This window comes from Citrobacter sp. Cc139 (genome assembly GCF_030334645.1).
GTDB classification, from domain to species: Bacteria; Pseudomonadota; Gammaproteobacteria; order Enterobacterales; family Enterobacteriaceae; genus Citrobacter; species Citrobacter werkmanii.
On sequence record NZ_JAOWDM010000090.1, the window covers coordinates 55815 to 113485 of the forward strand.

General features: G+C 51.5%; 54 protein-coding genes (2 of these 54 cut by a window edge). 26 read left to right on the plus strand and 28 right to left on the minus strand.

Annotated elements, in window-relative coordinates; genetic code table 11:
- The 3 genes from narH to OGV69_RS16465 all read right to left on the minus strand — a co-directional run.
- On the minus strand, positions 1-386 hold the start of the coding sequence (gene narH, locus OGV69_RS16455) for a nitrate reductase subunit beta (RefSeq protein WP_038641118.1). 1153 nt of this gene lie to the left of the window's left edge; only the first 386 of its 1539 coding nucleotides appear in the window; its start codon is at positions 384-386; its stop codon lies off the left edge, out of view.
- Positions 383-4126: a nitrate reductase subunit alpha gene (locus OGV69_RS16460; RefSeq protein WP_069324653.1), complete on the minus strand. Its 3744-nt coding sequence runs from the start codon at positions 4124-4126 to the stop codon at positions 383-385. Before OGV69_RS16460 ends, narH begins: the two co-directional genes overlap by 4 nt.
- A 515-nt stretch (positions 4127-4641) precedes the next feature.
- Entirely contained in the window at positions 4642-6033 is a 1392-nt protein-coding gene (locus OGV69_RS16465; protein ID WP_038641122.1) for a NarK family nitrate/nitrite MFS transporter, read from the minus strand.
- Between the two features lie 339 nt (positions 6034-6372).
- On the opposite strand from OGV69_RS16465, the gene narX reads away from it, so the two are divergent.
- Both narX and narL read left to right on the plus strand, forming a co-directional pair.
- Positions 6373-8169 (plus strand): nitrate/nitrite two-component system sensor histidine kinase NarX, encoded by a 1797-nt coding sequence (gene narX, locus OGV69_RS16470; protein ID WP_069324654.1) that lies wholly within the window; start codon positions 6373-6375, stop codon positions 8167-8169.
- Positions 8162-8812, plus strand: coding sequence for a two-component system response regulator NarL (gene narL, locus OGV69_RS16475; RefSeq protein ID WP_038641125.1), 651 nt, complete (start codon positions 8162-8164; stop codon positions 8810-8812). The genes narX and narL overlap by 8 nt, the downstream gene beginning before the upstream one ends.
- A gap of 21 nt (positions 8813-8833) precedes the next feature.
- On the opposite strand, the gene OGV69_RS16480 is transcribed toward narL, so the two are convergent.
- Positions 8834-10219, minus strand: a complete 1386-nt coding sequence (locus tag OGV69_RS16480; protein ID WP_069324655.1) for a YchO/YchP family invasin — start codon at positions 10217-10219, stop codon at positions 8834-8836.
- Positions 10220-10427: 208 nt separating this feature from the next.
- Here OGV69_RS16480 and OGV69_RS16485 point away from each other — a divergent pair, with 208 nt between their 5' ends.
- Positions 10428-10781, plus strand: coding sequence for a DsrE/DsrF/TusD sulfur relay family protein (locus OGV69_RS16485; RefSeq protein WP_069324656.1), 354 nt, complete (start codon positions 10428-10430; stop codon positions 10779-10781).
- 261 nt (positions 10782-11042) lie between these two features.
- Positions 11043-11288 carry a DUF1883 domain-containing protein gene (locus tag OGV69_RS16490; RefSeq protein WP_038641131.1) on the plus strand — a complete coding sequence of 82 codons (246 nt, stop codon included), beginning with the start codon at positions 11043-11045 and terminating at the stop codon, positions 11286-11288.
- A 54-nt stretch (positions 11289-11342) separates the two neighbouring features.
- Here OGV69_RS16490 and OGV69_RS16495 read toward each other — a convergent pair whose 3' ends face one another.
- Together OGV69_RS16495 and chaB are read right to left on the minus strand one after the other, a co-directional pair.
- Positions 11343-12038: a gamma-glutamylcyclotransferase gene (locus OGV69_RS16495; RefSeq protein ID WP_069324657.1), complete on the minus strand. Its 696-nt coding sequence runs from the start codon at positions 12036-12038 to the stop codon at positions 11343-11345.
- A 196-nt stretch (positions 12039-12234) separates the two neighbouring features.
- On the minus strand, positions 12235-12465 hold the full coding sequence (chaB, locus tag OGV69_RS16500; protein WP_038641135.1) for a putative cation transport regulator ChaB: 231 nt from the start codon (positions 12463-12465) through the stop codon (positions 12235-12237).
- A gap of 274 nt (positions 12466-12739) precedes the next feature.
- Between chaB and chaA the strand changes: the two genes are divergently transcribed.
- Positions 12740-13840, plus strand: a complete 1101-nt coding sequence (gene chaA / locus OGV69_RS16505) for a sodium-potassium/proton antiporter ChaA (protein WP_038641137.1) — start codon at positions 12740-12742, stop codon at positions 13838-13840.
- Between the two features lie 55 nt (positions 13841-13895).
- On the opposite strand, the gene OGV69_RS16510 is transcribed toward chaA, so the two are convergent.
- Both OGV69_RS16510 and OGV69_RS16515 read right to left on the minus strand, forming a co-directional pair.
- Positions 13896-15587 carry an amidohydrolase gene (locus tag OGV69_RS16510; RefSeq protein ID WP_069324658.1) on the minus strand — a complete coding sequence of 564 codons (1692 nt, stop codon included), beginning with the start codon at positions 15585-15587 and terminating at the stop codon, positions 13896-13898.
- A gap of 28 nt (positions 15588-15615) precedes the next feature.
- Positions 15616-16206, minus strand: coding sequence for a TetR/AcrR family transcriptional regulator (locus tag OGV69_RS16515; RefSeq protein ID WP_038641141.1), 591 nt, complete (start codon positions 16204-16206; stop codon positions 15616-15618).
- A 72-nt stretch (positions 16207-16278) separates the two neighbouring features.
- On the opposite strand from OGV69_RS16515, the gene bdcA reads away from it, so the two are divergent.
- Complete coding sequence (gene bdcA, locus OGV69_RS16520; protein WP_069324659.1) at positions 16279-16992, plus strand: SDR family oxidoreductase; 714 nt, start codon at positions 16279-16281, stop codon at positions 16990-16992.
- A gap of 46 nt (positions 16993-17038) precedes the next feature.
- Here bdcA and kdsA read toward each other — a convergent pair whose 3' ends face one another.
- From kdsA to hemA, 6 genes are read right to left on the minus strand one after another with little or no spacing between them, the layout of a single operon-like run.
- Complete coding sequence (gene kdsA, locus OGV69_RS16525; protein ID WP_038641145.1) at positions 17039-17893, minus strand: 3-deoxy-8-phosphooctulonate synthase; 855 nt, start codon at positions 17891-17893, stop codon at positions 17039-17041.
- A 35-nt stretch (positions 17894-17928) separates the two neighbouring features.
- Positions 17929-18738, minus strand: coding sequence for an invasion regulator SirB1 (sirB1, locus tag OGV69_RS16530; protein WP_069324660.1), 810 nt, complete (start codon positions 18736-18738; stop codon positions 17929-17931).
- A gap of 3 nt (positions 18739-18741) precedes the next feature.
- Positions 18742-19134 carry an invasion regulator SirB2 gene (gene sirB2 / locus OGV69_RS16535; RefSeq protein WP_069324661.1) on the minus strand — a complete coding sequence of 131 codons (393 nt, stop codon included), beginning with the start codon at positions 19132-19134 and terminating at the stop codon, positions 18742-18744.
- Positions 19131-19964, minus strand: coding sequence for a peptide chain release factor N(5)-glutamine methyltransferase (gene prmC, locus OGV69_RS16540; RefSeq protein WP_069324662.1), 834 nt, complete (start codon positions 19962-19964; stop codon positions 19131-19133). The genes sirB2 and prmC overlap by 4 nt, the downstream gene beginning before the upstream one ends.
- On the minus strand, positions 19964-21046 hold the full coding sequence (gene prfA / locus OGV69_RS16545) for a peptide chain release factor 1 (RefSeq protein WP_038641152.1): 1083 nt from the start codon (positions 21044-21046) through the stop codon (positions 19964-19966). The genes prmC and prfA overlap by 1 nt, the downstream gene beginning before the upstream one ends.
- Positions 21047-21086: 40 nt before the next feature.
- A complete protein-coding gene (gene hemA, locus OGV69_RS16550) occupies positions 21087-22343 on the minus strand; it encodes a glutamyl-tRNA reductase (protein ID WP_038641154.1) in 1257 nt (418 codons plus the stop codon).
- A 211-nt stretch (positions 22344-22554) separates the two neighbouring features.
- Between hemA and lolB the strand changes: the two genes are divergently transcribed.
- From lolB to dauA, 4 genes are all read left to right on the plus strand, one after another.
- Complete coding sequence (gene lolB, locus OGV69_RS16555; RefSeq protein WP_003020792.1) at positions 22555-23178, plus strand: lipoprotein insertase outer membrane protein LolB; 624 nt, start codon at positions 22555-22557, stop codon at positions 23176-23178.
- Positions 23175-24026 carry a 4-(cytidine 5'-diphospho)-2-C-methyl-D-erythritol kinase gene (ispE, locus tag OGV69_RS16560; RefSeq protein WP_038641157.1) on the plus strand — a complete coding sequence of 284 codons (852 nt, stop codon included), beginning with the start codon at positions 23175-23177 and terminating at the stop codon, positions 24024-24026. Before lolB ends, ispE begins: the two co-directional genes overlap by 4 nt.
- Before the next feature lie 265 nt (positions 24027-24291).
- Positions 24292-25239, plus strand: a complete 948-nt coding sequence (prs, locus tag OGV69_RS16565) for a ribose-phosphate diphosphokinase (protein WP_001518537.1) — start codon at positions 24292-24294, stop codon at positions 25237-25239.
- A 124-nt stretch (positions 25240-25363) separates the two neighbouring features.
- Positions 25364-27046, plus strand: coding sequence for a C4-dicarboxylic acid transporter DauA (dauA, locus tag OGV69_RS16570; RefSeq protein ID WP_074458524.1), 1683 nt, complete (start codon positions 25364-25366; stop codon positions 27044-27046).
- A 92-nt stretch (positions 27047-27138) separates the two neighbouring features.
- On the opposite strand, the gene OGV69_RS16575 is transcribed toward dauA, so the two are convergent.
- Both OGV69_RS16575 and OGV69_RS16580 read right to left on the minus strand, forming a co-directional pair.
- Positions 27139-28602 (minus strand): pyridoxal phosphate-dependent decarboxylase family protein, encoded by a 1464-nt coding sequence (locus OGV69_RS16575; RefSeq protein WP_069324664.1) that lies wholly within the window; start codon positions 28600-28602, stop codon positions 27139-27141.
- 15 nt (positions 28603-28617) lie between these two features.
- On the minus strand, positions 28618-30003 hold the full coding sequence (locus tag OGV69_RS16580) for a diaminobutyrate--2-oxoglutarate transaminase (protein WP_038641163.1): 1386 nt from the start codon (positions 30001-30003) through the stop codon (positions 28618-28620).
- A gap of 611 nt (positions 30004-30614) precedes the next feature.
- Here OGV69_RS16580 and lysC point away from each other — a divergent pair.
- Entirely contained in the window at positions 30615-31976 is a 1362-nt protein-coding gene (gene lysC, locus OGV69_RS16585; RefSeq protein WP_069324665.1) for a lysine-sensitive aspartokinase 3, read from the plus strand.
- 121 nt (positions 31977-32097) lie between these two features.
- On the opposite strand, the gene ychH is transcribed toward lysC, so the two are convergent.
- Positions 32098-32379 (minus strand): stress-induced protein YchH, encoded by a 282-nt coding sequence (gene ychH / locus OGV69_RS16590; RefSeq protein WP_003833480.1) that lies wholly within the window; start codon positions 32377-32379, stop codon positions 32098-32100.
- A gap of 274 nt (positions 32380-32653) precedes the next feature.
- Between ychH and pth the strand changes: the two genes are divergently transcribed.
- Positions 32654-33238 (plus strand): aminoacyl-tRNA hydrolase, encoded by a 585-nt coding sequence (pth, locus tag OGV69_RS16595; protein WP_038641167.1) that lies wholly within the window; start codon positions 32654-32656, stop codon positions 33236-33238.
- Between the two features lie 115 nt (positions 33239-33353).
- Positions 33354-34448 carry a redox-regulated ATPase YchF gene (gene ychF, locus OGV69_RS16600; RefSeq protein WP_069324666.1) on the plus strand — a complete coding sequence of 365 codons (1095 nt, stop codon included), beginning with the start codon at positions 33354-33356 and terminating at the stop codon, positions 34446-34448.
- Between the two features lie 86 nt (positions 34449-34534).
- On the opposite strand, the gene OGV69_RS16605 is transcribed toward ychF, so the two are convergent.
- From OGV69_RS16605 to ycgZ, 5 genes are all read right to left on the minus strand, one after another.
- Complete coding sequence (locus OGV69_RS16605; protein ID WP_069324667.1) at positions 34535-35086, minus strand: LuxR C-terminal-related transcriptional regulator; 552 nt, start codon at positions 35084-35086, stop codon at positions 34535-34537.
- Positions 35037-35330: a hypothetical protein gene (locus tag OGV69_RS16610; protein WP_069324668.1), complete on the minus strand. Its 294-nt coding sequence runs from the start codon at positions 35328-35330 to the stop codon at positions 35037-35039. Before OGV69_RS16610 ends, OGV69_RS16605 begins: the two co-directional genes overlap by 50 nt.
- A 122-nt stretch (positions 35331-35452) precedes the next feature.
- Positions 35453-35719 (minus strand): biofilm/acid-resistance regulator YmgB/AriR, encoded by a 267-nt coding sequence (locus OGV69_RS16615; RefSeq protein ID WP_038641176.1) that lies wholly within the window; start codon positions 35717-35719, stop codon positions 35453-35455.
- A gap of 34 nt (positions 35720-35753) precedes the next feature.
- Positions 35754-36026 (minus strand): hypothetical protein, encoded by a 273-nt coding sequence (locus OGV69_RS16620; RefSeq protein ID WP_038641178.1) that lies wholly within the window; start codon positions 36024-36026, stop codon positions 35754-35756.
- Between the two features lie 45 nt (positions 36027-36071).
- Complete coding sequence (gene ycgZ, locus OGV69_RS16625) at positions 36072-36308, minus strand: regulatory protein YcgZ (RefSeq protein WP_038641180.1); 237 nt, start codon at positions 36306-36308, stop codon at positions 36072-36074.
- Positions 36309-36626: 318 nt separating this feature from the next.
- On the opposite strand from ycgZ, the gene OGV69_RS16630 reads away from it, so the two are divergent.
- From OGV69_RS16630 to OGV69_RS16660, 7 genes are all read left to right on the plus strand, one after another.
- Positions 36627-37838, plus strand: a complete 1212-nt coding sequence (locus OGV69_RS16630) for a diguanylate phosphodiesterase (RefSeq protein WP_069324669.1) — start codon at positions 36627-36629, stop codon at positions 37836-37838.
- Between the two features lie 222 nt (positions 37839-38060).
- Complete coding sequence (locus OGV69_RS16635) at positions 38061-38792, plus strand: MerR family transcriptional regulator (RefSeq protein WP_038641185.1); 732 nt, start codon at positions 38061-38063, stop codon at positions 38790-38792.
- 312 nt (positions 38793-39104) lie between these two features.
- Positions 39105-39635, plus strand: coding sequence for a Csu type fimbrial protein (locus OGV69_RS16640; protein WP_038641187.1), 531 nt, complete (start codon positions 39105-39107; stop codon positions 39633-39635).
- A 14-nt stretch (positions 39636-39649) separates the two neighbouring features.
- Complete coding sequence (locus tag OGV69_RS16645) at positions 39650-40372, plus strand: fimbrial biogenesis chaperone (protein ID WP_069324670.1); 723 nt, start codon at positions 39650-39652, stop codon at positions 40370-40372.
- 55 nt (positions 40373-40427) lie between these two features.
- Complete coding sequence (locus OGV69_RS16650; protein WP_286469411.1) at positions 40428-42713, plus strand: fimbria/pilus outer membrane usher protein; 2286 nt, start codon at positions 40428-40430, stop codon at positions 42711-42713.
- Positions 42714-42726: 13 nt separating this feature from the next.
- A complete protein-coding gene (locus OGV69_RS16655; protein ID WP_069324672.1) occupies positions 42727-43695 on the plus strand; it encodes a Csu type fimbrial protein in 969 nt (322 codons plus the stop codon).
- A gap of 322 nt (positions 43696-44017) precedes the next feature.
- Entirely contained in the window at positions 44018-45292 is a 1275-nt protein-coding gene (locus tag OGV69_RS16660) for a Glu/Leu/Phe/Val family dehydrogenase (protein ID WP_038641196.1), read from the plus strand.
- A 49-nt stretch (positions 45293-45341) separates the two neighbouring features.
- Here the strand turns inward: OGV69_RS16660 and OGV69_RS16665 are convergent, their stop codons facing one another.
- The 6 genes from OGV69_RS16665 to OGV69_RS16690 are packed head-to-tail and all read right to left on the minus strand — an operon-like array spanning position 45342 to position 51341.
- Complete coding sequence (locus OGV69_RS16665) at positions 45342-46037, minus strand: helix-turn-helix transcriptional regulator (RefSeq protein ID WP_069324673.1); 696 nt, start codon at positions 46035-46037, stop codon at positions 45342-45344.
- A gap of 18 nt (positions 46038-46055) precedes the next feature.
- A complete protein-coding gene (locus OGV69_RS16670) occupies positions 46056-46571 on the minus strand; it encodes a fimbrial protein (RefSeq protein WP_069324674.1) in 516 nt (171 codons plus the stop codon).
- 13 nt (positions 46572-46584) lie between these two features.
- Positions 46585-47514 (minus strand): fimbrial protein, encoded by a 930-nt coding sequence (locus OGV69_RS16675; RefSeq protein WP_069324675.1) that lies wholly within the window; start codon positions 47512-47514, stop codon positions 46585-46587.
- Between the two features lie 27 nt (positions 47515-47541).
- Positions 47542-50052: a fimbria/pilus outer membrane usher protein gene (locus OGV69_RS16680; protein ID WP_069324719.1), complete on the minus strand. Its 2511-nt coding sequence runs from the start codon at positions 50050-50052 to the stop codon at positions 47542-47544.
- A gap of 29 nt (positions 50053-50081) precedes the next feature.
- On the minus strand, positions 50082-50759 hold the full coding sequence (locus tag OGV69_RS16685) for a fimbrial biogenesis chaperone (protein WP_069324676.1): 678 nt from the start codon (positions 50757-50759) through the stop codon (positions 50082-50084).
- 51 nt (positions 50760-50810) lie between these two features.
- A complete protein-coding gene (locus OGV69_RS16690) occupies positions 50811-51341 on the minus strand; it encodes a fimbrial protein (protein WP_038641205.1) in 531 nt (176 codons plus the stop codon).
- A gap of 357 nt (positions 51342-51698) precedes the next feature.
- Between OGV69_RS16690 and OGV69_RS16695 the strand changes: the two genes are divergently transcribed.
- From OGV69_RS16695 to OGV69_RS16720, 6 genes are all read left to right on the plus strand, one after another.
- Positions 51699-52361, plus strand: coding sequence for a winged helix-turn-helix transcriptional regulator (locus OGV69_RS16695; protein WP_069324677.1), 663 nt, complete (start codon positions 51699-51701; stop codon positions 52359-52361).
- Positions 52362-52400: 39 nt separating this feature from the next.
- The gene (locus OGV69_RS16700) at positions 52401-53051 is read left to right on the plus strand and encodes a winged helix-turn-helix transcriptional regulator (protein WP_230592237.1); all 651 of its coding nucleotides are present in this window, start codon (positions 52401-52403) and stop codon (positions 53049-53051) included.
- Between the two features lie 318 nt (positions 53052-53369).
- The gene (gene dhaK, locus OGV69_RS16705) at positions 53370-54440 is read left to right on the plus strand and encodes a dihydroxyacetone kinase subunit DhaK (protein ID WP_038641209.1); all 1071 of its coding nucleotides are present in this window, start codon (positions 53370-53372) and stop codon (positions 54438-54440) included.
- Positions 54441-54451: 11 nt separating this feature from the next.
- A complete protein-coding gene (dhaL, locus tag OGV69_RS16710) occupies positions 54452-55084 on the plus strand; it encodes a dihydroxyacetone kinase subunit DhaL (protein ID WP_038641211.1) in 633 nt (210 codons plus the stop codon).
- A gap of 10 nt (positions 55085-55094) precedes the next feature.
- Positions 55095-56525, plus strand: a complete 1431-nt coding sequence (gene dhaM / locus OGV69_RS16715; RefSeq protein WP_227409085.1) for a dihydroxyacetone kinase phosphoryl donor subunit DhaM — start codon at positions 55095-55097, stop codon at positions 56523-56525.
- A gap of 168 nt (positions 56526-56693) precedes the next feature.
- A protein-coding gene (locus tag OGV69_RS16720) for an alpha,alpha-trehalase (protein WP_286469413.1) crosses the window boundary here: on the plus strand, positions 56694-57671 show its 5' portion. 735 nt of this gene lie beyond the right edge of the window; only the first 978 of its 1713 coding nucleotides appear in the window; the start codon lies at positions 56694-56696; its stop codon lies beyond the right edge, outside the window.

A 57671-nucleotide genomic window follows, 5' to 3' on the forward strand; every position in this document is an offset into this window, starting at 1 on the left:
AACGAGCGCGGACGGGCAATCGGCTGCGCTTTGCTGCCTTCCGGCGCGGTGTGCAGATTCTGATAGTCGAAATCAAACGGCTCGTAGTAGTCATCCATACCCGGTAGATGCGGGTTAGCAAAGATTTTACCCAGCAGCAGCGCACGGTTACCCATGCGCGGTTGCAGTTTACCGTTGATTTTACGGATCCAGCCGCCCTTCCATTTTTCCTGATTTTCCCAGTCATTGGGGAAACCTACGCCAGGCTTACTTTCCACGTTATTGAACCAGGCGTACTCCATACCTTCACGGCTGGTCCAGACGTTTTTACAGGTCACTGAACAGGTGTGGCAGCCGATGCACTTATCAAGATTCAGCACCATGCCGACTTGTGAACGAATTTTCATTTTACGCTCTCCTGTACCTGGTCATTGCCTTCGCCATCCAACCAGTTAATGTTCTTCATCTTACGTACAACGACGAACTCATCGCGGTTTGAACCGACGGTGCCGTAGTAGTTAAAGCCGTAGGCCAACTGTGCATAGCCGCCGATCATATGGGTCGGTTTCGGCGTAATACGAGTCACCGAGTTGTGGATCCCGCCGCGCTGCTGGGTGATTTCTGAACCCGGCAGGTTAACAATACGTTCCTGCGCGTGGTACATCATGGTCATCCCGGCCGGCACACGCTGGCTGACAACAGCGCGGGCAGTTAATGCACCGTTGCTGTTGAAGACCTCGATCCAGTCGTTATCTTCGATACCCAGGTCTTTCGCATCCGTTTCACTCATCCAGACGATCGGACCACCGCGTGACAATGTCAGCATCAGCAGGTTGTCGCTGTAGGTGGAGTGGATACCCCATTTCTGGTGCGGCGTCAGGAAGTTGAGCGCTTTTTCCGGGTTACCGTTAGACTTCTCGCCGATCACCGCTTTCACTGAACGGGTATCGATTGGCGGACGGTAAACCAGCAGGCTTTCACCGAAATCACGCATCCACTGGTGATCCTGATACAACTGCTGGCGACCAGACAGCGTACGCCATGGGATCAGCTCATGAACGTTGGTATAACCGGCGTTATAAGACACATGTTCATCTTCCAGGCCTGACCATGTCGGGCTGGAGATAATTTTGCGTGGCTGCGCCTGTATATCGCGGAAACGAATTTTTTCGTCTTCTTTATTCAGCGCCAGATGCGTATGGTCACGACCGGTAAATTCACTCAGCGCAGCCCAGGCTTTAACGGCTACCTGACCGTTAGTTTCCGGTGCCAGGGTGAGGATCATCTCGGCGGCATCAATGGCGGTATTAAGCCAGGGCTGGCCTTTCGCCGGGCCTTCAGCCTTGGTGTAGTTGAGCTTACGCAGCAGATCCATTTCGCTCTGGGTATTCCAGGCAATCCCTTTCCCGCCGTTACCGATTTTTTCCATCAGCGGGCCGATGGAGGTAAAGCGTTCATAGGTTGCCGGATAATCACGCTCTACGGTCATGATGTGCGGCGCGGTAACGCCAGGAATCAGGTCGCACTCACCTTTTTTCCAGTCCTTCACGTCCAGCGGCTGCGCCAGCTCAGCGGCGGAGTCGTGCTGAATCGGCAGCGTAACAACGTCGGTTTCTTTACCGAGGTGGCCCACGCACACTTCAGAGAATTTCTTCGCGATGGCTTTATAGATCTCCCAGTCGCTCTTCGATTCCCAGGCCGGGTCAACGGCGGCAGACAACGGATGAATAAACGGATGCATATCCGAGGTATTCATATCGTCTTTTTCATACCAGGTTGCGGTCGGCAGCACGATATCGGAATACAGACAGGTACTCGACAGACGGAAGTCCAGCGTCACCACCAGATCCAGCTTGCCGTCCAGTCCGTTGTCCTGCCATTCCACTTCTTCTGGCTTCACGCCGCTCTGCTGGCCGAGATCTTTCCCCTGAATACCGTGTTCAGTGCCCAGCAGGTACTTCAGCATGTACTCGTGGCCCTTACCGGAAGATCCGAGCAGGTTGGAACGCCAGATAAACAGGTTACGCGGATGATTTTTGCCGTTTTCCGGCTGTTCCGCCGCAAAGCGAAGAGAACCGTCTTTCAGGGCGTTAACGGTGTAATCCACCGGCGTCATGCCGGCTTTCTTCGCCTCTTCAGCGATACGCAGCGGGTTAGTCCCTAACTGCGGTGCAGACGGTAACCACCCCATTCGTTCAGCGCGAACGTTGAAGTCAATCAAATGACCGCTATAACGGGATTTGTCTGCCATCGGGGACAGCAATTCCTGTGCGGTAACCGTCTCATAGCGCCATTGGCTGGAGTGGTTATAGAAGTAAGAGGTGCTGTTCATATGACGAGGCGGACGCTGCCAGTCCAGCGCAAACGCCAGCGGCTGCCAGCCGGTTTGCGGGCGCAGTTTTTCCTGGCCGACATAGTGGGCCCAACCACCGCCGCTCTGGCCGATACAGCCGCAGAACACCAGCATATTGATCAGGCCGCGATAGTTCATATCGAGGTGGTACCAGTGGTTCAGACCTGCACCGACGATAATCATCGAACGACCGTGCGTTTTATCGGCGTTATCCGCAAATTCGCGGGCGATGCGCACGATTTGAGCGCGCGATACACCGGTAATTTTCTCTGCCCATGCCGGCGTATACGCTTTCAGGTCATCGTAGCTGGTTGCACAGTTTTCATCGTTCAGACCGCGTTCCAGACCGTAGTTGGCCATGGTCAGATCGTAAACGGTCGTCACCAGCGCGGTAGAACCGTCGGCCAGTTGCAGACGTTTAACCGGCAATTTGTGCAGCAGAATGTTTTCCAGTTCAACTTTATTGAAGTGTTCGGTACCTTCGCCGCCAAAATAGGGGAAGCCGACTTCAGCGATGTCATCCTGGCTACCGAGCAGACTGAGTTGCAGTTCGGTTTCATCGCCCGATGTACCGTCGCGCTGCTCGAGGTTCCATTTACCCTTTTCGCCCCAACGGAAACCAATTGAACCGTTTGGCGCAACCATTTCACCGTTGCTGTTGATAGCGACGGTTTTCCATTCCGGGTTATTTTCCTGGCCCAGAGAGTCAACCAGATCCGCTGCACGCAGCATACGACCAGCAGCATAATAGCCGTCGCGCTCTTCGAGCATCACCAGCATTGGCATGTCAGTATAACGACGAACGTAGTCGGTGAAGTACTGGCTCGGGTTATCGAGGTGGAACTCGCGCAACATGACGTGGCCCATCGCCATTGCCATCGCCGCATCGGTCCCCTGCTTCGGCGCCAGCCACAGGTCGCACAGTTTGGCGATTTCTGCGTAGTCCGGCGTAATCGCTACCGTTTTGGTGCCTTTATAGCGAACTTCAGTAAAGAAGTGTGCATCCGGAGTACGGGTCTGCGGGACGTTAGAACCCCATGCAAGAATGTAGCTGGAGTTGTACCAGTCAGCGGATTCAGGGACGTCGGTCTGTTCGCCCCAAGTTTGCGGAGAAGCCGGCGGCAGGTCGCAGTACCAGTCATAGAAGCTCAGGCAGGTACCGCCAATCAGCGACATATAGCGTGCGCCGGATGCGTAAGAAACCATCGACATCGCCGGGATCGGCGAGAAGCCTGCGACGCGGTCAGGACCATAGGTTTTGATGGTGTACACGTTAGAAGCGGCAATCAGTTCATTGACTTCCTGCCAGGAGGAGCGAACGAAGCCGCCACGACCACGCGCTTGTTTGAAGCTTTTTGCTTTGTCGGCGTCTTCGATAATGGATGCCCAGGCATCTACCGGATCGCTGTGCAGTTTTTTGGCTTCACGCCACATCTTCATCAGACGTTTGCGCATCAGCGGGTATTTCAGACGGTTAGCGCTGTAGAGATACCAGGAATAGCTCGCACCACGCGGGCAGCCGCGAGGCTCGTGGTTTGGCATATCTGGACGGGTGCGTGGGTAGTCAGTTTGCTGGGTTTCCCAGGTCACCAGACCATTTTTCACATAGATTTTCCAGCTGCATGAACCGGTGCAGTTTACGCCGTGGGTTGAACGCACGACTTTGTCATGCTGCCAACGCTGGCGATATCCGTCCTCCCAGCCCCTGTTGGTATTGAGAAGCTGGCCGTGCCCATCGGCAAAGGTTTCGCCCTTCTGCTTGAAGTAGCGAAACCGGTCCAGGAATTTACTCATCGGTTTTCTCCTGTAGGAGCCTGACGGCTCTCTGATAAATCGACATTGCTTATTTGCCAGCGAAGGTAACGCTCTGAAAGGGCGTGAGAATTGATAACGATCAAGGCAGACAGGGATGAAAAATGAGGGGCGTTTTTCACATACCCCCTAAGTGGGATATCAGTGAATTAATTAACACATTGAATTTAAATAACTTTTTCAAATCCACTTATCATGCAAATGTTAAATTCTTTATAAGTGGGTATTAAGGGGTATCCCCCCTGCCAGGCATATTGCGAGCACCGTTCTCACAGAATGTTGTCATGTCACAGCACAAGAGTATGTTGTAACTAATAGCAGGCAAAAAAAAGCGCGGTCTAACGCCGCGCAATGGATAATCAACCTACACTTCATCCTTCAAACTGCCTCTGGGTTGGCTGCGCTCGTTCTCCCCAGTCACTTACTACAGTAAGCTCCTGGGGATTTCTCACTTGCCGCCTTGACGCAATTCGAATGATTTTGTGTATACCACTTTTTTACTTTTTAGAATGACGTCCGTACACCGCCCAGGTGATAACCACGCAGGCGACATAGAAGATCACAAAGACTTTCATCGCATCAACAGGTGAGCCCGTTAACGCCAGGGAAGTACCAAATGCTTTGGGGATAAAGAAGCCGCCAATCGCGCCAATGGCAGAGATAAAACCGAGCGCAGCCGCAGTGTCGGTTGCCGCTTCACGCATCGCCTTCTCTTCTGACCCGCCTTCCGCTTTCACTCTGTCCATCGTCAGCTTGCGGAAGATAACGGAGATCATCTGGAAGGTTGAACCACTGCCCAGACCGGCCGTCAGGAACAGCGCCAGGAACACCGCGAAGAAAGCGGTAAAGTTGCCCCCTACGCCATTGGTTGGCAGCGTCAGGAACAGCAAGGCACTGAAGAGAGCCATCAACACGAAGTTCACCAGCGTCACGCGAGTTCCGCCCAGGCGGTCAGAAATTGCACCGCCAGCTGAGCGCGCCAGCGCGCCAATCAGCGGGCCAAAGAAGGCGTAATGCAGGATCTGTACCTCAGGAAACTGCGTTTTTGACAGCATCGCGAAACCGGCTGAGAAGCCGATAAATGAACCGAAGGTTGCCAGATACAACAGGCTCATGATCCACAGGTGCCCGCGCTTTAGCACCGGCAATTGCGCTTTCAATGACGCTTTTGAGGTTGCCAGTTCGTTCATACCAAACCATGCAGCCAGCGTCAGCACAGCGAGGAACGGAACCCAAATCCATGCGGCGTTTGCCAGATACAATTGCGTGCCATCCGGTTGCTCAACGCCCTGGCTACCAAATGCAGCGAAGATTGACAGTGAGACCACCAGCGGAGCAACCAACTGCATTACACTGACGCCCATGTTGCCCAGACCACCGTTCAGACCCAGCGCACCGCCCTGCTTTTGTTTTGGAAAGAAGAAGCTGATATTCGCCATGCTTGATGCAAAGTTCGCACCGGCAAAACCGCACAGTAAGGAGATAATAATAAAGGTACTAAATGGCGTGGTGGTATCCTGCACCGCAAAACCTAACCATACACATGGGACGATCAGGATACCGGTGCTGAATGCCGTCCAGCGGCGTCCACCAAACAGGGGAACCATAAAAGAGTACGGCACACGCAGCAGCGCGCCGGAAACCGACGGCAACGCCGTCAACATGAACAATTGCTCCGTGGTGAAATTAAAGCCGACTTTCGGTAAGTTCACCGCCACGGCGCTAAATAACATCCACACGCAAAACGCCAGCAGTAAGCAAGGGACGGAAATCCACAGGTTACGGCTGGCGATTCGTTGACCACGCTGTTGCCAGAAGACAGGATCTTCCGGCCGCCATTCTGTAATTACAGCTCCAGATGCCCTTTCCGGGGCAGATGAGTGACTCATAGACACCTCTGATACTTGTTTCGATGCCTGCAACCTTAGGGTTTACAGCTGGAGGTAAGTTGATATAAATCAAAGGAAAAGGTGTCATTATTCATGCCTGAAATTTATCATCACCCTAAATGAGTACATTACTTCGGTAAAAAAGATGTGGTTTTTCACGCTTCTGTCGTCTTCTACTCCCCCCGACCCATGACCTCCCCCTTGGCTGGCAATTAAGAGGTAGCCCGTTTGAGGTATGGGTATACTCCAGTGTATCGCCGAGAATAACGCCACTGCCTGCAGCAGAACCGTTATTCAAAAGGGTTTCTGTTCTACGAAGACCCGAAGGAACAAGTCACCATGTTTAAACGTTGTCTCTCCCCGCTTACGCTGGTCAACCAGGTGGCGCTGATTGTTTTATTGTCTACTGCCATCGGCGTGGCAGGTATGGCTGTCTCCGGTTGGCTGGTTCAGGGCGTTCAGGGTAGCGCCCATGCAATTAACAAAGCCGGCTCGCTGCGTATGCAGAGTTATCGTCTGCTGGCGGCGGTACCCCTGGAAGCCGACGATCAACCGCTACTGGATGAAATGGAGAAAACGGCGTTTAGTCCAGAGTTAACGCGAGCCGCACAGCGCGATGGACAACAGGCGCAGTTAAAAGCATTACAGGATTACTGGCACACTGAGCTGGCGCCAGGGCTTGCCCACGCGCAAACGCCTGATGCGGTAGCGCAAGATGTAACGCGCTTTGTCGTTGGGCTGGATAAGCTGGTTACCGCCTTCGACCATACCACCGAATTACGCATTGAACGCGTCGTCCTGCTACATCGCCTGATGGCGGCATTTATGGCCTTACTGCTGGTCTTCACCATTATCTGGCTACGCGTACGTCTGCTGGAACCATGGAAACAGCTATTGGCGATGGCGCGAGCCGTCAGCCAACGTGATTTTACCCAACGTGCGCATATCAGCGGGCGTAATGAGATGGCGGCTCTGGGCTCGGCGCTGAATAATATGTCGGAAGAGCTGGCTGAAAGTTATGCGGTACTGGAACAGCGGGTGCAGGAGAAAACGGCCGGGCTGGAGCATAAAAATCAGATCCTCTCTTTTCTGTGGCAAGCCAACCGACGCCTGCATTCTCAGGTGCCGTTGTGTGAACGCCTCTCTCCGGTGCTGAACGGCCTGCAGAATTTGACCCTGCTACATGATATTGAGCTGCGGGTTTATGATCTGGAGGATGAAGATAATCATCAGGAATTTACCTGTCAGTCCAATGTCAGTTGCGATGAGAAAGGATGTCATCTGTGCCCACGCGGTACGTTGCCCGCGATAGACGGTGGTATCACGCTGAAATGGCGGCTGGCCGACGCGCATACCCAGTATGGTATCCTGCTCGCTACGTTGCCGAACGGACGCCATCTCAGCCACGATCAGCAACAACTGGTCGATACCCTGGTTGAGCAACTGACCGCGACGCTGGCGCTCGACAGACATCAGGAGCGCCAGCAGCAGTTGATCGTGATGGAAGAGCGTGCCACCATTGCGCGCGAACTCCATGATTCTATTGCACAATCGCTTTCATGTATGAAGATGCAGGTTAGCTGTTTGCAGATGCAGGGCGATGCGCTGCCCGAGAATAGCCGCGAACTGCTTAGCCAGATTCGTAATGAACTGAACGCCTCGTGGGCGCAACTGCGTGAGCTGTTAACGACCTTCCGTTTACAGCTCACCGAACCCGGATTGCGACCCGCGCTGGAAGCCAGCTGTCAGGAATACAGCGCCCGCTTTGGTTTTGCGGTTAAGCTGGACTATCAGTTGCCGCCGCGCCTGGTCCCTTCGCATCAGGCGATTCACTTATTACAAATTGCTCGTGAAGCCCTGAGCAACGCCCTGAAGCACTCCCATGCTGATGAAGTCGTCGTGACGGTGGTGCAAAATGGCAAACAGATCAAACTCACAGTACAAGATAACGGCTGCGGCGTACCGGAAAACGCCGAACGCAGTAACCACTACGGCATGATAATAATGCGCGACCGTGCGCAGAGCTTGCGCGGCGATTGCCGAGTACGCCGTCGTGAGACAGGCGGTACTGAAGTTACTGTCACTTTTATTCCCGAAACAAACTTCACAGAAGTCCAAGGAGATACCCATGAGTAATCTGGAACCGGCAACCATCCTGTTGATCGACGATCATCCGATGCTGCGAACCGGTGTAAAACAGCTTGTCAGCATGGCGCAGGATATCACCGTTGTCGGTGAAGCCAGCAATGGCGAACAGGGTATCGAGCTGGCTGAATCTCTTGATCCCGATCTGATCCTGCTTGATCTCAACATGCCCGGCATGAACGGTCTGGAAACCCTCGACAAGCTGCGTGAAAAGTCCCTGTCTGGCCGCATCGTGGTGTTTAGCGTATCCAATCATGAAGAAGATGTCGTTACCGCACTGAAACGCGGCGCGGATGGTTACCTGCTGAAAGATATGGAGCCGGAAGATTTACTGAAAGCATTACAGCAGGCCGCCGCCGGTGAAATGGTACTGAGCGAAGCCTTAACGCCGGTTCTGGCCGCCAGCCTGCGCGCCAACCGCGCGACGTCTGACCGTGATGTCACCCAGTTGACGCCGCGTGAGCGCGATATTCTCAAACTTATTGCCCAGGGCCTGCCTAACAAGATGATTGCCCGCCGTCTGGACATCACCGAAAGCACGGTTAAAGTTCATGTGAAGCATATGCTGAAGAAAATGAAGCTCAAATCACGCGTAGAAGCGGCGGTTTGGGTGCATCAGGAACGCATTTTCTGATAACGAAGTCGTGCATCATGATTAACGAGGATCATTTGCCGAAACGCTGATAAACGGTTCGGTCAGTGATAGCGTGATCTCATTGGAAGAGACACGCTGGCCCAGTTCATCTTCTACCACTACCGACAGCCGCCAGCGGTTTGTCGCCCCTTCTCTACTGTCCCACTTCGGCATAATAATCGTCCAGCCCTGTGCGCTTCGGGTACTGCTGCCAGCGGTTAAGCTCAGCGCCTGAGTATCGCCCTGCCATGCAAGATGGCGAATCCCATGCAGGCTGCGCACTTGTACCTTCAGCGCCACCGTTTCTCCCGGCTTGAGATCCCAGGGCGGCGTGGCCAAAAATACCGACAGGGTTTTACGCTGGCGATACTCCAGCGTCGGCAAACTATTCCGCTGCGGATCGTCATAACGACTGCCGCGCAGCGAGCGGCTGTTCGCCACCTCGCTAACCATCAGCTGTTTTTTTAACGGAACGCCGAAACGATAATTCAGCGTTAATCCGAGGTTATTCTGACTGACGCCATTTTCACCCTGCTTATGCTGCGCAGTCATCGTAATCAGCGGCACCGGCGTATAGCTCAGCCCGAGGTTCACCGCTACCGGATTGTGATACCCGGTTCCTGAATGAAACAGATCCACCCGGTCGCCAAAATACTGTTCTACGCTGACGCTGGTATTGAGATGTTGATAGAACGGCATCCGCATTTGCGCGGTCAGGTCGTAGCCGCGGGCCATCCGTTGTTCCTGTGTGGTGGAACGATTCTGCCAGGAGGAAAACGGCTGGTAGTAGTTAGCGGATAAACGTAAATACTCGCCCCACGCTTCTGCCCCTAAGCCGCCCCGGGGCAGATTTTCATCCAACAGATTGTCATAAAACGTGTTGTAACCCAGTAGCCAACCGCCATGTACCCAGCGCTGCCCAATTCCCGCATTACTGACTAAGCCCTCATCCTGTTGCGTTAAGCCTAACTGGCTCCAGGTAAGATAGCGCTGATTGTCCTGCCACGGAATAAACCAACTTCCCCGGCTGCCGGTAAAGCTGCCCTCTTTATCAACCTGCAACCCGACGCTGGCGTTTCCCCAGGGAGAGAGCCAGGATTCCAGTTGTTGATTCACCTGTTCGCTGACCGTGTCACGTACCTGACCAAACGCGAACTGCTTCGCCTGCTCGCCGGTATCAAGGCCGTTATCGGTCATACTGGCTTCACCGAATGCTTTCACCATTTCGGCGAAATGCTTTTCGCCTGCCCGCGATTCCGGCGCCATACCGAGATCGGGCAAGCCATCGCTATTGTTATCGAATGGGTTTTCAGCCTGCTGAATAAAAGAGGATTGTGCGCTGGCAGTACCCCCTGCCAGTGGCAAGAGTGCAAATACGGCGAGAGGAAAATAAATAATACGGCTCAAATCGTTAGTTATTTCTTAAATCAATTAATCAGGCACACTTAACCTAAACCATAACGTCTGCAGCAATTAATTGCAGCCTTTATCCCCGTTTTCGGGATTTTCTGACCCGAATAATCAGGGGTAGCCACATGCTTTCTTTTCGATATCTGGTACAGGGAGTACCATACACGCCAGGAATTATCCCTCCCATCCGACAACAGGAGTCAAAATGCAAAAGATAGTGATCGTCGCGAACGGTGCGGCCTATGGAAGCGAATCGTTATTTAACAGCCTGCGTCTGGCCATCGCCTTGCGTGAACAAGAAGCCGGTCTCGATCTGCGTCTGTTTTTAATGTCGGATGCGGTTACGGCGGGATTACGCGGTCAGAAACCGGCGGAAGGATACAATATTCAGCAAATGCTGGAGATCCTGACAGCGCAAAACGTTCCGGTAAAACTGTGCAAAACCTGCACTGATGGTCGTGGGATCACCGACCTGCCTTTAATTGATGGCGTCGCCGTGGGCACGCTGCCAGAACTGGCGCAATGGACGCTGGATGCAGATAAAGTATTGACCTTCTGACAGTGCCTTACAGGCACGCGCACTGAAAGCGCCGGAAATTTCCGGATTTTATCTTAGATGGGCGCGGTTTCGTTGAACGTTAGCACGCCCTTTCAACCGTCTTGAGGAATTTTGTCACTTTTGTTTAATCGTTATGCCATTTTTTGATCAAAATCAGCATCCTGTTGCTCCCCCTTTGGTGTTATGCAATGAGTGAAATGTGAACAACATCACGCAGCACTTTCGACAGAAAGTACGTTGTTTTCAAGAACGGGGTGAAAAATGGCATTAGTGAAGGCGAGTTTAAAGTTATTTGGTGGCGATACGGTGGTTGTGCGCTGTTCCGAGCGCTGTCACATCCATCTGATGAGCGAGAAAAATCACGTCAAAGACACGCAGTCCGACATCTTAAGCGTGCAGGACCGTGATAACGCATGGTTGACCGTACCTTATACCGGCGTCTGGAACGTGCTGATCGACAGCCACAGTCAGTCGCTTGAGCATTCGATAAGTTTTATTGCAGCGTAATCGTGAAATGCCCGATAAGCACCTGGCTGTCGGGCACACAACACTCCGCCGACGCTATGCAAAACCTGGTCGTATAATCCCTTCCGGCAGGTTCTCTCCCAACAATCGTTTGACCGTAATCACCAAATCGTTAAGACAATCATCCTGCATTCCCAGCTTCACCAGTTCTTGTTCCAGCGAGAACAGATACTGGGCATTAGTGCCTAAAGGTCCACTGGCCGTAGCGATAAGCGGCGCGATCACCTGCGCGCGGGTATCCGACTCAAACAACGGATGGCGCGGATCCATAATAAAGACCAGCGCGTTCACCGTCCGTCCGTCATCCAGCGCCAACTGACACCAGGTCGGCAGGTAGCAACCGGTGATCATTTCACGCTTCCACAGCAGAGAAAGCTCTTGCTCCAGCGATGCGTCTGGTAAGCGATAAGCCACACCGGTAGTGCGTCCACCCTCTTTCAGGGCCAGCATCCGTCCCGGCTGACAGGCCGTTCCTCGCCCCGCCGTCAGACGCAGGCAAAATGCACGGTGCCAACCGACCAATGTCCCGGTACAGGACTCTTCAAATTCTAAGGCCGGGTTCCACATCAACGATCCATAACCGAAGATCCACACCGGTCCATCATCTGGTCGGCAAGCAAGCGTGGCGGCCAGTGAGGCTGCCCGTTGTTCCGCTGACCAGAGTAGTGATTCTTCAATAGCGCCAAACGCCGTCTTACAGTCGGCATTCAATAAAAAATCACGCGTTAACACCTTACACCTCCGCCACTGCAGCTTCCCTGCGACAACTTTTTTGACGCCTTCCGGGCATTTTTACTGCTCATTTTGAAACCAATAGCTGGACAATAGGCAATTCACCGCTCGCTTGCAAGCCAGTAACGGCGCGGCGTAGCACGATTCGCTAACGGATGACTCAGGCTAGTTTATAAAGGCATTATAATTGATACCGTTACGTCTTTTTATGCCATTTATCATCATCACCTTTTTGATAATCATTTTTCACCGCCGCCCACGCCACCTTGTGCGCTGTCTCTTCGCGAGTGGCATCATCGCGACGGTCAGATTTATCTTTATACTGTTCCCAGGCGCTGTTAAAGGCTTCTTTATAGATGTCCTGAGCATGGGATGGCAGAACATGCTGTACGCTGTCAGGCAGATCGCTTTTCGATTTATAGGGCATTGTGAACTCCTCTTTTTGGACTAAACCTTAAGTGTGGTTAACAATGCTGCGATGCGCCAATAATGAACATTTTTAAATTACTACCTCATCTAACCTTCTGTTAATTAAATACTCTATAAACAAGACATTTGTTTTTGGCCACTTAGAGATGGAAAATAAGCGATGCGGTAAAATTTCGTAAAATGTCACCTGCAAAACCGCTTTTTCTGTTATTTTTTACATTCTTTAATACTTTTATAATTATAAATACCTGCAGAGATGGAGAATTAACTTAATGACACAACTACATGAGGCGGTAAAAACCCGCCACAAGGAGACCTCTCTCGTCTTCCCGATTTTGGCGCTGGTAGTACTGTTCTTATGGGGGAGCAGTCAGTCACTACCAGTGGTCATCGGTATTAATGCGCTGGCCCTTGTTGGTATATTAAGCAGCGCATTCAGCGTTGTCCGTCATGCGGACGTATTAGCACATCGACTTGGCGAACCCTACGGCTCGCTGATTCTCAGTCTGTCAGTTGTTATTCTTGAAGTCAGTTTAATTTCCGCATTAATGGCGACCGGCGATGCCGCGCCTACGCTAATGCGCGACACGCTGTACTCGATCATTATGATCGTCACCGGCGGTTTAGTCGGTTTTTCATTACTGCTGGGCGGCCGCAAATTTGCCACTCAGTATATGAACCTGTTTGGTATTAAGCAGTATTTAATCGCCCTGTTTCCACTGGCCATTATTGTGCTGGTGTTTCCAATGGCGTTACCGGGAGCCAATTTTACTACTGCGCAGGCGCTACTGGTGGCGCTCATTTCTGCGGCAATGTACGGCGTATTCTTGTTGATTCAAACAAAAACGCACCAGAGCCTGTTCATTTACGAGCATGAAGATGAGGGTGACGACGACGATCCGCATCACGGTAAGCCGTCAGCGCACAGTAATATATGGCACGCAGCCTGGCTCATCATTCACCTGATCGCCGTTATCGCCGTCACCAAGATGAACGCCAGTCCACTGGAAACCTTGCTGACTGAACTCAATGCGCCCGTGGCATTTACCGGTTTCCTGGTGGCGCTGTTGATCCTCTCCCCTGAAGGGCTGGGGGCGCTGAAAGCGGTGCTGAACAATCAGGTACAGCGGGCGATGAATTTGTTCTTCGGTTCAGTATTAGCCACTATTTCACTCACCGTACCGGTAGTGACGCTGATAGCGTGGGCAACAGGGAATGATTTGGTGTTTGCTTTGGGCGCGCCAGAGATGATTGTCATGGTCTCGTCGCTGGTACTGTGCCACATCTCTTTCTCCACCGGACGAACCAATGTGCTTAACGGCGCCGCGCATCTGGCGCTATTTGTCGCCTATCTGATGACGATATTTGCCTGATAACTAGTTTGGCGGGATCCACGGCCCTTTGCAGGGCCGTTTTCTTTTAGCGCGTTTATTGCTCCGGATAAACCTGTTGGCCATCGACAAACGTTAATAACGATTCCGTTTGATGCAGCTTGTCTGGCGCAATAGCCATAATATCTTGATTCAGCACCGCAAAATCGGCGAGCTTACCTGCTTGCAAACTTCCTCTTTGCTGTTCAGCAAAAGCCAGCCAGGCGGCATTTCGGGTATACATTTTTAACGCATCTTCCCGACTTAACTGGCGGGTGTCATGGCGTACTGAGCCGTCGAGCGCTTTACCTGTGACATGATATTCAATGGCATGCCACACTCCCGCAACGCCAATCCGCGTCGCATCTGTACCGCCGGCAACGATTACCCCCTGCTCTAGCGCGGGTTGCACTGGCGATGATAGCGCCGCCACCGTTTTACCATTTGCGCGTTCAATGGCGGGAGATTCAAAGTATGGCCCCATCTGGACAGAGTAGGCTAAACCGAGTTTCTTCATGCGGGCAATCGTTTCGGGCGTACCGGTATTAAGATGCGCAATCGACCAGCGCAACGGCGCAATATCATGCGATTTAGCCACCTCGCTAATGACATCTAAAATCGCATCCGCACTGTCATCGGTATAAGCATGTATTTCAACGGCAACACCTTCTTTGGCGGCAAGCTGAAGCACCTTTAATTGTTCTTGTTGGGACTCTGCTGAGGACGTGAACCCAGATGACATCCGCACGCCATCATTCATTGCCATCACCAGGCTTTCACCGAAGCCCAGAAAGGCTATTCTGCCGTCATCATGCATTGCCGGGCGAAACGCCAGGCGTTGTTTAAACCATTCCGTTTCATTACCAGGCGGTGCGGATAAACGATATCCAACGCGTATCCTGAGAGGTTGCTGCTGCTGAAGTTTAAAGAAATCACGATAAGCTTGCTCATGCCCGGCAGAAGGATCGATAAACCCGACCACGCCGCGTTTATTTAAATAACGTACAAAGGCGTTAAGGTTCTTTTCCACATCGCCAGTCTGGCTAATCTGGGCGAAAAGCTGGTTAAAACGGCCAATGGTCCCGCGCAATTTCCCCGTTGCCAGCCCTTTATCATCGCGTTCTATCACGATCCCTGCCGGAACATCCGGCTGTGGACTATTAAGTTTTAGGGTATCGATAGCCTTTTGATTTAACAAAGCATAGTCATAAAGACTTTGTATATACGCAGGATGATGAGGCAGCACCTGATTCAGTTCCTGAACCGTCGGATCCCGCTTTTCAGCAAATTGTTCCGGTATCCATGAACCCGCCACCGCCACCCATTGCTCTGCGTCTTTCTTTGCCGCAGATTGCGACAGTTTATTTAACGCATCGGGTAAGTTTTTAGTATCAAACCAGTAGGTTTCAAATAAAAATGTCCTTCCCCCCCGAATGCCATGCAGATGCGCATCAATTAACCCCGGAATAACGGTTTGCCCCGTAAGATTAATTTCCTTCGTGTTCGGTCCGGACCATTTTTTCACCGTTTCATTATTACCCACCGCAATAATATGCCGCCCTTTTACCGCCAGCGCCTGCGCATTGGGTTGTTGTTCATCCATGGTAATCAACTTGCCGTTATACAAAATAACGTCGGCCTTGTCCTGAGAATGCGCCAGAAATGAAATTCCTATCAGAATTGCGGCCAACGCTACGTTGCGCATAGCCGGAGGGGGAGTATTAAAGCAAAGTCCCAGTTTACCCATCATATTTATCTACCTTTTCATGTGATGAAAATCAGGAAAGCTGATGCAGCACCGCCTGGCTGGCGATGTGTGCGCTGGATAGCAAACGTTCGAGCGTATGCCCACAACGGGCTTTTCCCGACAGACCAAGCATCGTGGTACTGATGTAATCGGTCAGACTATCAGCCACTTCGGGATGGCGCTGTGCAATAAAGTCATGAATTTTATGTTCTGCAACCGAGTAGAAAGCCCGGGCCACCTGCCGCGCCTGCGGATCGTTGCTATGCGTGCCCTCCAGAACCAAACAACCAGGCGCATGCGGATCCGCGGCATAGCGTCGCGCCGCCTCTTCAAGCAACGCAGCAAGGCTTTCGGCAACCGGTCTGTCAGAACGCAAAATGTCATCAAACGGGATCGCATCGGTTTGTACATAGCGACCAAGTACGCGTTCATAAAGACCGATTTTGTTCCCAAAAGCGGCATAAAAACTGGGGGGTTTGATGTTCAGGGCCTGCGTAACATCCGCTACGCTCACAGCGTCGTATCCATGCGCGTGAAATAAGGGCTGTACTTTGGCAACAGCCAGTTCCGGATCAAAATTACGTGGTCGGCCTGGGGCGCGCGAACATTTTGTAGTGCTCATTACAAATCCATTGACAGAAAACCATGCACCAATTATATATCGATCACTACATAATTGTTCAAGGAGTATCTCATGTCCCCATTTAACGGCAAATCAGTTCTGGTTCTTGGCGGCAGTCGGGGGATTGGCGCGGCTATTGTGCGCCGTTTCGCCGCAGATGGCGCAGCGGTTACCTTTACCTATTCAGGCTCCGCAGACGCTGCAAAAGCGCTTGCGGATGAAACAGGTTCCCACACGACGCAAACCGATAGCGCCGATCGCGATGCCGTCATTAACCGGGTACGGGAAAGCGGCCCGCTGGATGTGTTAGTGGTGAATGCAGGGATTGTGCTGTTCGGCGACCCGCTGGAGCAGGATCCCGATGACGTTGAGCGCCTGTTCCGCATTAATATCCACGCGCCCTGGTACGCGGCAGTAGAGGCGGCACGACAAATGCCTGACGGCGGGCGGATTATCATTATTGGTTCAGTGAACGGCGATCGTATGCCAATTGCCGGTATGGCTTCCTACGCGTTAAGCAAGTCTGCTCTGCAAGGCCTGGCAAGAGGGCTGGCCCGTGATTTCGGCGCGCGTGGCATTACAGTCAACGTAGTGCAACCGGGTCCCATTGATACTGACGCTAATCCAGCAGAAGGTCCATTGAAAGAGCTGATGCACAGCTTTATGGCGCTAAAACGACACGGTCGACCAGAAGAAGTGGCCGGAATGGTTGCCTGGCTGGCTGGTCCGGAGGCCGGGTTTGTGACGGGAGCTATGCATACAATTGATGGGGCGTTTGGCGCCTGACAGTAATAACAGGCCGGAGACAAGTGCCCCGGCCTGTTCAGCTGTCTTAGTTCTCAGTATCGAGCTCGTCGAAGCTTTTCACCAGGTCATCAATCGCTTTGATCTGCGTGAGGAACTGTTCCAGTTTCGCCAGCGGCAGTGCGGATGGACCATCGCATTTAGCATTGGCTGGATCCGGATGCGCTTCAATAAACAGGCCTGCCAGACCTACCGCCATGCCCGCGCGCGCCAGTTCAGTCACCTGACCACGACGGCCGCCGCTTGCGGCGCCAAACGGGTCGCGGCACTGCAGCGCATGGGTGACGTCGAAAATCACCGGCGAATTGCCAGAGACCTTTTTCATCACGCTAAAGCCCAGCATATCCACAACCAGGTTGTCATAGCCGAAGTTCGCGCCACGGTCACACAGGATAACCTTATCGTTACCGCCTTCATGGAATTTATCCACGATATTACCCATCTGACCCGGACTTACGAACTGCGGTTTTTTCACGTTGATAACGGCACCGGTTTTCGCCATCGCTTCCACCAGATCGGTCTGGCGAGCGAGGAATGCCGGCAGTTGAATCACATCCACCACGTCAGCAACAGGCTGTGCCTGGCTGGCTTCGTGAACGTCGGTGATCACTTTTACGCCAAAAGTTTGCTTCAGTTCCTGGAAGATTTTCATCCCTTCTTCAAGGCCCGGTCCACGGTAAGAGTGGATGGAAGAACGGTTGGCTTTATCAAAGGAGGCTTTGAACACGTAAGGGATACCCAGTTTTTGAGTAACGGTTACGTAGTGCTCACAAATGCGCATCGCCAGATCGCGGGATTCCAGCACGTTCATTCCGCCAAACAGCACGAACGGCAGGTCATTTGCCACGTTGATGTCGCCAATGCTAACCACTTTTTGTTTCATAGGATCGCCTTAAACGGTAGGTAAAGTGTCATTAATCAATGCAATACAATTTGTTTGTGCGAAATGGCATTAATCTGCGCACGAATCATTTCGCTGATCGGGTCTTCCGGACACTGCTCAACGAAATAACTTAAATCTGTCAGCGCAACATGTTCACACTCCAGTTGCGCATATATCAATCCCCGATCGCGTATTTCATACGGGTCTTCAGGATTAAACTGTAATAATGCTTCACTGGCTCGCAGCGCCAGTTCCATTTGCCGCTCTTCCATCAGCGATGATTTCAACGTGTCGAGCAGTTTGCGGATCACTTCTGCGTTATCCGCTTCATCCAGATCTTCATTAAACAGTTCCGCGACCGGGCTGATGTTCCCCTTCAGCCACACTTCCAGCGTGTGTTCATTTAACGTTTCGCCATTGAACGGATTGATTAGCCACATTTCGCCATCAAGCGATTCAATGCGCAGGATGAGTTGTGTCGGGAAAATCACCGGTACCAGCGGCAGATCCAGTCGGTTGGCAATCCATAATAAGATCGCGCCCAACGACACCGCACTGCCCTGACGATTTTTCAGAACCTGGTCGAGCCATAGTGCATCAGAAAGACGATAGACGCCGTGGGTATCCGTAAACCCCCATTCGCCGTAAAAAAGTGCCAGCAGTTTTTCCAGTTGCTCATCCTGAGACAGGAGCTGGCTAATTTCTTCTTGCGCCAGACTGACCAGACGTTCCAGTTCGTCATAGACAGTTTGTGTTGGAAAATCCAGACGGATAGACTCCGACGCCAGGATCATCCCATCACACAATGGCGCTTTATTAAATTCGAAATCAGCTAACGACCTCATGACTTACCCCAGTAACGGTATTTTTGTGGTGGCGAGTTTAATGATGATGTACAGCACCACCAACGCCAGCGGAAATGCGACTAATCGCGCCTGCTGGCTGCGCGCCCGACGGTAATCGAGCGCAATAAAACCCAAAACGATGTAAATGATAACCCCAAACAGCTTTTCAGTCAGCCATGTCCCTTGTTCGGTGAATGGCAGGATGTGCGTTTTAACCATTAACGCCACGCCGCTGAGTAATAAAACGGTATCCACCACCGGCGGCACAATGCGCGTCCAGCGGGCACGGGCTAGACGCGCGTCGGTGTAACGCCACCAAAAACGCAGCGTCAGCAGACTAACGGAAAGCGCAATGCTGATGAGATGAACGTTGAGTAACACACTGATGGTACTCATGATGGGATGCGTCCAAGCGTAATTCGCTCGTTGCCGCCATAATCACGGCAGGTTTCAACCGCCAGATAACCGGCGCGCGTAAAGGCATCGCGCACGGCCTCACCCTGCTGCCAGCCATGTTCCAGCAACAGATAGCCGCCTGGCGTTAACACGTGCTGAGACCGATCGATAATATGTACGATATCCGCCAGCCCCTGATCGCCCGCCACCAGCGCCGACAGCGGCTCAAAGCGCACATCGCCCTGCGCCAGATGCGGATCCTGTTCGTCGATGTACGGCGGATTGCTGACAATCATGTCAAACTGCTGCCCCTGCAAAGCGCTAAACCAGTCGCTTTGCAGCACGCGAACATTGTCGATAGCCAGGTGCTGCGTATTACGCATAGCCAGCGCCACGGCATCCGGCATCCGATCAACCGCCGTCACCGCGCAATCCGGACGCTCGGTTGCCAGCGCCAGGGCAATCGCGCCCGTACCGGTCCCCAGATCGAGAATGCGACATGCACAGGCTGGCAAGCGAGCCAGCGCCTGCTCCACCAGACACTCGGTATCCGGACGCGGAATCAGCGTGGCTGGCGATACAAACAGCGGCAGCGACCAAAACTCGCGAACGCCGGTTAAGTGCGCCACGGGTTCGCCCCGCTGACGCCGCTCCAGTAACGTGTCGAGCTGCTGACGCTGCGCCTCGGTTAACAGCGTTTCGCCAAAAGCCAGAATAAAGGTGCGCCCCTTACCGGTAACGAACTCGAGTAAAATCTCTGCGTCACGGCGCGGGCTTTCGCTTGCCGGTAATTGGCTTATCGCTTCACGCAGCCAGTGCTGATAGTCCATTAATCCTGCTCGGACAATGCCGCCAGTTGGTCGGCCTGGTATTCCTGGACAATTGGCTCAATGAGCATATCCAGTTTGCCTTCCATCGCTTCATCCAGACGGTAGAGCGTCAGGTTAATGCGGTGATCGGTCACGCGCCCCTGCGGGAAGTTATAGGTGCGGTTACGATCGCTGCGATCGCCACTGCCCAGCAGGTTGCGACGTTCAGAGGCTTCCGCCTGTTGACGCCTTGCCACTTCGGCCGCACGAATGCGCGCCCCCAGCACCGACATCGCTTTCGCTTTGTTTTTATGCTGTGAACGTTCGTCCTGACATTCCACCACGATGCCGGTTGGCAAGTGGGTAATACGGATTGCGGAGTCGGTGGTGTTAACGTGCTGGCCCCCTGCGCCTGATGAGCGGAAGGTATCAATACGCAGATCGGCCGGGTTGATGTCCGGCAGTTCAGCATCCGGCAGTTCCGGCATGACCGCGACCGTACAGGCAGAGGTGTGAATTCGTCCCTGTGATTCCGTCGCCGGGACGCGCTGCACGCGATGACCGCCGGACTCAAATTTCAGTCGGCCATAAACGCCTTCGCCGCTAATCTTGGCAATGACTTCTTTAAATCCGCCATGCTCGCCTTCGCTGGCGCTCATGATCTCAACCCGCCAGCGACGTGCTTCAGCGTAACGGCTGTACATGCGGAACAGATCGCCGGCAAACAGCGCCGCTTCATCACCACCGGTTCCCGCGCGCACTTCGAGGAAGGCGTTACGTTCGTCATCAGGATCTTTCGGTAACAGCAGAACCTGCAGGTGTTGTTCCAGCTGTTCACATTTCTCTTTTGCTTCGCGCAGTTCATCCTGCGCCATTTCACGCATTTCAGGATCGTCGAGCATCATCTGAGCCGTCTCGATATCTTCCTGAACCTGTTGCCAGTCCGTAAAACAGCGCGATACATCGCTTAATTGGGCATATTCGCGCGACAGTGCACGAAAACGTTCCTGGTCTGCGATAGTACCCGCATCGCCGAGCAGCGCCTGAACTTCTTCATGGCGTTCATGCAGGGCTTCCAGTTTGGCAACGATAGAAGGCTTCATAGGCGTAAATGCACCCTGTAAAAATAAGATTGGTGTGCTGCTACTCCAGCCCGAGGCTGTCGCGCAGAATATTCAGGCGTTCACTATCCCCGTCACGGGCGGCCTGTTGAAGTGATTTGGTTGGTGCATGGATCAGGCGGTTAGTCAGTTTCCAGGCCAGATCCTGCATAATGGCTTGCGCATCACCGCCCTGTTGAAGAGCGGCCAACGCTTTGGCGGTCAGTTCATCACGGATCTGTTCTGACTGACTGCGATACTCGCGGATAGTGTCGCTTGCGCCCTGGGCACGCAGCCAGGCCATAAACTCACTGGTTTCCTGCGCTACAATCGTTTCAGCTTCCACAGCAGCCGCTTTGCGCTGCGCCAGGTTATGCGAAATGATGCTTTGCAGATCGTCAACGCTGTACAAGTAGGCGTTGGACAATTTGCCCACTTCCGGCTCGACATCGCGCGGTACGGCGATATCCACCAGCAGCATAGGCTGGTTGCGACGGTTTTTAAGCGCACGCTCTACCATTCCTTTACCGATAATCGGCAGCGGACTGGCGGTTGAACTGATAATAATATCGGCATCCTGCAAGCGGGCGTCGATATCGCTTAATGAAATCACTTCGGCGCCGACTTCATCCGCCAGCACCTGCGCGCGTTCACGCGTACGGTTGGCGATGATCATATTCTTCACTTTGTGTTCGCGCAAATGACGCGCGACCAGCTCGATGGTCTCGCCTGCGCCGACTAACAGCACGGTTACCGTGGAGAGCGATTCAAAGATCTGCCGCGCCAGCGTACAGGCGGCAAAAGCCACGGAAACAGCGCTGGCGCCGATATCGGTTTCGGTACGGACGCGTTTAGCGACAGAGAACGATTTCTGGAACATGCGCTCCAGCGCACTGGCGTTCTGGTGGCCTTTCTGCGAATCCGCAAAGGCTTTTTTCACCTGTCCCAAAATCTGCGGCTCGCCGAGCACCAGCGAATCCAGACCACTGGCAACACGCATCAGATGGCTGACGGCGTCATTGTCCTGGTGCCAGTACAGGCTATTGCGCAGATCTTCTTCATTAAGATTATGGTATTCGCACAACCAGCGAATCAGCGCTTCTTGCAGGTTATCCTGCTCTTCCACGCTGAGGTAAATCTCTGTGCGGTTACATGTCGACAGCACTACCCCGCCCTGCACCATTGGCAGCGCTTGCAGGCTGTCCAGCGCCTGATCGAGCGTATCCGGCGAAAACGTTACGCGTTCTCGCAGCGATACAGGTGCCGTTTTATGGTTAATACCAAGCGCTAAAAGGGTCATGTGAGCGGGAATAGTACCAGCGTTGATAAGGTTAGACTGGGTGCATCATACAGGATGCGTGCGGTCAATAAAAGAGACAGCCCCCTTTTGGAGTAATAGCTTAGCGCACAAATTTAAGCGATTTAAGATAACTTGAACGTAGACGATGTCAGATGGTGGCGCTAGCATTGAGAGTTATAACTGCAACGTATCTCAAGGATTTGTCATCATTATGACCCTGCCTGATTTTCGCCTGATTCGCCTGCTGCCCCTTGCAGCCCTGGTTCTTAGTGCCTGTACCCTCAACGCGCCGAAAGGTCCCGGCAAAAGCCCCGATTCCCCGCAGTGGCGCCAGCACCAGCAGGAAGTACGCGCCCTGAACCAATATCAGACGCGCGGTGCGTTCGCTTATATCTCCGATCAACAGAAAGTGTATGCCCGCTTTTTCTGGCAGCAAACCGGACAGGATCGCTATCGTCTGCTGCTGACCAACCCGCTGGGCAGCACGGAACTGGAACTCAATGCGCAGCCGGGCAACGTTGAACTTGTCGATAACAAAGGTAAGCACTACACCGCCGACGATGCCGAAGAGATGATTGGTAAACTGACCGGCATGCCTATTCCGTTGAATAGCCTGCGCCAGTGGATCCTTGGCCTGCCGGGTGACGCTACCGATTACAAGCTCGACGACCAATATCGTCTGAGTGAAGTGAACTACAGCAAAGACGGTAAAAGCTGGAAAGTGGTCTATAGCGCCTACGACAGCAAAACGCAGCCAGCGATGCCGGCCAACATGGAGCTGTCCGACGGCTCCCAGCGTATTAAGCTGAAAATGGATAACTGGATTGTGAAATGATGAGCCATTGGCCCTCTCCGGCAAAACTGAATCTGTTTTTATACATTACCGGGCAGCGTGCAGACGGTTACCACACGCTGCAGACGTTATTCCAGTTTCTCGACTATGGCGACGAGATTGGCATCAATCTGCGCCACGACGGTGAAATTCATCTCTTAACACCGGTGGAAGGCGTTGCGCATGAAGATAACCTGATCGTGCGCGCGGCACGTTTGCTGATGAAGACGGCGTCTGCGACCGCTCGCCTGCCCGCAGGAAGCGGCGCGGACATCAGTATCGAAAAACGCCTGCCGATGGGTGGCGGCCTGGGCGGTGGTTCGTCAAATGCGGCCACCGTTCTGGTGGCGCTGAATCATCTCTGGCAGTGCGGGCTTTCGGTTGATGAACTGGCGGCAATCGGTTTGACGCTGGGGGCGGATGTTCCCGTGTTCGTGCGCGGCCACGCGGCTTTTGCCGAAGGCGTGGGAGAAATTCTGACGCCGGTCAATCCCCAGGAAAAATGGTATCTGGTCGCTCATCCGGGAGTCAGTATTCCAACGCCGCTCATTTTTAACGATCCTGACCTCCCGCGTAACACGCCAAAAAGGTCAATAAAAACGTTACTAAAATGTGAATTCGGCAATGATTGCGAGGTTATCGCAAGAAAACGTTTTCGCGAGGTTGATGCGGCGCTTTCCTGGCTGTTAGAATACGCGCCGTCGCGCCTGACTGGTACAGGGGCCTGTGTCTTTGCTGAATTTGATACAGAGTCTCGTGCTCGCCAGGTGCTTGAGCAAGCCCCGGAATGGCTCAAAGGCTTTGTGGCGAAAGGCGTCAACCTCTCCCCTTTGCATAGAGCGTTACTCTAAATCATTCGGGTTTCAGGAAGATGGCGAGATGACGGAGCGCCTGGCGCATACAACAGTATGTACTGGTGTGAGGAATTAACGCCAACGCACATGAAACGCGAAGGATGAAGGGTAAACCGGGCAAGCTGAGTTGCGGTGACAACGTCACCCTGTTCCAGACGTTGCATCGCGCTCTTTAATACACCGCATGGAGAGGATACTGCCTGGCCCGCACAGTTTTCGGCAGATTCTTTCCACCAATGGACGCATGCCTGAGGTTCTTCTCGTGCCTGATATGAAGCTTTTTGCTGGTAACGCCACCCCGGAACTAGCACAACGTATTGCCAACCGCCTGTACACTTCACTCGGCGACGCCGCTGTAGGTCGCTTTAGCGACGGCGAAGTCAGCGTACAAATTAATGAAAATGTACGCGGTGGTGATATTTTCATCATCCAGTCCACTTGTGCCCCTACTAACGACAACCTGATGGAATTGGTCGTTATGGTTGATGCGCTGCGCCGTGCTTCCGCAGGCCGTATCACCGCCGTTATTCCTTACTTCGGCTATGCACGTCAGGATCGTCGCGTACGTTCCGCTCGTGTACCGATTACCGCTAAAGTCGTCGCTGATTTCCTGTCCAGCGTTGGCGTTGACCGCGTCCTCACCGTTGACCTGCATGCTGAACAGATCCAGGGCTTCTTTGACGTACCGGTTGATAACGTATTCGGTAGCCCGATCCTGTTAGAAGACATGCTGCAACTGAACCTGGACAACCCGATCGTGGTTTCTCCGGACATCGGTGGCGTCGTGCGTGCCCGTGCTATTGCTAAACTGCTGAACGATACCGATATGGCTATCATCGACAAACGTCGTCCGCGTGCGAACGTTTCTCAGGTGATGCACATCATTGGTGACGTTGCAGGTCGTGACTGCGTACTGGTTGATGACATGATCGATACCGGCGGTACGCTGTGTAAAGCAGCAGAAGCACTGAAAGAACGTGGTGCAAAACGCGTATTTGCTTACGCAACCCACCCGATCTTCTCAGGTAATGCGGCAAACAACCTGCGCAACTCAGTGATTGATGAAGTCGTTGTCTGTGACACTATTCCACTGACTGACGAAATCAAAGCACTGCCAAACGTGCGTACATTGACCCTGTCGGGTATGCTGGCCGAAGCGATTCGTCGTATCAGCAACGAAGAATCCATCTCTGCCATGTTCGAGCATTAATCGAGCCCGGCTCAAAAACCCGCTGCGGCGGGTTTTTTTATCTGTAATACTTATTTGTATGACTTTTGCCTCCTTCACCTGCCATTTAGTTGACAGATGATGCGCTCATGGATGAAACATTATTGTGAACAGATTATTTTCCTCACATGTGATGCCTTTCCGCGCCCTCATCGACGCTTGTTGGAAAGAAAAATATACCGCTTCTCGCTTTACCCGTGACCTGATCGCCGGGATAACCGTGGGGATCATTGCCATTCCGCTGGCAATGGCCCTGGCAATAGGCAGTGGCGTTGCGCCGCAGTACGGTCTGTATACCTCCGCCGTCGCTGGGATTGTTATCGCTCTCACCGGGGGGTCGCGTTTTAGCGTCTCTGGCCCAACCGCCGCCTTCGTGGTGATCCTGTATCCGGTGTCGCAACAGTTTGGGCTGGCAGGCCTGCTGGTTGCCACGCTCATGTCCGGGATATTTCTGATCCTTTTCGGCCTCGCCCGCTTTGGTCGCCTGATCGAATATATTCCCGTGTCGGTTACGTTAGGCTTTACGTCGGGTATTGGTATCACCATCGGTACCATGCAGATTAAAGATTTTCTTGGCCTGCAAATGGCCCATGTACCGGAGCACTACCTGCAAAAAGTTGGTGCGCTGTTTATGGCCTTGCCGACCATCAACTTCGGCGATGCCGCGATTGGCGTTGTAACGCTGGGGATCCTGATTTTCTGGCCTCGTTTGGGGATCCGACTGCCGGGCCACCTTCCTGCACTGCTGGCAGGCTGTGCGGTAATGGGGATTGTGAACCTGACCGGTGGTCACGTTGCGACCATCGGTTCCCAGTTCCACTACATTCTGGCTGACGGCTCACAGGGTAACGGTATCCCGCAGTTGCTGCCGCAACTGGTATTACCGTGGAATATGCCCGAGTCAAACTTTACCCTGAGCTGGAGTTCGTTACAGGCGCTGTTACCGGCAGCCTTCTCGATGGCGATGCTGGGGGCGATTGAATCTCTGCTGTGCGCCGTCGTCCTCGACGGGATGACCGGCACCAAGCATAAAGCCAACAGCGAGCTGATTGGTCAGGGGCTGGGTAACATCGTCGCGCCGTTCTTTGGCGGTATCACCGCCACGGCGGCAATTGCCCGTTCTGCGGCCAACGTCCGCGCCGGGGCAACCTCACCCATTTCTGCGGTCATCCACGCGATTCTGGTGATCCTGGCGCTATTGGTTTTAGCGCCGCTGCTTTCCTGGCTACCGCTTTCCGCCATGGCCGCACTGCTGCTGATGGTGGCATGGAACATGAGTGAAGCCCACAAAGTGGTGGATCTGCTGCGTCATGCGCCAAAAGACGACATCATCGTCATGCTGATGTGTATGTCGCTGACGGTGCTGTTCGACATGGTTATCGCCATCAGCGTCGGGATCGTTCTCGCCTCTCTGCTGTTTATGCGCCGTATTGCGCGCATGACGCGTCTGGCGCCGGTCAACGTTGATGTACCAGGCGATGTTCTGGTGCTACGCGTCATCGGCCCGCTGTTCTTTGCCGCAGCGGAGGGATTATTTACCGATCTCGAGTCGCGTATTGCGGGTAAACGTATTGTGGTATTGAAGTGGGACGCAGTCCCGGTGCTGGATGCCGGTGGTCTGGACGCCTTCCAGCGTTTTGTTAAACGTCTGCCGGAAGGTTGCGAATTACGTATCAGTAACCTGGAGTTCCAGCCGCTACGTACTATGGCGCGCGCGGGTATTCAGCCTATACCAGGACGTCTGACGTTCTTCCCGAATAAAGACGCCGCGCTGGCGGATATCAGTTGACGCTCAGCCCGACCAGGCGAAGCGCCCGGGCTACAAATGACAGGCAAAAAAAATGGCTCCCGCGGGAGCCATTTTTATACCAAGCATAATGCTTACGCTTTCAGCAGTTGCTCAGCCGTCGCCTTCACGCTCGCCAGCAGGACTTTCACATCCTCCAGGCACACGGTCGGGTTCAGCAGCGTCAGCTTCAGGCAGGTGATGCCATCGGCTTCGGTGACGCCGACGTTGGCGCTACCGGAAGCCAGCAGCACGTCGCCGATACGCTGGTTGAGCAGCGCAACAAACGCCATATCGTCGCTTGCCGGACGGAAGCGGAACAGCACGCTTGCCAGCTGCGGCTCCATCACCAGCTCCAGATGCGGCTGGGTTTTCACAAACTCAGCCACATCACGGGCCAGCGTTACGCCGTTATCGATAATTTCGGCATACTGCTTTTTACCCAGCGCTTCGAGGCCCATCCACAGCTTCAGCGCGTCGAAACGGCGCGTGGTCTGCAGCGACTTCGACACCAGGTTCGGCACGCCGTGCTCTTCATCGAAATCAGAGTTCAGGTACGCCGCCTGGTAGCGCATCAGCTCGTAGTGACGCGCGTCTTTTAACAGGAACGCGCCGCAGCTGATGGTCTGGAAGAACTGTTTGTGGAAGTCCAGCGTCACGGAATCTGCCAGTTCAAGACCGTTCAGGAAGTGACGATACTGCTCAGACAGCAGTAACGCCCCGCCCCACGCCGCATCGACGTGTATCCAGATCTGGTGCTCTGCCGCCAGCGCCGCGATATCGGCTAACGGATCGATTGCGCCCGCATCAGTCGTCCCGGCCGTGGCGACAATCGCCATCACCTGCTCGCCGTTGGCTTGCGCCTGGGCCAGCTTGTCTTTCAGGTCAGACAGGTCCATACGTGAGAACACATCGGTCTTCACCTGAGTGACGGAACGGTAGCCCAGCCCCATCAACGCCATGTTTTTCTGCACGGAGAAATGCGCGCTTTCAGAGCAAAACACTTTGATTTTACTCAGGTCGCCGGTCAGACCATTCTGCTGAATGGAGTGTCCCTGGCGAGCAAAGAACGCGTCGCGCGCCAGCATCAGGCCCATCAGGTTACTCTGGGTGCCGCCGCTGGTGAACACACCTGCATCACCTGCCGCATAGCCCACCTGCTCACGCAGCCATTCGATCAGTTTGATCTCAATGATCGTGGCCGACGGGCTTTGGTCCCAGGAGTCCATGCTCTGGTTAGTGGCGTTGATCAGCACTTCCGCCGCCTGGCTAATCACCAGGCTTGGGCAGTGCAGGTGCGCCACGCACTGCGCATGGTGAACCAACAGGCTGTCTTTGAGAAAGTATTCAACCGCACGCTCAATAGCGGCCTGGTTGCCCAGGCCCTGAGACGTAAAATTCAGGTTGATACGTTCGCGCAGCTGTTCAACGGTTTTGCCCTGATACATCTCAGGCTGCTTCAACCATTCAACGACCGCTTGCGTACTCTGCTCGATAGCGTCCTGGTAGGCAGCAATGCTCTGCGCCGAGCCGGACAGAATCGGGTTTACGTCTGACATTCGATCCAACTCCGTTTAAACCGGCTTTACGCCAGCGCCCAGCAGGGCGTTTTCGAATTTATCGAGGAACACTTCCAGCTCAGCGTTAGTAATCAGCAGAGACGGCAGCAGGCGTAGTACGCAACCGTTACGGCCGCCACGCTCCAGAATCAGTCCGTTTTCGAAGCATTTTTTCTGCAGCAGCGCAGACAGCTCGCCATCGGCCGGGTAGCAGCCCATGTGATCCTGCGCTTCGTTCGGCTTAACGATTTCCAGACCGATCATCAGACCCAGACCGCGCACCTGGCCAATCACCGGGTAGCGTTTCTGCAGGTCAGCCAGTTTGCCTTTCAGCCACTCGCCCTGGGCGGCAACTTTGTCGGCAATCTTGTCGTCTTTGAGGATCTTCAGCGTTGTCAGGCCGGTCGCCATCGCAAGCTGGTTGCCGCGGAAGGTACCGGTATGGTGGCCCGGAGCCCACGCATCGAACTGCTTCTTAATTCCCAGAACCGCCAGTGGCAGACCGCCGCCCACCGCTTTGGACATGACGATGATGTCTGGCTCGATACCCGCATGTTCGAAGGCGAACAGCTTACCGGTACGCGCGAAGCCTGCCTGGACTTCATCGATGATCAGCAGAATGCCGTGTTCCTGAGTGACTTTACGGATGCGCTGTAACCACTCGACCGGCGCCGGGTTCACGCCGCCTTCGCCCTGCACGGCTTCAAGGATAACCGCAGCCGGTTTACGCACGCCGCTTTCAACGTCGTTGATCAGGTTTTCGAAGTAGTAAGTTAATGCCTTCACGCCAGCCTCACCGCCGATACCCAGCGGGCAGCGGTACTGATGTGGATACGGCATAAACTGCACTTCCGCCATCATGTTGCTGACGGCTTCTTTCGGCGACAGGTTGCCGGTTACGGACAGCGCGCCGTGGGTCATCCCGTGGTAGCCGCCGGAGAAGCTGATAATGCTGGAACGGCCGGTTACTTTCTTCGCCAGCTTCAGCGCCGCTTCAACGGCATCGGCGCCGGACGGCCCGGTGAACTGCAGGCAATACTCTTTGCCCTGGCCCGGTAATAAAGACAGTAAATAAGATGAAAATTCATCTTTTAACGGCGTGGTAAGATCAAGCGTATGTAACGGTAAGCCGCTTGTGATGACACTTTGAATGCTCTGCAGCACTTCAGGATGATTGTGACCGAGCGCCAGGGTACCGGCACCTGCAAGACAATCAAGATATTGATTATTTTCTACGTCAGTAATCCAGACGCCCTGCGCTTTCGCAATCGCTAATGGCAGTTTACGTGGATAGCTGCGGACATTAGATTCAAACTCAGCCTGTCTTGCTAAAAAGGTATCATTGCTCTGCGGTAATGAATTAGCACTTAAAGTATCAATACGGACTTTATCCGTCATCATATCACTCCTACAACCAGGTGTAGATTAACGCCTGATTGAATAAATGGTTATAAGGATTACCTGTAAAAAAGCGCGGCTAATATATGTTGTTTTAGCACAGGACTCAATCATTTATTTTCCAACGTCCTAAATAAGAATTTTTACCTTAAAATTCAAAGCATAAAGCACATCCGACATTAGGAAATCATAAACAAATATAGCTATTTATTTTACAAAATTGTTGCCAGTCGCAACGTATACGATGTTATAAAAACCATGATGTTTTCATGTTTTTATTATTTTTTTACATGTTTTTACCATTAATAATGTACGCGTTTATTCACTACGACATGATTTTTCACTTATTTTTCGATAAATCGAATAAAAAAGTCGATCCCTAAATATAAATCACTTAGTATGGCGCGCTTATTTACAGGCTCTGTAAATAAAGAACTAATGCGCAGCACCCGGTAACGCGTACAGGCGACACGCGTTATCGACAACAGGTATTCCCTGGGTTGTCAGCAGAAATGTTCGCGGGCGGACATTTCGTAAGGAGAACGTACGTTCCCTTATGCCGAGAATGAAAATTTTCTAGCCATACTTTTATGGCGCCCTGATATGAGATTGTTATGACTCGCATTTATCCACCATCCGTCGTTGCCAAATTTGGCGGCACCAGCGTCGCTGATTTTGATGCGATGAACCGCAGCGCCAGCATTGTTCTTGCTGATCAAGATGTCCGTTTAGTCGTTTTGTCTGCTTCCGCAGGCGTAACAAACTTACTGGTCGAGCTTTCTGAAGGTCTGGAAACACATCAACAATTAGATAAGCTTGAGACGTTACGCGCCATCCAATACAACATTATTTCCCGCCTGGAGCAGCCGTCCGTTATCAGCACGGAAATCGATAATCTTCTCAACAACATACGCCGCCTTGCAGAAGCGGCGACGGTTTCACCGTCCGATGCGCTAAGCGATGAGTTAGTCAGCCACGGCGAACTGATGTCCTCATTGCTGTTTACTGAAGTATTACGTGAACGGCACGCCGAAGCCGGGTGGTTTGACGCCCGCAACGTAATGCGTACCAACTCGAACTACGGCTGCGCTGAACCGGATCTCAGCACCCTGCACCACCAGGTGGAGACTCATCTGCGCCCGCGTCTTGAACAGGCTATTATGGTTACCCAGGGATTTATTGGTCGCGACGCAGGCGGGCATACCACAACGCTGGGACGCGGCGGGAGTGATTACACCGCCACGCTACTTGGTGAGGCGCTGCACGCCGCACGCGTGGACATCTGGACCGACGTTGCCGGGATCTACACCACCGATCCGCGCATTGCACCACGGGCCAAACGGATCGACCATATCTCATTTTCCGAGGCCAGCGATATGGCCGCCTACGGTGCGAAGGTTCTTCACCCGGCGACGCTGCTCCCGGCAATGCGGAAAAACATTCCGGTCTTTGTTGGCTCAAGTAAAGATACTTCTGCCGGTGGTACGCTGGTGCACAACACCACCGATAATCCACCGCGTTATCGGGCACTCGCCGTGCGCCGTAAACAGACGCTATTACGATTACACAGTTTGCAGACACAACCGCCCTGTGCTTTTCTGGCGCAGGTATTTGCCATTTTATCCCACCACGCGGTGGCAGTGGATTTGGTCACAACATCAGAAAATTGTATTGCGCTGGCGCTGGACGCCACTCATGCGACATCGGGTGAGGGCCATATACTGAGCACGGCATTGTTTACCGCATTGTCCTCCCACTGTCGGGTGGAAGTGGAAACCGGACTGGCATTAGTCACTTTGGTGGGCAATAAACTGACCCAGGCTGCGGGGGTTTGCAAAGACGTTTTTGCCTGGCTCGAAGAGCATACGGTACGCATGATTTGCCATGGCGCATCAAACGATAACCTGTGCATTTTGTTACCGGCCGACGCGGCGGATAGCGCGGTTAAGACGTTACATTATCGATTATTCGAATAACATCTCTGCAAATGCGCAGCGAAGATAAGCGCATTTATCCAGGACAACATGAACAAGCAGAGGACTGGTTTTCAACCAGGACTCTGCCCGCAAACAGTGGCTCTCGCAGCGGAGAGGCTATTTAGTTGTGACGATGATTGGTATCACCGCGACGGCAGCGTTTGTCATAATGACGTACCCACCAGTAACGGTCACTGATTTGTTCGTGCCCGCCGACTCTGGCCCCCGCTAACCAGAGAACGCCGCCGACAAAAATACTGAGCACGGCACCATGTGCGAAAAACTGTGGCAGATTAAATTGCGGCAATTGGTTTAAAATAGAGTAACCAACGCCACCCACCATCACCACCAACCCTAAAGCCATGAGCACGTTACCGAGTAACGAAGCGTTTTTGCGTTTCATGTGTCACCTCCGGAACTTTGGGTTGTTACAGGGAATACCCCTAATCCTTATGTGTAAAGTATAGACAACACTGCCGTTCGCAAGTGCGGGAGCGATCACAATTACAAACACCCGCGCAACAAAACTTTACAAATAAGCTACTGAACACACTCAATTTCTAATAGTCCAGTTTCGCAATTATTCAGTTTTCGAGGATAAGCACGCAGTTTTTTGTCAAGCGCAGCGCCAGACAGTAAACTACACGTCGTTTATAGATACATTCAGGACAAAACACGTGACGATTAAATTGATTGTCGGTCTGGCAAACCCCGGCGCAGAGTATGCGGCAACGCGGCATAACGCCGGTGCTTGGTATGTTGATCTACTGGCAGAGAGACTACGCGCTCCCCTGCGCGATGAGCCGAAATTCTTCGGCTACACCTCCAGGGTTACGCTCGAAGGCGAAGATGTCCGCCTGCTGGTGCCGACCACATTTATGAATCTGAGCGGCAAGGCGGTCGGCGCGATGGCCAGTTTTTATCGCATTAACCCTGATGAAATTTTGGTTGCGCATGACGAACTAGACCTGCCGCCAGGGGTGGCGAAATTTAAGCTTGGCGGTGGTCATGGCGGACATAATGGCCTGAAGGACATCATCAGCAAGTTAGGCAATAACCCTAACTTTCATCGTTTACGCGTTGGAATTGGCCATCCGGGCGATAAAAACAAAGTTGTCGGGTTTGTTTTAGGCAAACCACCTGTTTCTGAACAGAAGTTAATTGATGAAGCGATTGACGAAGCGGTCCGTTGTACCGAGATTTTGTTCAAAGATGGCCTGACTAAAGCAACGAGCCGGTTACATACCTTTAAAGCGCAATAAGCAGCGATGTGCGGCATTTTGCTCGCGTGCTGTGTATAATAGGCGAAGTTATTTACTTTTCTACAATCTGTTTTCCATAACAGATTGAATATCAAAAGATTAAGGTGATTTAAACATGGGATTCAAATGCGGTATCGTCGGTTTGCCAAACGTAGGCAAATCCACCCTGTTCAACGCGCTCACAAAAGCGGGTATTGAAGCGGCAAACTTCCCGTTCTGTACTATCGAGCCGAACACGGGTGTTGTCCCGATGCCCGATCCGCGTCTGGATCAGCTGGCCGAAATCGTCAAACCGCAGCGCATCCTGCCAACCACGATGGAATTCGTTGATATCGCGGGCCTTGTAAAAGGCGCCTCTAAAGGTGAAGGTCTGGGTAACCAGTTCCTGACTAACATCCGCGAAACCGAAGCTATCGGCCACGTGGTGCGCTGCTTTGAGAACGACAACATCATCCACGTTAATAACAAAGTGGATCCGGCTGACGATATTGATGTTATCAATACCGAACTGGCGCTGTCCGATCTGGATACCTGTGAACGCGCTATTCATCGCGTACAGAAAAAAGCCAAAGGCGGCGACAAAGACGCCAAAGCTGAACTGGCTGCCCTGGAAAAATGCCTGCCGCAGTTGGAAAACGCTGGCATGCTGCGCGCGCTGAAAAATTTGACTGACGAAGATAAAGCGGCCATCAAATACCTGAGCTTCCTGACGCTGAAGCCGACCATGTATATCGCCAACGTCAACGAAGACGGTTTTGAAAACAACCCGTACCTCGACAAGGTGCGCGAAATCGCCGCTGCTGAAGGTTCCGTGGTGGTAGCTGTTTGCGCCGCCGTTGAAGCCGACATCGCAGAGCTGGACGACGCCGACCGTGAAGAGTTTATGGCCGAGATGGGTCTGGAAGAACCGGGACTGAACCGCGTGATCCGCGCAGGCTATGAGCTGCTGAATCTGCAGACCTATTTCACCGCGGGGGTGAAAGAAGTACGTGCATGGACCATCCCTGTCGGCGCTACCGCTCCGCAGGCGGCCGGTAAAATCCACTCCGACTTCGAGAAAGGATTCATCCGTGCACAGACTATCGCGTTTGAAGACTTCATCACCTACAAAGGTGAGCAAGGCGCGAAAGAAGCCGGTAAGATGCGTGCGGAAGGGAAAGATTACATCGTGAAAGATGGCGATGTGATGAACTTCCTGTTCAACGTCTAGACGCGTTTAACAATGAAATTTCAAAATCCACGCCGCGGCGTGGATTTTTCATTTTAGCCTTTTTTAAATCCACACCTGTAATTTACTCAGGCATGTTCCAGCCAATGCCTGAATATTGGGGTTTGCAGTATTCCTTGAAAATCAATCAACCCCGAACAACCAAGTTTCTTGATCAGATTTTGCCTGCTCAGGTAAATCGTTTTTAAGTGCAGGTTCAGCAAGCCAGAAATTTCAGAAATAGACCGCCCTTCCCCTAATTGCGTTAAGATGTATTTATCCCGTTCAGTCAGGACGATATTTATTTCAGCTTGCTGGTCGTGTTCAGTATCAATGCTGATAATTTCAGCGATAAATTTCTTGATTGAGGCTACGCCACTGTCTACAGGAAGCCTGTAGAATGAAAGTTCATTGAGGTACTGATACAGATGACCATCAATCAGAAGCACCAGCCGATGCGTCCTGAGATCATAGTTTTGTTTTTTTACAGTGTTGAAGTAGTTGATCGTAAAGAAAACTAGACGCACATTCTTATCTTTATACTCTATATCAGCGAGAATATTCTCCAGACCTTGCCTGATAAAAACATCATCAATCCACAAGTGTGCTTGTCTGGCGTGTTCCTGAACTGTATTCATCATTTATGACCTCTAAAAAATCACAATTAACCTGACGGGGTTCAGAACGAATAGCTGGTTGAAAGTGACTCATAATCTGCATATAAAGATCGGTTAATATAGCATTCTTCTCATTCTTCAGCTGTGCACTGAGCGCCTGAACAAGAACATAATCACTGACATAACCCATTTTTAACATCACATTACGCTCTAAATTCTTGTATAAAGCGCACTGGAAAATATAATTCTCCGGAATTGAATTAATCATATCAAGCCCATAATAATGTAGTCTAAGAATGAGAAGATGCTATGTGTAGTCTTAATTCAAAGTATACAAATACTCAGCACATACTATGGATGCTGGAGCTTCATGATTATATAATAATTTTATTAGACGTCGTCAGCTGTATAGCGCAACACTATTTCCAGTGTTTTTCTGATGATATCAGCCTGAACAACATCTGTTGTCGATTCCAGTGAAGCGATTAGGCTTAAAATGATGTTTTTATTATTAACATTATCGCCAGCTAAAATCACATTTGTTACTGCCTGCCCCAATACAACGGATTCATCTGCTAATAGCTCACCGGCATTACGGAAGTAACTCGACAAAGCCTTATCTGCAATTGCTCTGTGAACATTCATTTCCTGAAGCATAGTCACCTCGCTTGTATAGTATGGAAAATGGTCTCTAATGTAATTTAGGCTTTTTACTGCCACTGAATACACTCTCATCAACAGTTCTTTCCGGTTTGGGGTTCATCCTTGCCGGATTAGAATCTGTGAAATCATGAATTATGCTGTCAATAAGATGTCTACGCCCGGCATCCACTTCACTTGCCTTCATAAGACGTAATTGCTTAATCAATGCGGGTAATGATATTACCGTGTTCATGCGCAAAATCTGTATAACAGCTAAACCTGTAATTTCGTGTTTCAAGCGTTCATGGTCAGTTTTCTTCATAACTACTTCACTACTTTCCCCATTTATATGTTTTAGGGTGTCCCTTTATTCGAAGAGCAGGCCGATTAGGGCATTGTAATGCTTCTGTTCGTCCTCACCAGATGCTTTTTCAAGACGGTTCAAAAGCTTGGCACAGAGTGACTTTCGGCTCAGGTTGCGTCCATCTTTTAGTATCTCAGTGACGATTTCTCCCAATGTTTCCTGCTGTGTAGGAAGATGCGCTTTTGCAAAGTAACGAGAAATTGCGTTTGCGGAATCAGTGAGAACTCTGTGCTGCTGCATATGTTGCTCCTGTAACAAAATGCTGATGAGTATTAAGTTTTATAACAGTAGCAAAGTTGTACCAAAAATGTGTACACGAAGATAAAGCAAATTTCAACATAAAGTGCTATATTATATTTTTCAATGAATTAGAGTGAAAATAAAAAGTACAACACCTCCAGGTACTGTACAGCCTTTGTTTCCCGGGAGCGGTTACGGCGTCTGTATAGCCTTATACGTGTAAATTTATGGTTAAAATAATGTATTGAAAATCAGGACATAACCGCGTTTGTCTGATACTGTCCTTACCTCACCTCATCCCTTAATCCCGGACTGTCCATGCTCACGACCATTATTTACCGTAGCCATCTACGTGATGACGCCCCCCTCTGTGCGATTGAGGATATGGTGATGGCCGCAAATCTGAAAAACAGGCGCTCTGATGTTACAGGGATCTTGCTCTTTAACGGTCAGCATTTTTTCCAGCTGCTCGAAGGCCCAGAGGAGCAAGTGAAGGAGATTTATCGCTGTATCTGTAACGACTCACGGCACTACAATATTGTCGAGCTGATGTGCGATTATGCTCCTGCTCGCCGGTTTGGGAAGGTCGGGATGGAGTTATTTGATTTACAAAAACATGAACGGGCTGAGGTCTTACAAGCTGTACTGAATCAGGGGACGTCAAAATTCCAGCTCACCTATGATGACCGGGCATTGCAGTTTTTCCGGACATTCGTACTGGCAACGGAAAAATCGACTTATTTTGAAATCCCTGCTGCCGATTTCTGGGATTTTATCACCGATAAAAGTTGTACAACCCTTAATGAAGCAGAGCTCGCGTCAAATACCGACTACACCTTTGCCTTTCAACCAATTATCGACCCTATGTCACAACGCGTTATCGCTCTGGAAGCGCTTATTCGTGGTAAAGATGGGGAAACTCCGGCAGCGTACTTTGACAAATTAAGCACGGAAGAGATGTACACCGCGGATCTGGAAAGTAAAAAGACGGCATTTGCCATGGCCAGCGCTCTGAATCTTGGTGAAAAAATGTTGTCAGTCAATCTGTTACCCATGACGCTGGTGAACAGACCCGACGCTGTTAACTTTCTGATTCATGAAATAGCCGCAAATGGACTGGTCCCTGAACAAATCATCGTGGAATTTACCGAGAGCGAAGTCATCTCCCGCTTTGATGCTTTTGCACAGGCGGTAAAATCACTTAAAGCGGCAGGGATTTGTGTGGCAGTTGATCATTTTGGCGCGGGTTATGCCGGGCTTTTACTTCTGTCTCGTTTCCAGCCGGACAGAATAAAGATCAGTCGAGAACTCATTGCTGATGTCCATAAAAGTGGCCCAAGACAGGCCATCATTCAGGCGATCATTAAATGCTGTACTTCACTTGAGATTCAGCTTTCAGCCGTTGGCATTGAAAAACCCGAAGAATGGATGTGGCTTGAATCCGCTGGGATCGAGCTTTTCCAGGGTAACTTATTTGCAGCAGCCTTGCTGAACGGTACCCCTTCTGTGGCATGGCCTGAGAGAAAATAAATAGCCACAAAATAAATCATTAATATTCAATGGATTATGAAAGACGTTTGTTACCACCCCCCTTTTCTGAGGTTAAAGCCAGCAATATTCTCACGCGTGATAGTAAAGTAAATCTTAATTTTGCTAGAATGCTCTGTATGTTTTGTACAATTTGATGCATGTTGTACAAAGTAACAGGAACCGCATATCGGTGACGGAGAATCAGGAGTGTTTGGGGGAACTATGGCTTATTACAGCATCGGCGACGTCGCAGAACGTTGCGGGATAAATCCTGTAACCCTTCGGGCATGGCAACGACGCTACGGTTTACTCAAACCTCAACGAAGCGAAGGCGGACACCGACTCTTTGATGAAGAGGATATTCAACGTATTGAAGAAATCAAACGTTGGATTAGCAATGGTACGCCTGTCGGGAAAGTGAAAGCATTACTGGAAACCAGTACCCGCGAAACTGATGATGACTGGAATCAATTACAGGAAGAGATGATGAGCATTCTGCGGATGGCCAATCCGCCGAAGCTGCGGGCCAAAATGCTCTCTCTTGGCCGCGCGTATCCGGTCGATGCGTTGATTGACCGAGTCTATCTTCCTGTACGCCAGCGACTCATACTTGATCATAATACCTCTCGCATAATGAACAGCATGCTTGACGGCGCGCTGATCGAATATGTTGCGGTACTTCTGTCAGAAACGCGTCGCAAGTCAGGGAAAGATGCCATTCTGATGGCCTGGGATGTTGAAGACAGAACCCGTTTATGGCTTGAGGCCTGGCGCTTATCGCAATCCGGGTGGCATATCGCCATTCTTGCAGAGCCTATTGAAACACCACGTCCTGAGCTATTCCCCGGGCAAACGCTTTTCGTCTGGACCGGTACGGCGCCAACCAGACGACAAAATGAACTGCTGCAACACTGGAATGAGCAGGGATATAAAGTTATTTTCCACGGGCCTTAAGCTGACGGACGCCGTAAAGACAGAATGCGTTAATACGTCCATTCAAAGCTTTCTTCTCCCCCCTTCTGACCGCTGTACGCATGATGATCTTATCTGCCAGGAGCCTGCGGCACGGGTAGCAGAAAAAAATAAAAACATACTCACTCATTGGTATTATTTTTTTGTAGGTGGCATCACCTTTTTCCTAAGTAAAATTTATTAGATCAACTGGCGGACGACTAATACTTATCCTAGGGTTAAATCATGTCTTCTTGTGCCACATTATTGTTTTTCTACAGTAATAAATGTGGTTATTTGAAAAAGGTTAAAGATATGGCTCTGGTCCTGGACAAACGCTTGATTCTTTTATGCTGCACCTTTTCCATTATTTCAGTGGCAAATGCAGCGACGACCAGTGGTACGTTTCAGGTATTGATGACGATTCAGAAGGCATGCACCGTTACCGCCGGTTCAGCTTCAAACATCACTCTTTTGCCTGTCAATTCTACAGCAACAAATACCAGTGCAAGTAATACCATTTCCATTAATTGTTCAAAGACTACCCCCTATTTTATTGGTCTGGCACCTTCAGCCGCCAATGGCGGAACGACGACAGGTTCTGGGGCAATGTCCTCCGTGGCTAACGCCGCCACCAATACGGATAAAGTGCCCTATCAACTGAACCGAACATCAGCAACAGGTCCGGTGTGGGGAAATACCGCCACTGACACCACGCAAGGAAACGGCGTGGCGGCGACGGGCACCGGCCAGGCGCAGACGTTTACTGTTTATGCCACCGCTCCGAGCGCCAACTTCACTCCTGACGACTATGCCGATACGGTAACAGTTAACGTTAATTACTAGCCTCAGGTAACCACATGAGAATAAAACTGCCTGTTCAGCAGTGTGCCTGCGCATGCCTGCTAGGGATGGTTGTGAGCGTAAAATTTGCTGCCGCCAGCGGGCTGCAAATAGCCCCCGTTACGTTAACCTTGCAAGCGACACAAAACGCCGATGGTATCTGGCTTAGCAACGCAGGGGAAAATATGCTTAATGCCCAGGTTCGGGTTTTTCACTGGACTCAGAATGCGTATAGCGACAGACTCTCACCCTCTCAAGGACTGGTCATTAGCCCACCGATGTTGGCATTAGCCCCCGGAGAACGCCAGTTGATTCGCGTTATTCGCACAGGTCCGCCATCGACACATACTGAAGATGCCTATCGGTTATCAATTGATGAGTTGCCGCCAGCAAAAGTACAAAAAAATAAACTTCAGTTTGTACTGCATTATTCCGTGCCCGTTTTCATCCAACCGGTCTCAACAGCACCAGCAGAAGCAAAACTACAATGGAAATTGCAACAACTCGATGGCAAAAAATTTATTGAAGTCAGTAATAAGGGAAATGGGCATGCACAATTATCTGCTGCAACCTATATAACCCCTAACGGCACTAAGAAAGTTATTACGCCGGGACTGTTAGGTTATGTTCTTCCAGGTTCCACAATGCGCTGGGTAGTCTCTCCGTCGGCCCGTGATACACATTACGGCGGGAAAGTTGAAGTAACAATCAATGGCCAAAAAACAGTACAAGATCTGTAAGAGATCCTGGTTTCTGGTGAGGTTTTGCTTTCTCAATGGAGTATTAATATCGGGAATGGTTTGTGCACAAACGCTGAATAATAATCTGAATGAAAAGAATGTTATTAATGACGCACGCCGACTCGCGGGTATCGATCTCTATCTCGATGTCACCCTGAACGCAAATCCCGTCGGGCTGGTACATTTTGGCTATGACAGTGGAAAGCTCTATGCAGGCACAGACACTCTGCGACAAATGGGTTTCCGCTTTGCACCAGACGCCATTGACCCTGTCTGCCTGAACGATATCCCCCAGCTAACCGTTGACTACAACGTTCAGTTGCAAACGCTCTCGCTCACCGCGCCATTAAGTTCACTCGACCTTGCTATCACTCAGCTTAACTCGCCTGTAACGCCTGCCCCGTCGGTGACAACATCACGCGGGGCGCTGCTTAATTACGATATATACGCCCAGCAGGGAGATGAAAGCGCAGTGAATACCTTTAGCGAACTACGCGCTTTTAATGCTTCAGGTGTGCTAAGTACAACCCAGTTGACGCAATACGCCAACGAGGAATATGCAGATAACAGCTTTGCGCGTCTTGATACCAGTTGGCGATCGTCATTTCCCGAAACCATGTTAGCAGTGACCATTGGCGATACCCTGACAAGTTCACTCATCTGGTCACGACCAACCCGCATCGGCGGTATTCAGATAGGAAGCGATTTTGGATTGCAGCCTTATATGCCAACTACCCCGCTCCCCGCATACCTGGGCTCAGCGACGCTACCCTCAAACGTGGAACTGTATGTCGACGGCGTCAGGTACTACAACGGAGAAGTCCCTGCAGGGAGTTTCCAGATCAACACCATGCCCAATATCAGCGGCGCGAGGACGGGCCAGGTGATGATGACGGATGCGCTGGGCAGAACGAGTGTGCAAAACTTTTCGTTCTACAATGACCAACAGCTTTTACGGGAAGGATTAACGGCCTGGTCAGCAGAGTTAGGCACGGTACGCAAAAATTATGGTTACTCCTCATTTGAGTATGCCAGCGCGCCAGTGTTAAGTGGGACATGGCGTCGCGGATTCAGCAACACGTTCACGGCAGGTACTCATGCTGAAGCCAGCGATGGACTTATCAATACGGGATTCGGTAACGACTGGATCCCAGGGACCCGTAGCGGGACATTTTCTACCGCCCTGGCCGCAAGTACCGACTCAGGAACAAGCGGATTTCTGTACAGTTTTGGTTATCGTTGGTCCGGCGAACGCTTTAATTTCAGTACCAGTACCACCGCAACATCGGGCGATTATCGTGACGTTGCCACTCATTATGGCGAGCCGCCGCCCACGCTCAGCAGCAACACGGTAATTGGCTATTCGCTGGAAACAGCCGGTAACGTTAGCCTGAGCTACCTGCAGTTTCGTTATCCGCACGAAAACGCGGTGCGTTATGCCAACGCCAGTTGGTTTAAAACCATCACGGATAACATTTCACTCAATGCCGGATTCAACCAGAATATTGATGATAACCGCGATCGCAGCCTCTATCTGATGGTGACGATAACGACTGAAAATAACCTGAGCGCCAGTAGCACCATACAACGCACCAACGATGAAACCGGCTACCAGTTCAATGCCAGCCGGACGCCACCTGCTGACGGCGGCTGGGGGTGGAATCTGGCAGCCAGTCAGCAGAGTTCCCGGCAAAGTGGTCAGGGTGAAGTAGGATACCTGGGGCGTTACGGCAAAGCCTATGCGGGACTCAGCCGTTTACCGGATAACCATTACGGCTATGCGGGTGCCACCGGATCGCTGGTGACCATGGGAGGCGGCGTGTTTGCAGCGCGAGAAATCAATAATGGTTTTGCCGTGGTATCAACTGACGGTGTGCCCGATGTGCCGATCAAATTGCAAAATAACCTGATCGGTCGTAGCGACGACCAGGGTCTGCTGCTGGTCACCCCACTGAACAGTTATCAAAACAATTTGATCAGTATTGACCCGATGGATCTCCCCGCCAACATGCGGATCGCCCGCGTTGAAACAAATGCAACGCCTGCGGACCGTTCCGGTACGCTGGTTAGCTTCGGCATCACTCCCATACGTGCCGCGCAGGTTATCCTCGTTGACGACCAGGGGAAACCAATCCCGGAGGGGAGTATGGCGTACGCCACCAGCGGAGCAGGACAATCGTCAGTCGTTGGCTTTGACGGCATGACCTGGTTCGACACTCTGGAGCACCACAATACGCTCCGCGTCGATACGGAGACAGGGAGATGTCGCGTGCAATTTGACTATCCCGCCTCAGCGAAAGGGATTGTACAAATAGGCCCGTTGGTTTGCCGGCCACAATAACAGGAGTACGCTCATGAGGTTAAGACAGCTATTACTCATCGCTGCCGTGCTCTTTTATCCGGCGATTAGCCCTGCGGTGACCTGTTCGGTGAGCAATGTCCAACCCATCAATTTTGGCCCGGTAAATCCGCTGTCAGCCACCGGGACTACGTCAACAATGACGTTCAGCTACACCTGTACCAAAGAGCTTGGTGACACGCTGGCGGGGATCAATCTGTGTTTTAATATTGGCGCCTCGGCCGTCAGTGGTCAGGTGACACCCCGAAATATGTCGTTAAGCGGCGACCCGGCCAGAACGTTGACCTATCAACTGTATCAGGGTGCCAATGGCTCGAATGTCTGGGGTAGCCAATACCAGACGGGGACCACGTTTCCGATGGTGCAACTTAACTTGCTCAATCTCACGCCTGTCACTGGTTCACTAACGGTCTCTGCCCAGATCGTCACCCCGCAAACCGCAGCTGTCCCAGGAAACTATCAGGATAGCTATACGACGGCGACAGCGTTTGTCACGCTCAATCCCGGCCTGCTTTTCCCGCCCACCACCTGTGGCGATACCGTTGCCGCCAGGTTTCCTTTCACCGTATCAGCGGCTGTCAGCAAACAATGCAACATCACCTCGGCGACTAATATCAGCTTTACGCCAACGAAGGCCACCGGGCGTAATCTGACGGCTTCAAATACCGTGGGCGTCGCATGCTCTAATAACACCCCTTACACCATCGGCTTGCAACCCTCCAACGGGAATACGGCGGGTAGCGGTCAAATGACCGGGACGGGGACGAATGCCGATAAAGTCCCCTACCAGCTTAGCTCAACGCCAGGACCTTCCGGTACGGTCTGGGGCAATACAGCGCTCAATACCGTCGCGGGTAACGGCACGGGTACAACCACGGCGTACCCGGTTTACGCCACCGTTCCCAGCGCGAACTACACACCCGACAACTATGCCGATACCGTTACCGTTGTCGTTACCTATTGACGCCCCGCTAAAAAGCAATAAGGAAAATACATTTTATTATCACATTGTTTACTTTTAGAGGTCCGTCATAAATCTGACAAATTATGAATTTCACAACAAATGCATATTAACCCATTTTAAAAGCAAATATTTTCAATAAACACCACATTTAAAGTATAACTATTCAACAAACATCTAAAGCCCACACTAATAATACAGATAAACCGAGCTGGGCAAGCAGGCCGTCCTTTGAAAAAAATGTTAAATTTAGGTGTATATGGTGAGATTCACTGTATACCACGGCCAAATTAAGAACATATTACTTTTATAACTAAGGTTTATCATGGATAAGTTATCTTACGCTTCAGATAGCAGCACATCTGCCTGGAATACCTACCTGCAACAAATCGAGCGTGTGGCCCCTTACCTGGGCGAACTTTCCCATTGGGTGGATACCCTGCGTCACCCAAAACGCGCGTTGATTGTTGATATCCCGGTACAAATGGATGACGGGACTATCCGTCATTTTGAAGGGTATCGCGTGCAACATAACCTTTCCCGTGGTCCGGGCAAAGGCGGTGTGCGTTTTCATCCTGATGTTGATCTTAATGAAGTGATGGCCCTGTCCGCATGGATGACCATCAAATGCGCAGCATTGAATCTGCCGTACGGCGGTGCCAAAGGTGGTGTGCGCGTCGATCCGTTCTCACTGTCTGAAGGCGAACTGGAGCGTTTGACCCGTCGCTATACCAGCGAAATCGGCATTATTATTGGACCACAGAAAGACATCCCTGCGCCGGATGTGGGTACAAACGGTAAAGTGATGGCCTGGATGATGGATACCTATTCCATGAACCACGGCACCACCGTGACCAGCGTGGTCACCGGTAAACCTATTCACCTCGGCGGCTCGTTAGGCCGTGATAAAGCCACCGGTCGCGGCGTTTTTGTCAGCGGTCTGGAAGTGGCTCGTCGTGCCAATATCGACGTTGAAGGCGCTCGCGTCGCGGTGCAAGGTTTTGGTAACGTCGGCAGTGAAGCCGCCCGTCTTTTCGCGGCAGCTGGCGCACGCGTAGTCGCTATTCAGGATCACACCGCGACGCTGTTTAACGCTACCGGCATCGACATGTCCGCGCTGTCAGCCTGGCAACTGGAGCACAAACAGATTGCTGGTTTCCCGGGGGCTGAAACCATCGCCAGCGAGGCTTTCTGGAGCCTGGAGATGGACATTCTGATCCCTGCCGCGCTCGAAGGTCAGATCACCCGTCACCGCGCTGAAACGCTGACCTGTAAACTGATACTCGAAGGCGCCAACGGTCCAACCTATCCGGATGCCGACGACGTTCTGGCAAGCCGCGGTATTGTGGTTGTTCCTGACGTAGTTTGTAACGCCGGCGGCGTTACCGTCAGCTACTTCGAATGGGTTCAGGACATGGCAAGCTTCTTCTGGAGCGAAGAAGAGATCAACCAACGCATGGATAAAATCATGACCGATGCGATGGTGCACGTGTGGGAAAAAGCCGCCGAGAAATCCTGCTCTCTGCGTACCGCCGCCTATATTGTCGCCTGTGAGCGTATTTTGCTGGCACGTAAAGATCGCGGAATTTATCCGGGCTAAGCCCCCTAAGTAACCTTGAGCATAAGCCACTTGCGAAGCAGGTGGCTTTCTATCTGCAGCTCACCGGGATCATGTACAATTCTGCACCAGGTGCAACTGGCCGAGCTATTGTTTCTTCACTCGCTGCGGGTTTCTCTGCGCTGAAAACCCTCTTTTCCTGTGCAGCGATGAGGAATTGTAATAATTCGCAATCCGACCTCAACCTAAATTTGTTCATTAAGGCTCGACGGTGTGCCAGCACCGTTTTCTGACAAATATGCATATGCAAACCAATTTGCTTTGACGTGAGCCCTGACAATAATAAACGAATTAACTGATGCTGCTGCGCTGTGAATGTTTTATGTGGGCAACCTAAGCAAGAGCGCCCCTTATTGGTTAAATTTGCATTTTTCGCTAAGGACCAGTGATGTTTAATCACCGTCCCCATTTGACTGGCCGGAGTATCGTGAGGAATAAAAACAATATGGTTGATACATGAAGGCACTTCGCCACGCGCAGGAATATGCTCCCTGTCAATTAAACCCACAATAAGCCCTGGAGATCGGGTAAAGAATTCTGAATGGCAAAGATAATGTTCACCGGGGCTGAGCATTAAAATCATCACATCATCAGTTGCCCTATTTTTAGAGTCAAAATTCTGAATACTCAGCGTTTGCTGGGCCATTTCCAGTGAAAACATTTCTCTTAGTAATGCGATCAATCCCAATTTATACATATTGTCATCACAGCGGATGCTGATGTTCATTAAGGCGCCTGCTTTAGTTTATTGGTAGGTCATAGAAATAGTAATCGCAGAGTTGATGGTTCCAGGCGTTACCAGCCCTTGCTCACTATAGATTCTGGCGCGCAAACGCCATGTATAGCGCTGATTGGAAATATTTGCGGTTAATGATTTTCCGTCGCCAAGGGTCGCACCATCGCTCGCCTGTACCTGGATTGCTACGGGTGAGGCGGTACCGATATTCCGGTACATATCATTGGGATGGTCGCTATCGGCATTGCCGTTAAATAATACTGTTACACGGCTTGTCCCAGTTGGACACTGTTCAACACTTAATTCAAAAGCGACCCACGGCGTGGTCGAACCCGCGGTGTATAACGATGAAGCGGTGACAGATTGCCCGGGCGTTAAATCAACAGTTTTGGTCACACTGTCGCTGCTCACCTGACAGGGCGCGGTTTTGACATTGCCGTTGATGTTGAGCGTCACAGGATCACCCATCCCCCATGCAGGTGATGCGAGCATCATCACTATGGCCGTCCTTTTTCCAGGTAACATTATTTATTCCCTGTTATTGGTAAGTAATATTCAACGTCGCGGTTGCATTGGCGCTTCCCGGTCTGACGACCGGCTTAGTCTGGTAGTAACGCGCTATCAGCGGCAACGTTTCCTGCCCGCCAGTTGAACGCTTCAATACAATGCGATTATTCAGTTGCAACGGAACGTTGTTATAAAGTATTTGTATTCCTACCCCGTCTGCAGTTCCTTGCGTTCCCTGACCGTTCAGCGCCAACACGCTCGTATCGCTTGTCACATCGGGGTTCTGCGTACCCATGAGTTCCACGTTAATGTTGGCGGACGCATCGCAGTTAAGTCCAAGGTTCTGGCTATCGCTACGCGGCGGGTTAAACCCCGATTGGTTAGAGAATTCACTGGCATTAATGTCGCCAAGGTTAAAATTCAGCGTCTGGCTGGAAACAGAGCATGCTAATACCGTTACCTGAGTATTTGCATCCAGGGAAATTTGCGTAAAATAATTATCTGGTGTGATGAACCATCCCTGCATTATTACTCCCGGCGTTAAATACCCAGGGGTTATTTTCCCGGTTTTAATTAACATTACATCGTAAAAACCGAGATTATAAATGTAAGCCGTACCGTTGGATGGCAGCACAAAACTACCAGGTAAAACTGATACACGAATTCCCACACCATCGAGGTTAGTGTTAAATACATTATTTATTGGCGAGTTCGTTGCCGATAAATAATTAAACGTATAACCGCCACTGCATGACGTTGGCCTGTCGGGAGCATCCACTTCAAGCTTTGCATACCCGGAAAGTCTGGCTCGCGCAATTTCGCTACCTACCGGCGCATCGCGTTGCACAATAATATTCCCCATGGTAACTGTGCCAAATAGCGTCGCATTGACGGAACAATTATCGGCATAGCTCAAACCGGGGAGTAATAATAAAATACAGAGAACGTAAATTCGGTTCATCTTAATAGACTCAATAAATAAAGTGAGTTACCGACACAGACTGTCAGTCACGGTAATACCACGATAATTTTCTTCGCTGTTCAGAGTATATTTAGCCGTACAGTGTTGTTGGTTGTCATTGCCCCAGACAACGTCCAGTACGCTTTGTGGCTGCATGCCGCTTAAATAAACCTGGCCATCATCCCCAACAATGAAGCTTTGCCCCTGAACACCTCTGACCGTCACCATCGCACCAAATGGCACAGGCTTTCCGTTATCACGGCGTAACGTGAGCAATGCGCGCAATCCTACGTTGGCCACAAAATCTGTGCGAACCACCGCGCCACGGGTCGGCACCACGATTTTATTGGTCAGTTCCAGCTCAACGTCATCCGCTATAGTTGCCGTCTCCAGTCCGATATCATTTTTGCGATAGGGAGAGACGTTACTGACAACGGTGTATCCACGAAAATCAGTGCGTACGCCACTTTGGTTTTTTATACCGACATTCGCAGCGCCCGGCGCTTTAATCAAGACGTTGGTTTCACCCAATGGCTGTGAAAATGTGACACCATCGGCGTGGGCGAGCACGCCCCCCGCTAGCGAATAATTCACCCTTTGCAGGTTGCGATCATAACTGTAACCCCCACTGACTTCCGCGTACCCGCCTTTATAATCAGCGTTCAGGCTGCCGGTATAACCCGCATCCTCGGAACCATAGCCCTGCCGAATACTCCAGTTCAGAGCATTTCCCTCCAGCGCCATCCCGCTCAAGCCGACGCTGTGCGTTGTCCCACTGTTACGGCTGGTATTCATGCTATAGCTGGCCCAGGAGTTGGTCGAAAAGCGTTCCAGTGGAAGGCTAATGTTCAGTGCCAGCAAACTCTCACTGTCGTAGCGAGCATTACTGCCCGAATAACCATTTTTACTCTGCATCCAGCTAATCCCATAGCTTATTCCGTGCCAGGTGTTGTTATAACTCAGGCTCCATGACTGCAGTGGTTTTGCGTAATGCCAGTAATCTTCCCGCACCGCGCTGAGCGAAAGGGAGCCACCTGACGCCCCCAGAGACTGGTTGATATTTGCCTCCATGCGATTACGGCGTTTCTCTATCGATGAACTGCCGGCCCCATAAGAATCAAAAGTGTCTTGCATCCCGGAATAGCCAGCCGTTGAATAACGATATCCGGCAATCGAAAAGTTTGTCCCGGTTACCACGCTGTTTTTGCTGTAACGAATGCGCCAGGATTGTCCCTGCTGTTGCCCCGTATTCTGTGGCTGGGACCAGGACTGGCTAACATCAGCCGACACCGCCCCCACCACGCCAAGATTTTTCCCGATACCTGTTGCAACAGAACGATAATTATCTGCCCCCTGGACGCCGCCATAAGCCGTGAATCCTGCCGGCAAACCATAAATCAGCGTTCCCTGAACAAAGGATGTCTGCTCAACCCGACTGTCATATGAGCGATAACGTCCGGCGGTCAAGGCATATTTGAGACGCCCTTCTCGTTGCAGCACGGGCAATGAAGCAAACGGAACGGTAAAATGTTGTTCACTACCGTCGGCTTCTTTGATACTCACGTCAAGATCGCCCGCGCCTCCGGTCGGGTACATGTCGGTTATTTCAAACGCCCCCGGAGAGACGTAGTTTTGGTAAATTTGATAACCATTTTGTCGAATGATCACCTGCGCGTTTGTTCGGGCGATTCCTCGCACCACCGGCGCATAGCCTTTCAGCGAATCCGGGATCATCTCATCATCAGAGGCAAGCTGGCCGCCGCGAAAAGGAATGCTGTCAAAAACGTCGGCTGGCGAAGAACTGTCGCCCAGTACCAGTTGCGCTTTCAGCGGAATAATATTGCGCTGCACGTAGCTATAGACGGTGTCCCAGTGCGCATTTCCCTGGCTGTCTTTATTCCAGGTGCTGTAGTTACGTAACCGCCATGGGCCAATGTTAATTCCCGGACGCAGGTTAACGTACTGACTGTTGCTGTTGTTTCCTGTGTCCTTTGTCCGGCTGTTATCCCCACTGAGACTGTAATTGAGCATCATGGCTGTAATACCTTCATCCCACTGTTCTGGTGCAACATAACCGCGCGCCGGTGAAGAAAGCGCGGCCTGCGGAATACTCAATAACAACTTCTGGGAAGAAAATAACAGTTCGCTGGAAGCCTGAGGAATAGCGGACAGATCAGCGCAATTCTCGTTCCCGACAAGCCCTGGATATAGTGCTGTCTTCACACCGTAGCCCTTCAACAACTCTGTTGAAAGGCACGGTTCCAGCATTCCCCCTTCCCGTCTGGTAAACACTACATCGCGGGTATCAACATTCTCTCCATTGAGAAGAATATCAACATGATATGTTCCTTCCGCCTGTTGTCCTGTCTCAAAGCCGGAAAGATCAACATCGCCATTTGTGGATCCTGTACGCTCCAGTAACGCAGGGTTAAAGTAATCACGACCTTTTACTTCATTCAGTACATTGGCGACGGTTAATAAAATACACAGCAATAATCGGACCGGAAGTGGATTAGATATCATCTTGGCTATCATCATTGACATAATCTTCCCGTCCGGACTGCGTTTTAGAGTGAGGCGTGATACGCCTCACTTATCCCGCCGTAATCATTAATAATTCTGTAGGTTATTGCTCCACCGGTAATACCTGTCGGTAGTGCGAAATTCGCGCTGCATCCGGGCGCGACAAACGTGACGTCTTCGATTCTTTTACCTGCCACGGTAATTTCATTAAAATTAATAAAGTATGAGGATGAGTTCGTCACCTGAATAAATTTACCGTCCGATTTCCAGCGTAGTTTTTCTACCTGCGCATCTGGTGTTGACTGGCTTAATCCGACCGGCCTGTAGATCAGTTTTATTCGCGTTTTGATAGCTATTTGTAATGTATTATCTTTACGCTCTGCCGACGGTATCGATTTAATATTGAGCCAGAACAGAGATTCTTTATCTTCTGGCAAATTACCTGTGCGAATAATGCGCATTACGTTTCGCTGCCCTTTATCCAAACGATAAAGCGGTGGAGTAATGATAAACGGTGCTTTCGCCCCGTCGTTGCTTTGCGTTTCAATCCAAGATTGAATTAAGTAAGGAACCGCATCAGGATTATTAACGCTCAGCGAAGCCTCTTTCTTTCCACCATCGTAAATGACTCGGGTACCACCAATTGAGACACCCGCATGCGCAGTAGTAATACCGATCGCCACAGCAACCAGGGGCAACATGCAAAAACGTAATACTCTCATCATAAACCTCTGAAAGGGCCGTTTGCCGGCCCTTAAAACTGCACAGGTAAATCAGTTGTAGTTAACAGTGAAATTAGCCACCGCGTTAGCCGCGCCAGGAAGAACAGGCACAGCGGTTGCCACATAGGCGGCATAGAAATCCAGATTATTATCCGCGGTACTGGATAACATGTAGGTATAACCGTTGTCCTGATTAAGTCCTAAGTTCACACTGTCTGCCGTCTTAAGACGTATTGCCACACCGCTTGCCGACCCGGAACCTTGTGTGATGGCCAACAAGCTACTGTCATTACCGTCATGCGCACCGTCAAATTTCACCTTTGCTGCGGCCACGCTGGCCGGGCAATCTTTCAGCCGTAGCGTAAATTTTGTGGTGGATGCTTCATCGCCAGTACTGACGAATGCTGTTTTAGCGACACGTCCCAGATCGACCATCAACGTATTACTACCACCAATATCAACGGTACAGGCCGAATCGAGGATTTCACCATTAAAAATAACCGTACCATCATAGGCCATTGCGTTTGAGGCCATGAGAATGGCCGCAGCAGACAACGTCTTCGCTATCACATTCTTTTTCATAATTGCTTTCCTTAACTTTTATTTATAGTGCTGCATCGTTATTTACCCTGATGCAAATAACGCCCCATAACTTTATTATTACCATCACTTTGAAAGTACTGTGAGAAATAACAATCAGCGCAAATTAGCAAGGATGGAATTAGGCTCCATGTAAGTAAAACCGATCCTTATTAGATGCTATTGCTCTTCTGCTTATGGGCAATTTTGATATAGATGCACATATTTGCTCAAGTTATTTTTCGGTGTAATTTTACACCGTGCGATGGATTCCATTATCTTCCTCTCATTACCATAATTATTAAAACCAACAACATCTTATGTTGTTTTTAGCAGCATATTTATTGAGGAGGGCGACTCATGCCTGAAACAAAAATAATCATTGAATCAAGTATGTATCAAGCCTTACCGATAAAGCCGGTGGAACACATAATAAATATTATTGAAAAGCTAAAGCCAAGCGCCAACACTTATGAAACAAAATACAGACAAATAATTAACTACAAGAGCAATAATTCTCATCAATGTTATTTGCTATTGAATGGCACGATTGCCATCTTCAGGCAACGCGACGGCTTTATGCTCAATTCTGAAGTCGCGCCATTTATCTTCGGACTAAGCAATCAGCTTGCAGAATCGGAATATCTCTTTATGCGGTGTGAAGAGTGCTCAACCGTTGCAGCCATTCCTCTGGAAACAGCTAATGAGATTATTGCCGATGAGGATCTGTGGGAGAGCCTGTCCATGTTACTCATTTATACGGCCGGGCGTGTTTATGACCATTGCACTCGCATTTCCGCCCCAACATCTTACGATGTTATTCGCTCACAACTTTATGAGTTGATGCGCGAATCTGACGAGTTTCGGCAGCACATTACCGCCGCAAACTATATTCAGAGCCGCACGTTTCTGTCACGGAGCAGTATCATGAAAATTCTGGCCGAATTAAAAAAAGGCGGCTATATCGTTACCGAACGCGGCGTATTGAAACAAATACAGCAAAATATTCCCCTGAAGTATTAACCGTACGCTATGCTGCACAACGTAAACGAATGAAAATCTATGCGGGATAACCCCATTATGCCTCATGAATCGCCGATAAATCTGCTCAAACAACCCTCGCCTTATGCTCCGGAGTTGCTGCGACAATTGGCAGAAGAATGCGAGTTCAGGCGCTACCCCAAAGGTAGCCGCTTCGTATTTATCCATTCTGGAGAACATCTGTGTCAGTTTATCCGCCAGGGTACGGTAAGTATTGAAAACCTGGAGAATAATCTGGCTTTAGGCATCGCCTCTGCGCCGGTGTCTCTCGGCTTCACCAGTGCATTATCAGAGAAACTATTGCTCCGCGCCCTTGAGGAATGCGAAGTTGCGACTGTCCCACTGGAAACCGTTATGGCACGCATTGAAGCAAAACAGCTTTGGGAGATCATGGCCCGGCATATGATCATCGTGACAAATAAACTGTTTATTCAAAATGAGATGGTCGCGGCCCCCACCGCTTATGATGTGCTGTGCTATCAACTACAGGCTCTGGCCAAAGAATCAGACAACATTCGCCAGCAGATTGCCGCCTACCAGTACATTCTGGACAGGACGCACCTTTCACGCAGTAGCGTGATGAAAATGCTCGCGGCCTTAAAAAAAGGGGGATATATCGAACTTGAGCAAGGAAAACTGGTGGCGATCAACCACCTGCCTGCACGATTTTAACCTTCTTAATCTGCCTCCTGTTCGTTCACGCCCTTCACCTTGATGAAACTGCCTGCCCCCTTGCCAACCTTAAAACAAAAGGATGCCCAACGTCGCAGTTTAGGCGAATTTGACGTCATCTTGTTTCAATACGGAACATATTGAGATAGCAATGTTCCTTATTGAAACACCACCAAGAGCAATTTTCTTTTGCATACCCGTGTGCAAAATTACTTTATCGGCAGCGAGCGGTCGCCGTAGCGTTGTACAAACCGATACCCTACATCAGATGGCTGCAGAATTTTGGCAGCATCCAGGACTGTCTGCGGAGCATAAATAATGAAAAAATTGATCAACCGTGTTGAAGACGTACTGAATGAACAACTCGCCGGACTGGCGAAGGCTTACCCCTCCCTGGCGCTGCATCAGGACCCGGTGTACGTCACTCGCGCAGATGCGCCGGTGATGGGCAAAGTGGCGCTCCTCTCCGGCGGCGGCAGCGGACATGAGCCAATGCACTGCGGTTATATTGGGCAGGGCATGCTCGCCGGGGCCTGCCCGGGTGAGATTTTTACCTCACCTACGCCGGATAAAATGTTTGAATGCGCCATGCAAATTGACGGCGGTGAAGGCGTCCTGCTGATCATCAAGAATTACACCGGCGACATTCTTAACTTCGAAACCGCCGCCGAGTTGCTGCACGAAAGCGGTATTAAAGTCACGACCATGGTGGTGGATGACGACGTCGCGGTGAAAGATAGTCTGTATACCGCCGGTCGTCGTGGCGTGGCGAATACCGTATTGATAGAAAAACTGGTCGGCGCGGCCGCCGAACGCGGTGACTCGCTGGAAGCCTGCGCGGCACTCGGGCGTCAACTGAATAACCAGGGGCACTCGATTGGGATCGCCATTGGCGCCTGTACCGTTCCGGCCGCCGGGCAACCGTCGTTCACGCTGCAGGATAACGAAATGGAGTTTGGCGTGGGTATCCACGGGGAGCCGGGCATTGACCGCAGAGCCTTCACGTCTCTCGACCAAACCGTAGATGAAATGTTCGACACGCTGCTGGAAAACGGCAACTACAGCCGCACGCTGCGTCATTGGGACAACGTCCAGGGCGCGTGGCAGGAAGGCAAAGAAAGCAAGCGGGCGTTGCAAAGCGGCGATCGCGTCATTGCGCTGGTCAATAATCTCGGTGCGACGCCGTTGTCAGAACTCTTCGGCGTGTATAACCGCCTCGAAAGCCGTTGCCAGGATGCGGGGATCGTCATTGAGCGCAACCTGATCGGCTCTTACTGTACCTCTCTGGATATGACCGGTTTCTCAATCACCCTGTTACAGGTGGATGACGAAACGCTGAATTTATGGGATGCACCGGTTCACACCCCTGCTCTCAACTGGGGTAAATAAGGAGATTCATGATGTCCCTCACCAGAACGCAAATTGTTAACTGGCTCTATCGCTGCGGCGAAATATTCACTACCGAAAGTGATTTTCTCACCGGGCTGGACCGGGAAATCGGCGATGCCGACCACGGTCTGAACATGCATCGTGGCTTTAGTAAAGTGGTCGAAAAACTGCCGTCTATCGCCGATAAAGACATCGGCTTTATTTTAAAAAATACCGGCATGGTATTGCTCTCCAGCGTTGGCGGAGCCAGCGGCCCGCTGTTCGGTACCTTTTTCATCCGCGCCGCCCAGGTCACGCAAGCCCACCAGAGCCTGACGCTGGACGAGTTGTATCAAATGATTCGCGATGGCGCAGAAGGCGTCATTAGCCGTGGTAAAGCTGAGCCTGGCGACAAAACCATGTGCGACGTTTGGTTGCCGGTGGTGGAATCTTTACGTCAGTCCTGCGAGCAAAAGCTAAGCGTACAGGCGGCGTTGGAAGCCGCAAGCCAACAAGCGGAAGCCGCGGCACAAAGCACCATCACCATGCAGGCACGCAAAGGCCGCGCCAGCTACCTTGGTGAACGCAGCATTGGCCATCAGGATCCTGGCGCAACGTCCGTCATGTTTATGATGCAAATGCTGGCTCAGGCGTCCAGAGAGTAAGGATAAAGCGATGGTAAACCTGGTTATTGTGTCTCACAGCGCCCAACTGGGCGAAGGCGTCGGCGCGTTAGCCCGACAAATGTTAATGGGCGATGGCTGTAAACTCGCTATTGCCGCAGGCATTGACGATCCTGAGAATCCCATTGGCACCGATCCGATTAAGGTGATGGAAGCCATCGAGTCCGTGGCCGATACGGATCACGTGTTAGTGATGATGGATATCGGCAGTGCGTTGCTGAGTGCGGAAACCGCCCTTGAACTGCTCGACCCTGACATCGCCGCGAAAGTCCGTCTGTGCGCCGCCCCGCTGGTTGAAGGCACGCTGGCCGCGACGGTTAGCGCTTCTGCGGGTGCTGATATCGAGCAGGTCATCCGTGATGCCATGCACGCCCTCGACGCCAAATGTGAGCAACTGGGTTTACCTTCGCCCTCGGCAGCAAAGTCCGCTTCTGCCGCACTATCACCCGACACAGATGCCCGTTCGATTGCCGTTGTGGTGAAAAACCCCAACGGTATCCACGTTCGCCCGGCCTCACGGCTGGTATCTACGCTGTCTGGCTTTAACGCCGACATGTGGCTGGAAAAAAACGGCAAGTGCGTCGTTCCTGATAGTCTCAATCAGATAACCTTGCTGCAGGTGCGTTGTAACGACACGCTGCGCCTGATTGCCAAAGGCGAACAGGCAGAAGATGCCCTGGCCGCGTTCAAACAGTTGGCGGCAGAGAATTTTGGCGAATCGCTCGCACCAACGCAGGCGAAAAACGTGGCGACTCAGGTCCCGTCACGGGTAACGGGGACGGTAATTTTTTACACGCCATTCTCACCCGAGATAAGCCCGCAGCCTGCAGCATCATTGCAGGCTGAGCAGCAGCGATTACAGGCCGCCATCCAGAGCACGCTGAACGATTTAAGCGAGCTAACCGCGCTCGCTGAAGAGAAGTATTCCGCCGATATCGCCGCGATCTTCTCCGGTCACCACACGCTGTTGGACGATCCCGAGCTGTTCGATATGGCCTGTGACGTAATGCGTGAAAAGCAGTGTAGCGCCGCCTGCGCCTGGCAGCAGGTGCTGAGCGAACTCAGCCAGCAGTATTTACAGCTCGACGATCCCTACTTACAGGCGCGATATATCGACATTGAAGATTTACTGTCTCGTTCGCTGCAGCATTTGACAGGAGCGACGGCGCAAATCCCGACGTTCAGCCATCCGACAATCCTGGTCGCGGACGTCATTTATCCGTCTACGGTGTTGCAACTCGATCCGCTGACCATCAAAGGGATCTGTCTGCGTGCCGGGAGCGAGGCTTCTCACCCCGCGATTATCGCCCGTGAAATGGGACTTTGTTGGATGTGTCAGCTTGGGGAGACCCTCGATAGTATAAAGACGGGAGATACCGTCACTCTTGACTGCGTGGCGCATCGGATAACCCATACAGGTTAATGGCATCAGCACACCCTTTCTCAACAGGGTGTGTATCTTCCTGGCGCGTCGGGAAATGTCTGTTTATTCGCAAAATGGGGAGTCGATCACGCGCAACGGTCGATCCTGAACTAAGGTTTTCTCATGGTAAATGCCGCTGCTTCGGCACACCGCTAAGGAGATTAACCGATGATAACACCAGCAATTCGCCCTTCCGGGCTGCTTTCTGTTGCGATAAAACTGACGTTTGCCAGTACCCTTTTTGCCTGTACCTCTTTTACCGTCAATGCGGAGGACGCGCCAGCAGCGACACCGCAACCACCTGATATTCTGCTCGGCCCTCTGTTTAACGATGTACAAACGGCCAAATTGTTCCCTGACCAGAAAACCTTTGCTGACGCGGTTCCCAATAGCGATCCGTTAATGATCCTCGCCGATTACCGAATGCAAAAGAATCAATCTGGATTCGATTTACGTCATTTTGTCGGAGTGAACTTTACCTTACCGAAAGAGGGTGAGAAATACGTCCCCCCTGCCGGGCAATCGCTGCGCGAGCATATTGATGGTCTGTGGCCGGTGCTAACCCGCTCAACAACAGACGTTGAAAAATGGGACTCGCTGCTGCCGCTCCCGGAGCCATATGTGGTGCCAGGCGGGCGTTTTCGCGAAATATATTATTGGGACAGCTATTTCACCATGCTGGGGCTTGCCGAAAGTAATCACTGGGACAAGGTCTCCGACATGGTGGCAAATTTCGCTTACGAGATTGATGCCTGGGGACACATTCCTAACGGCAACCGCACCTATTATCTGAGCCGTTCTCAACCGCCGTTCTTTGCCTTTATGGTTGAACTGCTGGCGCAGCACGAAGGGGATGATGCGCTGAAAAAATACCTCCCGCAGATGCTCAAAGAGTACACCTACTGGATGGAGGGCGTCGAAACGCTCCAGCCCGGTCAGCAAAATAAGCGCGTGGTTAAGCTGGATGACGGCACCATTTTGAACCGCTACTGGGATGACCGCGATACGCCGCGGCCAGAGTCATGGGTGGAGGATATCGCCACCGCTAAAAGTAACCCGAACCGTCCGGCCACCGAAATCTACCGCGACCTGCGCTCCGCCGCAGCGTCCGGCTGGGACTTTAGTTCCCGCTGGATGGATAACCCC

What these genes read in the sequence shown, in the direction of transcription:
- OGV69_RS16465 (WP_038641122.1), bottom strand. Translation starts at nt 6,033, where the DNA reads ATGAGTCACTCATCTGCCCCGGAAAGGGCATCTGGAGCTGTAATTACA.
- kdsA (WP_038641145.1), bottom strand. Translation starts at nt 17,893, where the DNA reads ATGAAACAAAAAGTGGTTAGCATTGGCGACATCAACGTGGCAAATGAC.
- OGV69_RS16490 (WP_038641131.1), top strand. Translation starts at nt 11,043, where the DNA reads ATGGCATTAGTGAAGGCGAGTTTAAAGTTATTTGGTGGCGATACGGTG.
- hemA (WP_038641154.1), bottom strand. Translation starts at nt 22,343, where the DNA reads ATGACCCTTTTAGCGCTTGGTATTAACCATAAAACGGCACCTGTATCG.
- dhaM (WP_227409085.1), top strand. Translation starts at nt 55,095, where the DNA reads ATGGTAAACCTGGTTATTGTGTCTCACAGCGCCCAACTGGGCGAAGGC.
- OGV69_RS16700 (WP_230592237.1), top strand. Translation starts at nt 52,401, where the DNA reads ATGCGGGATAACCCCATTATGCCTCATGAATCGCCGATAAATCTGCTC.
- OGV69_RS16605 (WP_069324667.1), bottom strand. Translation starts at nt 35,086, where the DNA reads ATGATGAATACAGTTCAGGAACACGCCAGACAAGCACACTTGTGGATT.
- OGV69_RS16680 (WP_069324719.1), bottom strand. Translation starts at nt 50,052, where the DNA reads ATGATGATAGCCAAGATGATATCTAATCCACTTCCGGTCCGATTATTG.
- OGV69_RS16660 (WP_038641196.1), top strand. Translation starts at nt 44,018, where the DNA reads ATGGATAAGTTATCTTACGCTTCAGATAGCAGCACATCTGCCTGGAAT.
- sirB1 (WP_069324660.1), bottom strand. Translation starts at nt 18,738, where the DNA reads ATGAGGTCGTTAGCTGATTTCGAATTTAATAAAGCGCCATTGTGTGAT.
- ispE (WP_038641157.1), top strand. Translation starts at nt 23,175, where the DNA reads ATGATGAGCCATTGGCCCTCTCCGGCAAAACTGAATCTGTTTTTATAC.
- OGV69_RS16645 (WP_069324670.1), top strand. Translation starts at nt 39,650, where the DNA reads ATGAGAATAAAACTGCCTGTTCAGCAGTGTGCCTGCGCATGCCTGCTA.
- OGV69_RS16610 (WP_069324668.1), bottom strand. Translation starts at nt 35,330, where the DNA reads ATGATTAATTCAATTCCGGAGAATTATATTTTCCAGTGCGCTTTATAC.
- chaA (WP_038641137.1), top strand. Translation starts at nt 12,740, where the DNA reads ATGACACAACTACATGAGGCGGTAAAAACCCGCCACAAGGAGACCTCT.
- OGV69_RS16515 (WP_038641141.1), bottom strand. Translation starts at nt 16,206, where the DNA reads ATGAGCACTACAAAATGTTCGCGCGCCCCAGGCCGACCACGTAATTTT.
- OGV69_RS16635 (WP_038641185.1), top strand. Translation starts at nt 38,061, where the DNA reads ATGGCTTATTACAGCATCGGCGACGTCGCAGAACGTTGCGGGATAAAT.
- OGV69_RS16685 (WP_069324676.1), bottom strand. Translation starts at nt 50,759, where the DNA reads ATGAGAGTATTACGTTTTTGCATGTTGCCCCTGGTTGCTGTGGCGATC.
- ycgZ (WP_038641180.1), bottom strand. Translation starts at nt 36,308, where the DNA reads ATGCAGCAGCACAGAGTTCTCACTGATTCCGCAAACGCAATTTCTCGT.
- OGV69_RS16630 (WP_069324669.1), top strand. Translation starts at nt 36,627, where the DNA reads ATGCTCACGACCATTATTTACCGTAGCCATCTACGTGATGACGCCCCC.
- OGV69_RS16620 (WP_038641178.1), bottom strand. Translation starts at nt 36,026, where the DNA reads ATGAAGAAAACTGACCATGAACGCTTGAAACACGAAATTACAGGTTTA.
- ychH (WP_003833480.1), bottom strand. Translation starts at nt 32,379, where the DNA reads ATGAAACGCAAAAACGCTTCGTTACTCGGTAACGTGCTCATGGCTTTA.
- prfA (WP_038641152.1), bottom strand. Translation starts at nt 21,046, where the DNA reads ATGAAGCCTTCTATCGTTGCCAAACTGGAAGCCCTGCATGAACGCCAT.
- OGV69_RS16690 (WP_038641205.1), bottom strand. Translation starts at nt 51,341, where the DNA reads ATGAAAAAGAATGTGATAGCGAAGACGTTGTCTGCTGCGGCCATTCTC.
- OGV69_RS16510 (WP_069324658.1), bottom strand. Translation starts at nt 15,587, where the DNA reads ATGATGGGTAAACTGGGACTTTGCTTTAATACTCCCCCTCCGGCTATG.
- sirB2 (WP_069324661.1), bottom strand. Translation starts at nt 19,134, where the DNA reads ATGAGTACCATCAGTGTGTTACTCAACGTTCATCTCATCAGCATTGCG.
- OGV69_RS16695 (WP_069324677.1), top strand. Translation starts at nt 51,699, where the DNA reads ATGCCTGAAACAAAAATAATCATTGAATCAAGTATGTATCAAGCCTTA.
- OGV69_RS16650 (WP_286469411.1), top strand. Translation starts at nt 40,428, where the DNA reads ATGGTTTGTGCACAAACGCTGAATAATAATCTGAATGAAAAGAATGTT.
- ychF (WP_069324666.1), top strand. Translation starts at nt 33,354, where the DNA reads ATGGGATTCAAATGCGGTATCGTCGGTTTGCCAAACGTAGGCAAATCC.
- dhaK (WP_038641209.1), top strand. Translation starts at nt 53,370, where the DNA reads ATGAAAAAATTGATCAACCGTGTTGAAGACGTACTGAATGAACAACTC.
- lysC (WP_069324665.1), top strand. Translation starts at nt 30,615, where the DNA reads ATGACTCGCATTTATCCACCATCCGTCGTTGCCAAATTTGGCGGCACC.
- OGV69_RS16675 (WP_069324675.1), bottom strand. Translation starts at nt 47,514, where the DNA reads ATGAACCGAATTTACGTTCTCTGTATTTTATTATTACTCCCCGGTTTG.
- narL (WP_038641125.1), top strand. Translation starts at nt 8,162, where the DNA reads ATGAGTAATCTGGAACCGGCAACCATCCTGTTGATCGACGATCATCCG.
- bdcA (WP_069324659.1), top strand. Translation starts at nt 16,279, where the DNA reads ATGTCCCCATTTAACGGCAAATCAGTTCTGGTTCTTGGCGGCAGTCGG.
- prmC (WP_069324662.1), bottom strand. Translation starts at nt 19,964, where the DNA reads ATGGACTATCAGCACTGGCTGCGTGAAGCGATAAGCCAATTACCGGCA.
- OGV69_RS16575 (WP_069324664.1), bottom strand. Translation starts at nt 28,602, where the DNA reads ATGTCAGACGTAAACCCGATTCTGTCCGGCTCGGCGCAGAGCATTGCT.
- OGV69_RS16670 (WP_069324674.1), bottom strand. Translation starts at nt 46,571, where the DNA reads ATGTTACCTGGAAAAAGGACGGCCATAGTGATGATGCTCGCATCACCT.
- OGV69_RS16615 (WP_038641176.1), bottom strand. Translation starts at nt 35,719, where the DNA reads ATGCTTCAGGAAATGAATGTTCACAGAGCAATTGCAGATAAGGCTTTG.
- narX (WP_069324654.1), top strand. Translation starts at nt 6,373, where the DNA reads ATGTTTAAACGTTGTCTCTCCCCGCTTACGCTGGTCAACCAGGTGGCG.
- lolB (WP_003020792.1), top strand. Translation starts at nt 22,555, where the DNA reads ATGACCCTGCCTGATTTTCGCCTGATTCGCCTGCTGCCCCTTGCAGCC.
- OGV69_RS16460 (WP_069324653.1), bottom strand. Translation starts at nt 4,126, where the DNA reads ATGAGTAAATTCCTGGACCGGTTTCGCTACTTCAAGCAGAAGGGCGAA.
- chaB (WP_038641135.1), bottom strand. Translation starts at nt 12,465, where the DNA reads ATGCCCTATAAATCGAAAAGCGATCTGCCTGACAGCGTACAGCATGTT.
- OGV69_RS16655 (WP_069324672.1), top strand. Translation starts at nt 42,727, where the DNA reads ATGAGGTTAAGACAGCTATTACTCATCGCTGCCGTGCTCTTTTATCCG.
- OGV69_RS16580 (WP_038641163.1), bottom strand. Translation starts at nt 30,003, where the DNA reads ATGATGACGGATAAAGTCCGTATTGATACTTTAAGTGCTAATTCATTA.
- OGV69_RS16640 (WP_038641187.1), top strand. Translation starts at nt 39,105, where the DNA reads ATGGCTCTGGTCCTGGACAAACGCTTGATTCTTTTATGCTGCACCTTT.
- OGV69_RS16665 (WP_069324673.1), bottom strand. Translation starts at nt 46,037, where the DNA reads ATGAACATCAGCATCCGCTGTGATGACAATATGTATAAATTGGGATTG.
- OGV69_RS16485 (WP_069324656.1), top strand. Translation starts at nt 10,428, where the DNA reads ATGCAAAAGATAGTGATCGTCGCGAACGGTGCGGCCTATGGAAGCGAA.
- dhaL (WP_038641211.1), top strand. Translation starts at nt 54,452, where the DNA reads ATGTCCCTCACCAGAACGCAAATTGTTAACTGGCTCTATCGCTGCGGC.